Source organism: Ruegeria sp. AF5 (assembly GCF_056541905.1).
In genome coordinates this window covers 506,759-563,878 of the sequence record NZ_JBQFYZ010000001.1, presented here as the reverse complement: position 1 = coordinate 563,878, position 57,120 = coordinate 506,759, and the positions used below count along the sequence as shown (strand labels likewise).

Annotated in this window: 50 protein-coding genes, 3 tRNA genes, 1 pseudogene and 1 riboswitch (2 of these 55 only partly in view); of the genes and pseudogenes, 18 read left to right on the top strand and 36 right to left on the bottom strand. The window is 56.6% G+C overall.

Annotated features, from left to right (window positions below):
* The 3 genes in view from ACR0DS_RS02780 to ACR0DS_RS02770 are tightly spaced (each overlapping or abutting the next) and all read left to right on the top strand, a layout consistent with a single transcriptional unit that may run on beyond the window.
* A protein-coding gene (locus ACR0DS_RS02780; RefSeq protein ID WP_209597982.1) for a (2Fe-2S)-binding protein crosses the window boundary here: on the top strand, nucleotides 1-335 show its 3' portion. 145 nt of this gene lie to the left of the window's left edge; 335 of the gene's 480 nt are visible here — the last part of the coding sequence; the start codon falls outside the window, past its left edge; its stop codon occupies nucleotides 333-335.
* Nucleotides 335-2,590, top strand: coding sequence for a xanthine dehydrogenase family protein molybdopterin-binding subunit (locus tag ACR0DS_RS02775; protein ID WP_480557718.1), 2,256 nt, complete (start codon nucleotides 335-337; stop codon nucleotides 2,588-2,590). Before ACR0DS_RS02780 ends, ACR0DS_RS02775 begins: the two co-directional genes overlap by 1 nt.
* Nucleotides 2,583-2,828, top strand: coding sequence for a MoaD/ThiS family protein (locus ACR0DS_RS02770; protein ID WP_170346142.1), 246 nt, complete (start codon nucleotides 2,583-2,585; stop codon nucleotides 2,826-2,828). Before ACR0DS_RS02775 ends, ACR0DS_RS02770 begins: the two co-directional genes overlap by 8 nt.
* Here ACR0DS_RS02770 and ACR0DS_RS02765 read toward each other — a convergent pair.
* Nucleotides 2,825-3,529, bottom strand: coding sequence for a lysophospholipid acyltransferase family protein (locus ACR0DS_RS02765; protein WP_480546113.1), 705 nt, complete (start codon nucleotides 3,527-3,529; stop codon nucleotides 2,825-2,827). The two genes, ACR0DS_RS02770 and ACR0DS_RS02765, sit on opposite strands and share 4 nt — an antisense overlap.
* A 141-nt stretch (nucleotides 3,530-3,670) precedes the next feature.
* Here ACR0DS_RS02765 and ACR0DS_RS02760 point away from each other — a divergent pair.
* Nucleotides 3,671-3,746, top strand: a tRNA-Trp gene (locus ACR0DS_RS02760).
* A gap of 164 nt (nucleotides 3,747-3,910) precedes the next feature.
* Here ACR0DS_RS02760 and ACR0DS_RS02755 read toward each other — a convergent pair.
* Nucleotides 3,911-4,129 carry a hypothetical protein gene (locus ACR0DS_RS02755; protein WP_480487675.1) on the bottom strand — a complete coding sequence of 73 codons (219 nt, stop codon included), beginning with the start codon at nucleotides 4,127-4,129 and terminating at the stop codon, nucleotides 3,911-3,913.
* A 437-nt stretch (nucleotides 4,130-4,566) separates the two neighbouring features.
* Here ACR0DS_RS02755 and lptF point away from each other — a divergent pair, with 437 nt between their 5' ends.
* A complete protein-coding gene (gene lptF, locus ACR0DS_RS02750) occupies nucleotides 4,567-5,706 on the top strand; it encodes an LPS export ABC transporter permease LptF (RefSeq protein ID WP_480482120.1) in 1,140 nt (379 codons plus the stop codon).
* Between the two features lie 2 nt (nucleotides 5,707-5,708).
* Here lptF and ACR0DS_RS02745 read toward each other — a convergent pair whose 3' ends face one another.
* A complete protein-coding gene (locus ACR0DS_RS02745; RefSeq protein ID WP_480482118.1) occupies nucleotides 5,709-6,542 on the bottom strand; it encodes a LysR family transcriptional regulator in 834 nt (277 codons plus the stop codon).
* Nucleotides 6,543-6,643: 101 nt separating this feature from the next.
* Between ACR0DS_RS02745 and ACR0DS_RS02740 the strand changes: the two genes are divergently transcribed.
* Nucleotides 6,644-7,234 (top strand): HD domain-containing protein, encoded by a 591-nt coding sequence (locus ACR0DS_RS02740; RefSeq protein WP_267365093.1) that lies wholly within the window; start codon nucleotides 6,644-6,646, stop codon nucleotides 7,232-7,234.
* On the opposite strand, the gene speB is transcribed toward ACR0DS_RS02740, so the two are convergent.
* The 9 genes from speB to ACR0DS_RS02695 form a co-directional block, all read right to left on the bottom strand.
* Nucleotides 7,231-8,073, bottom strand: a complete 843-nt coding sequence (gene speB, locus ACR0DS_RS02735) for an agmatinase (RefSeq protein ID WP_480482116.1) — start codon at nucleotides 8,071-8,073, stop codon at nucleotides 7,231-7,233. The two genes, ACR0DS_RS02740 and speB, sit on opposite strands and share 4 nt — an antisense overlap.
* A complete protein-coding gene (nspC, locus tag ACR0DS_RS02730; RefSeq protein ID WP_480557716.1) occupies nucleotides 8,070-9,239 on the bottom strand; it encodes a carboxynorspermidine decarboxylase in 1,170 nt (389 codons plus the stop codon). The genes speB and nspC overlap by 4 nt, the downstream gene beginning before the upstream one ends.
* Before the next feature lie 85 nt (nucleotides 9,240-9,324).
* On the bottom strand, nucleotides 9,325-10,548 hold the full coding sequence (locus tag ACR0DS_RS02725) for a saccharopine dehydrogenase family protein (protein ID WP_480557714.1): 1,224 nt from the start codon (nucleotides 10,546-10,548) through the stop codon (nucleotides 9,325-9,327).
* 22 nt (nucleotides 10,549-10,570) lie between these two features.
* Nucleotides 10,571-12,460, bottom strand: coding sequence for a biosynthetic arginine decarboxylase (gene speA, locus ACR0DS_RS02720; RefSeq protein WP_480557712.1), 1,890 nt, complete (start codon nucleotides 12,458-12,460; stop codon nucleotides 10,571-10,573).
* A 100-nt stretch (nucleotides 12,461-12,560) separates the two neighbouring features.
* Nucleotides 12,561-13,646 (bottom strand): DUF1513 domain-containing protein, encoded by a 1,086-nt coding sequence (locus tag ACR0DS_RS02715; protein WP_480557710.1) that lies wholly within the window; start codon nucleotides 13,644-13,646, stop codon nucleotides 12,561-12,563.
* Nucleotides 13,647-13,649: 3 nt separating this feature from the next.
* On the bottom strand, nucleotides 13,650-14,660 hold the full coding sequence (locus ACR0DS_RS02710) for an imelysin family protein (protein ID WP_480557708.1): 1,011 nt from the start codon (nucleotides 14,658-14,660) through the stop codon (nucleotides 13,650-13,652).
* 3 nt (nucleotides 14,661-14,663) lie between these two features.
* Entirely contained in the window at nucleotides 14,664-16,211 is a 1,548-nt protein-coding gene (locus tag ACR0DS_RS02705; protein WP_480557706.1) for a di-heme oxidoreductase family protein, read from the bottom strand.
* Nucleotides 16,171-16,656, bottom strand: coding sequence for a bacterioferritin (bfr, locus tag ACR0DS_RS02700; RefSeq protein WP_267365109.1), 486 nt, complete (start codon nucleotides 16,654-16,656; stop codon nucleotides 16,171-16,173). The genes ACR0DS_RS02705 and bfr overlap by 41 nt, the downstream gene beginning before the upstream one ends.
* Complete coding sequence (locus ACR0DS_RS02695) at nucleotides 16,604-16,897, bottom strand: (2Fe-2S)-binding protein (protein WP_267365112.1); 294 nt, start codon at nucleotides 16,895-16,897, stop codon at nucleotides 16,604-16,606. Before ACR0DS_RS02695 ends, bfr begins: the two co-directional genes overlap by 53 nt.
* On the opposite strand from ACR0DS_RS02695, the gene ACR0DS_RS02690 reads away from it, so the two are divergent.
* Complete coding sequence (locus tag ACR0DS_RS02690; protein WP_480514530.1) at nucleotides 16,812-16,994, top strand: hypothetical protein; 183 nt, start codon at nucleotides 16,812-16,814, stop codon at nucleotides 16,992-16,994. The genes ACR0DS_RS02695 and ACR0DS_RS02690 overlap by 86 nt on opposite strands.
* Here the strand turns inward: ACR0DS_RS02690 and ACR0DS_RS02685 are convergent.
* The gene (locus ACR0DS_RS02685; protein WP_480557704.1) at nucleotides 16,991-18,262 is read right to left on the bottom strand and encodes an imelysin family protein; all 1,272 of its coding nucleotides are present in this window, start codon (nucleotides 18,260-18,262) and stop codon (nucleotides 16,991-16,993) included. The genes ACR0DS_RS02690 and ACR0DS_RS02685 overlap by 4 nt on opposite strands.
* A gap of 248 nt (nucleotides 18,263-18,510) precedes the next feature.
* On the opposite strand from ACR0DS_RS02685, the gene ACR0DS_RS02680 reads away from it, so the two are divergent.
* The gene (locus ACR0DS_RS02680) at nucleotides 18,511-19,068 is read left to right on the top strand and encodes a ZrgA family zinc uptake protein (RefSeq protein WP_480487689.1); all 558 of its coding nucleotides are present in this window, start codon (nucleotides 18,511-18,513) and stop codon (nucleotides 19,066-19,068) included.
* 57 nt (nucleotides 19,069-19,125) lie between these two features.
* Here the strand turns inward: ACR0DS_RS02680 and ACR0DS_RS02675 are convergent.
* The 3 genes from ACR0DS_RS02675 to ACR0DS_RS02665 all read right to left on the bottom strand — a co-directional run bounded on the left by ACR0DS_RS02675 (nucleotide 19,126) and on the right by ACR0DS_RS02665 (nucleotide 21,726).
* Nucleotides 19,126-19,202, bottom strand: a tRNA-Met gene (locus ACR0DS_RS02675).
* Nucleotides 19,203-19,257: 55 nt separating this feature from the next.
* A complete protein-coding gene (locus tag ACR0DS_RS02670; protein WP_480487708.1) occupies nucleotides 19,258-20,259 on the bottom strand; it encodes an alpha/beta fold hydrolase in 1,002 nt (333 codons plus the stop codon).
* Nucleotides 20,260-21,726: a flavin-containing monooxygenase gene (locus tag ACR0DS_RS02665; RefSeq protein ID WP_480557702.1), complete on the bottom strand. Its 1,467-nt coding sequence runs from the start codon at nucleotides 21,724-21,726 to the stop codon at nucleotides 20,260-20,262.
* A gap of 228 nt (nucleotides 21,727-21,954) precedes the next feature.
* Between ACR0DS_RS02665 and ACR0DS_RS02660 the strand changes: the two genes are divergently transcribed.
* On the top strand, nucleotides 21,955-23,502 hold the full coding sequence (locus ACR0DS_RS02660; RefSeq protein ID WP_480557700.1) for a trimethylamine methyltransferase family protein: 1,548 nt from the start codon (nucleotides 21,955-21,957) through the stop codon (nucleotides 23,500-23,502).
* 9 nt (nucleotides 23,503-23,511) lie between these two features.
* Here the strand turns inward: ACR0DS_RS02660 and ACR0DS_RS02655 are convergent, their stop codons facing one another.
* Genes ACR0DS_RS02655 through ACR0DS_RS02640 form a run of 4 tightly spaced genes read right to left on the bottom strand, consistent with a single transcriptional unit; the run spans nucleotide 23,512 to nucleotide 27,986 of the window.
* A complete protein-coding gene (locus ACR0DS_RS02655; RefSeq protein ID WP_480557698.1) occupies nucleotides 23,512-24,852 on the bottom strand; it encodes an NAD(P)/FAD-dependent oxidoreductase in 1,341 nt (446 codons plus the stop codon).
* Nucleotides 24,849-26,345: an aldehyde dehydrogenase gene (locus tag ACR0DS_RS02650; RefSeq protein ID WP_480557696.1), complete on the bottom strand. Its 1,497-nt coding sequence runs from the start codon at nucleotides 26,343-26,345 to the stop codon at nucleotides 24,849-24,851. Before ACR0DS_RS02650 ends, ACR0DS_RS02655 begins: the two co-directional genes overlap by 4 nt.
* Nucleotides 26,346-26,350: 5 nt before the next feature.
* A complete protein-coding gene (locus ACR0DS_RS02645) occupies nucleotides 26,351-27,268 on the bottom strand; it encodes a dihydrodipicolinate synthase family protein (RefSeq protein WP_480557695.1) in 918 nt (305 codons plus the stop codon).
* Nucleotides 27,269-27,275: 7 nt separating this feature from the next.
* Nucleotides 27,276-27,986, bottom strand: a complete 711-nt coding sequence (locus ACR0DS_RS02640; RefSeq protein ID WP_480557693.1) for a GntR family transcriptional regulator — start codon at nucleotides 27,984-27,986, stop codon at nucleotides 27,276-27,278.
* A gap of 166 nt (nucleotides 27,987-28,152) precedes the next feature.
* Here ACR0DS_RS02640 and ACR0DS_RS02635 point away from each other — a divergent pair, with 166 nt between their 5' ends.
* The gene (locus ACR0DS_RS02635) at nucleotides 28,153-29,103 is read left to right on the top strand and encodes a GlxA family transcriptional regulator (RefSeq protein ID WP_267365279.1); all 951 of its coding nucleotides are present in this window, start codon (nucleotides 28,153-28,155) and stop codon (nucleotides 29,101-29,103) included.
* Nucleotides 29,104-29,993: 890 nt separating this feature from the next.
* Here the strand turns inward: ACR0DS_RS02635 and ACR0DS_RS02630 are convergent.
* The 9 genes and pseudogenes from ACR0DS_RS02630 to ACR0DS_RS02590 all read right to left on the bottom strand — a co-directional run.
* A pseudogene (locus ACR0DS_RS02630) lies at nucleotides 29,994-30,503 on the bottom strand (ABC transporter ATP-binding protein); the annotation flags it as partial.
* A complete protein-coding gene (locus ACR0DS_RS02625) occupies nucleotides 30,500-31,531 on the bottom strand; it encodes a FecCD family ABC transporter permease (protein ID WP_480557844.1) in 1,032 nt (343 codons plus the stop codon). The gene ACR0DS_RS02625 and the pseudogene ACR0DS_RS02630, both read right to left, overlap by 4 nt.
* Nucleotides 31,532-31,545: 14 nt before the next feature.
* The gene (locus ACR0DS_RS02620; protein WP_480482083.1) at nucleotides 31,546-32,550 is read right to left on the bottom strand and encodes an ABC transporter substrate-binding protein; all 1,005 of its coding nucleotides are present in this window, start codon (nucleotides 32,548-32,550) and stop codon (nucleotides 31,546-31,548) included.
* A gap of 153 nt (nucleotides 32,551-32,703) precedes the next feature.
* Nucleotides 32,704-32,896, bottom strand: a riboswitch (cobalamin riboswitch).
* 732 nt (nucleotides 32,897-33,628) lie between these two features.
* The gene (locus tag ACR0DS_RS02615) at nucleotides 33,629-34,645 is read right to left on the bottom strand and encodes a hypothetical protein (RefSeq protein WP_480557691.1); all 1,017 of its coding nucleotides are present in this window, start codon (nucleotides 34,643-34,645) and stop codon (nucleotides 33,629-33,631) included.
* 16 nt (nucleotides 34,646-34,661) lie between these two features.
* Nucleotides 34,662-36,512, bottom strand: coding sequence for an AAA family ATPase (locus tag ACR0DS_RS02610; protein WP_480557689.1), 1,851 nt, complete (start codon nucleotides 36,510-36,512; stop codon nucleotides 34,662-34,664).
* Between the two features lie 741 nt (nucleotides 36,513-37,253).
* Nucleotides 37,254-38,531: a tyrosine-type recombinase/integrase gene (locus ACR0DS_RS02605; RefSeq protein ID WP_480557687.1), complete on the bottom strand. Its 1,278-nt coding sequence runs from the start codon at nucleotides 38,529-38,531 to the stop codon at nucleotides 37,254-37,256.
* 147 nt (nucleotides 38,532-38,678) lie between these two features.
* A tRNA-Gln gene (locus ACR0DS_RS02600) sits at nucleotides 38,679-38,753 on the bottom strand.
* 90 nt (nucleotides 38,754-38,843) lie between these two features.
* A complete protein-coding gene (locus tag ACR0DS_RS02595) occupies nucleotides 38,844-39,833 on the bottom strand; it encodes an NADPH:quinone reductase (RefSeq protein WP_480545799.1) in 990 nt (329 codons plus the stop codon).
* A gap of 111 nt (nucleotides 39,834-39,944) precedes the next feature.
* Entirely contained in the window at nucleotides 39,945-40,406 is a 462-nt protein-coding gene (locus ACR0DS_RS02590) for an SH3 domain-containing protein (protein ID WP_480486491.1), read from the bottom strand.
* A 198-nt stretch (nucleotides 40,407-40,604) separates the two neighbouring features.
* Here ACR0DS_RS02590 and ACR0DS_RS02585 point away from each other — a divergent pair, with 198 nt between their 5' ends.
* The 6 genes from ACR0DS_RS02585 to ACR0DS_RS02560 all read left to right on the top strand — a co-directional run bounded on the left by ACR0DS_RS02585 (nucleotide 40,605) and on the right by ACR0DS_RS02560 (nucleotide 48,421).
* A complete protein-coding gene (locus ACR0DS_RS02585) occupies nucleotides 40,605-41,591 on the top strand; it encodes a 2-hydroxyacid dehydrogenase (protein WP_480557842.1) in 987 nt (328 codons plus the stop codon).
* A gap of 20 nt (nucleotides 41,592-41,611) precedes the next feature.
* A complete protein-coding gene (locus tag ACR0DS_RS02580; RefSeq protein ID WP_480482077.1) occupies nucleotides 41,612-42,001 on the top strand; it encodes a GFA family protein in 390 nt (129 codons plus the stop codon).
* Between the two features lie 111 nt (nucleotides 42,002-42,112).
* Nucleotides 42,113-43,903 (top strand): gamma-glutamyltransferase, encoded by a 1,791-nt coding sequence (gene ggt / locus ACR0DS_RS02575; protein WP_480557685.1) that lies wholly within the window; start codon nucleotides 42,113-42,115, stop codon nucleotides 43,901-43,903.
* Between the two features lie 93 nt (nucleotides 43,904-43,996).
* Nucleotides 43,997-45,406: an FAD-binding oxidoreductase gene (locus tag ACR0DS_RS02570; RefSeq protein ID WP_480557683.1), complete on the top strand. Its 1,410-nt coding sequence runs from the start codon at nucleotides 43,997-43,999 to the stop codon at nucleotides 45,404-45,406.
* Between the two features lie 86 nt (nucleotides 45,407-45,492).
* Entirely contained in the window at nucleotides 45,493-45,771 is a 279-nt protein-coding gene (locus ACR0DS_RS02565; protein ID WP_480482071.1) for a hypothetical protein, read from the top strand.
* A gap of 142 nt (nucleotides 45,772-45,913) precedes the next feature.
* Nucleotides 45,914-48,421, top strand: coding sequence for a GcvT family protein (locus ACR0DS_RS02560; protein ID WP_480486434.1), 2,508 nt, complete (start codon nucleotides 45,914-45,916; stop codon nucleotides 48,419-48,421).
* 41 nt (nucleotides 48,422-48,462) lie between these two features.
* Here the strand turns inward: ACR0DS_RS02560 and ACR0DS_RS02555 are convergent, their stop codons facing one another.
* From ACR0DS_RS02555 to ACR0DS_RS02545, 3 genes are all read right to left on the bottom strand, one after another.
* On the bottom strand, nucleotides 48,463-48,798 hold the full coding sequence (locus ACR0DS_RS02555) for a carboxymuconolactone decarboxylase family protein (RefSeq protein ID WP_209504659.1): 336 nt from the start codon (nucleotides 48,796-48,798) through the stop codon (nucleotides 48,463-48,465).
* 69 nt (nucleotides 48,799-48,867) lie between these two features.
* Nucleotides 48,868-49,521: a DUF938 domain-containing protein gene (locus tag ACR0DS_RS02550; protein ID WP_480537375.1), complete on the bottom strand. Its 654-nt coding sequence runs from the start codon at nucleotides 49,519-49,521 to the stop codon at nucleotides 48,868-48,870.
* A complete protein-coding gene (locus ACR0DS_RS02545) occupies nucleotides 49,518-50,591 on the bottom strand; it encodes an NAD(P)/FAD-dependent oxidoreductase (protein WP_480482063.1) in 1,074 nt (357 codons plus the stop codon). Before ACR0DS_RS02545 ends, ACR0DS_RS02550 begins: the two co-directional genes overlap by 4 nt.
* Nucleotides 50,592-50,753: 162 nt before the next feature.
* On the opposite strand from ACR0DS_RS02545, the gene ACR0DS_RS02540 reads away from it, so the two are divergent.
* Entirely contained in the window at nucleotides 50,754-51,182 is a 429-nt protein-coding gene (locus ACR0DS_RS02540; RefSeq protein ID WP_480482061.1) for a hypothetical protein, read from the top strand.
* Nucleotides 51,179-52,411: an HlyD family secretion protein gene (locus ACR0DS_RS02535; protein WP_480506169.1), complete on the top strand. Its 1,233-nt coding sequence runs from the start codon at nucleotides 51,179-51,181 to the stop codon at nucleotides 52,409-52,411. The genes ACR0DS_RS02540 and ACR0DS_RS02535 overlap by 4 nt, the downstream gene beginning before the upstream one ends.
* A 62-nt stretch (nucleotides 52,412-52,473) precedes the next feature.
* Here ACR0DS_RS02535 and ACR0DS_RS02530 read toward each other — a convergent pair whose 3' ends face one another.
* The 4 genes from ACR0DS_RS02530 to ACR0DS_RS02515 all read right to left on the bottom strand — a co-directional run.
* The gene (locus ACR0DS_RS02530; protein ID WP_480557681.1) at nucleotides 52,474-53,619 is read right to left on the bottom strand and encodes an iron-containing alcohol dehydrogenase; all 1,146 of its coding nucleotides are present in this window, start codon (nucleotides 53,617-53,619) and stop codon (nucleotides 52,474-52,476) included.
* Nucleotides 53,620-53,686: 67 nt separating this feature from the next.
* A complete protein-coding gene (locus ACR0DS_RS02525; protein ID WP_480506173.1) occupies nucleotides 53,687-55,069 on the bottom strand; it encodes an aldehyde dehydrogenase family protein in 1,383 nt (460 codons plus the stop codon).
* 94 nt (nucleotides 55,070-55,163) lie between these two features.
* A complete protein-coding gene (locus ACR0DS_RS02520) occupies nucleotides 55,164-56,525 on the bottom strand; it encodes a glutamine synthetase family protein (protein WP_480557679.1) in 1,362 nt (453 codons plus the stop codon).
* 57 nt (nucleotides 56,526-56,582) lie between these two features.
* Nucleotides 56,583-57,120 carry the 3' portion of a TRAP transporter substrate-binding protein gene (locus ACR0DS_RS02515; protein WP_209504652.1) on the bottom strand. The gene runs 500 nt beyond the window's last position, so 538 of the gene's 1,038 nt are visible here — the last part of the coding sequence; its start codon lies beyond the right edge, outside the window; it ends in the stop codon at nucleotides 56,583-56,585.

Sequence of the window (57,120 nt, the reverse complement as noted above, 5' to 3'; positions counted from 1 at the left end):
CATGCTCGGTCACCGTTGATGGCCGCCTGGTCTGTTCATGCCTGATGCTGGGTGTGGAGGCCGAGGGTAAGCAGATCGAAACCGTCGAAGGCATTGCCGACGGTGATATTCTACATCCGCTGCAAAAGAAGATGATCGAATACGCCGCCCTGCAATGCGGCATCTGCACGCCGGGCATTCTGGTGGCGGCCAAGTCTCTGCTGGAGAAAAACCCGAACCCGACCGAGGAAGAAACGCGGTATTGGCTGGCAGGCAACCTCTGCCGTTGTACTGGATATGACAAGATCATTCGCGCCGTGATGGATACGGCGGCTGAGATGCGGGAGGCGTCGTAATGGCTCTGGACGATCGTAAATCAGATTTCACTTTTGTCGGCACCCGCCCCAACCGCCCGGACGGTCTGGACAAGGTGACAGGTCGCGCCAAATTTGGTGCGGATGCCTACGCCCCGGGAATGCTGCATGGCGCGATTCTGCGCTCACCTCATGCGCATGCGCGGATTGTGAAGATCGACGCGTCGAAAGCCGAGGCACATAAGGATGTCAAAGCTGTTGTAACGCGTGCCGACTTTGCTGACGTGCCGTTCAAACCCGGTCTGGAAGGTGAATTTTATAATGTTCTGGAAAACGTTATGGCCGGTGAGAAAGCGCTATATGACGGGCACGCGGTTGCAGCGGTTGCAGCGACTTCGGCATTGGCGGCTCGTGACGCGCTTAAGCTGATCGAGGTCGAGTACGAAGTTCTGCCCCACGTCACCGATGTGGATAAGGCGATGGCACCGGATGCGCCCGTGATCCGCGAAGGGGCGGCGGATTATTCCGTGCCGGAAGGAATGCACCCGAACGTTGTCCGCTATCATGAAAGCGGTCACGGCGATGTCGAGGCCGGATTTGCCGAAGCTGATCTGATCATCGAAGATAGTTTCGTCACCGAAGCGACGCATCAGGGCTATATCGAACCGCACGCCTGTCTGGCCATATTGGGTAATGACGGCAAGGGTGAGTTGTGGTGCACGACACAAGGGCATTGGATTGCGCAGAAAACCTGTGCCGCGCTTCTGGGAATTGAAACCTCGCAGTTGCGCGTCACTGCGTCTGAGATTGGCGGAGGGTTTGGCGGTAAGACAACCGTTTTCATCGAACCCGTCGCACTAGCGCTCAGCCGTAAGGCCAATCGCCCGGTCAAGCTTGTGATGACCCGGTCCGAGGTGTTCCGGGCCACTGGTCCGACTTCGTCTGCCTCGATGGACGTCAAGATCGGCATGAAGAAAGACGGCACGATCTCGGCGGCCCAGGGTGTTTTCCGCTTGCAGGGCGGGGCCTTTCCCGGTGCGCCGGGCGACATGACAGCCATGTGTGCCTTTGCGCCGTACAACCTGACCAACGTCAAGCAGATCGGCTATGACGTTATGTCCAACCGCCCAAAGCAGGCAGCGTACCGCGCGCCGGGTGCACCAATGGGCGCCTTTGCAGTCGAGTCCGTGATTGACGAGTTGTGCAACAAGCTGGGTCTCGACCCCGTTGAGGTGCGCCTGAAGAACGCCGCGCATGAGGGCACGAAAGCCAGCTATGGACCTACCTACGAGCGCATCGGTCTTGTCGAAACGCTGGAGGCAGCCAAGGCGCATCCTCATTATTCAGCTCCGCTGAAGCCGGGGCAGGGGCGCGGTATTTCCTGTGGCTTCTGGTTTAACCATGGTGGCGAGACCAGCGTTTCGCTTGCCTTGTCCGAGGATGGCTCGGCTCAGGTGATGGTCGGAACGCCTGATATCGGTGGCTCGCGCGCGTCGATGGCCCTGATGGCGGCCGAGGTTCTGGGCATCCCGTATGAAAACATCCGGGTGACCATCGCCGATACGGCTACACTGGGCTACAATGACGTAAGCCATGGCTCTCGCGTGACCTACGCGTCAGGGCTGGCGACGATCAAAGCAGCGAGACATGCGGTCGAGAAACTGTGCGAACGGGCCGCGGCCAAATGGGGCATCCCGGTTGATGCGGTGAAATGGGAAAACGGCTGTGCGGTGCCCTCAGGCCCGAATGCAGGCGATTTCGATCCGATGCCGCTGGCCGATATCACCGCTGATATGGGCCGCACCGGTGGTCCAATCTCGGGCCATTTCGAGGCAACCCCCGAAGGGGCCGGCGTGTCTTTTGGTACCCATATTGTCGATGCCGAGGTTGACCCGGAAACCGGTAAGACCAGTGTGACCCGCTATACGGTCATTCAGGACGCGGGCAAGGCGATCCATCCGACCTATGTCGAAGGCCAGTATCAGGGCGGTGCCGCGCAAGGTATCGGCTGGGCCCTGAACGAGGAATATATCTACGGCGAAGACGGTCGCTTGCAGAATTCGATCTTTCTCGACTACCGCATCCCGGTGGCCAGTGACCTGCCGATGATCGACACCGTGATCGTCGAGGTTCCGAATCCGGGCCACCCGTTTGGCGTTCGCGGTGTGGGCGAAACGGGTATCGTGCCGCCACTGGCCGCCATTGCCAACGCTGTGTCCAACGCGGCTGGCGTGCGGATGAAGCGGTTGCCGATGTCGCCGCCACGCATTCTGGCCGCTCTCAAGGACAATGGTTGAGGTTCACCTCTGGTCCGGCCTCCGGTCACTGACCGGGGGCCAGCAGGTGGTTGAGGTCGAGGCCAAAACCACTGGCGAGTTGCTGCGCGCGCTCGTGCGTGCGCATCCGCAGCTTCAGGCGCCCATCGACGCTGGCGTGTCTATCGCTGTCGACGGGCGCGTGATCGCGACCGGACTGACCGAACCGATTCCCGAAGGCAGTGAAGTCTATCTGATGCAAAGGCTGAGGGGCGGTTAAGCGTCAGGCGACCAAGGCTCGCGCCCGACCATTCGGTCTGCCTCGGCCGTGATATCGTTCATATGCTGCTCAAGGCTTTGGCGCAGGGTTTCGATTTCGTCTTCACTTGCTTTGCGCGGAACCGTTTCTGTCCATTCCCGGCACAGAAACACCCCCCCGTTACCCCATGGGCGGGGCATCAATAGATGATCCCATGTTCCTGCTTCGCGCCCATGTTTCGCTGAAAAGGTAATTCCAAACACGCGTTTGCCTGATGTGCGCGCCCAAACCAGCGGAACCGTTGACAAAACCCGCTCTGGCCCACGGGGTCCGTCCGCCGCTATGCCAATGGATATTCCCTGTTTCATCTTTCCAAGCACTTCGCGTGATAACGCCACGTGGCGCTGATGACTGGACATGGCAATCGTGTCCATTCCGAACAGCTTTTGCACGCGACCCACCATGCTGCCAGCCCGCGCAGACGATGTAATCGAACAGATGCGCCCCTTGTCGAGTGGGAAGAAATAGGGCGACTGCGCCAGCCGTTGATGCCAGAGAACAACGATGACCGGCTCACCCTGTTCGGCCAACTGGTCCAGCTCTTCATAGCCGATGCGCTGCCAGCGTGTATTGCGGTGTACCAGCCGAATATAGTTTGCAATCCGACGCGCCACCCAGTTTAGCACAGCTTCGCTGTCTGCAATCTTCTTTCGGAGGTTCACGCCGGGTTCCTTCTGCTAACCGGTCCTTGTCTTAGCGCACCACGCGGTTTGCGCAACTTGTTTGTCCGGGCATTTCGTGGCTCGGAATCTGAAAAAGCCTCTTGAGTCCGCCGCGCGGCTGGCATATCTGGGGCTCACTACAGGGGTATAGCTCAGTTGGTAGAGCGACGGTCTCCAAAACCGTAGGTCGCGGGTTCGAACCCTGCTGCCCCTGCCATTGAAATTGTCCGAATACTAAGTTGTGATTTCCAAGGATGAACGGGTTTCAGCCTTTGAGTTCGCTATACCTGTCTTCAGCTATTTCGCGCTTGGATCAATACTAGTCGCAGCATTGGCTTCGACAACACTGCTACAATGACGCGAGGCCATCGTGACCTGTTATTATCTTTTGTTGGCACCTGTTTTTTCGTGCGGGCGTACCGCATCCAGTTTTTCAGCCCACATATTCTGATATTCTTGAAACACCGCTGGTTTGTCTGAGTGGAGCGCCATCAATGCACACGCGGCCCACATAGCGACATCGTAATCCGAGTCGGTCTTTTTCAGTAATTGCGCATTCAGTGCAGCGGCTTCTGATGTCGAAGGTTTATGCATTGCCATCGGACCCCTTGTGCCAACTGATACTGTTATTTGCAATCGTCCTGTCACGGACATTCACCAAAACCGACAGGTATCATTATGTGGGTAGAACAGTGAATGGGCTGGAAACAAGGCGTTAACGTGTCGTTAACTTTTTGCTGGGGTTCTTGTCCATAAGAGTGTTCATGTGACCGGTTCAAAGGTGAACTAAATCACAGACCAATCACTAGAATCCCGCTTTACTTACAACTGTTACGAGTTGGCGCTCACGTTCGGTACATGACGCTGTTTTGTTTTTCCCTCCTGTGGCCGGGTCGCGCTTGTGGTTGAGCGCGCCCTTCCTATGTCTGAATAACTAGGTTGCCGCCGATGCCGGTTCTGAGGCGGTAATCGAGGTTTCCTTGGGTGGGCGATTGACTTATTGTCCGGCCACGACGCAATCAGCCGGATGAGGATATATGTCGCGTTTTGATGGATATTTTCTGCGGCAATTGCTGGTTTTATTCGGCTTCTTCACCCTTGTCCTGGTGGGTGTGTTCTGGATCACCCGTTCCGTCAGCCTGTTTGACAAAGTCATCAGCGGTGGCCAGTCCGCTATGGTGTTTCTTGAATTCACCGCGCTTACCCTGCCAACGCTTGTTCGTACGGTTATGCCGATGGCGGTATTTGCGGCTGCTGTCTATGCGACCAATAGATTGAGTCGCGAAAGCGAGATGACAGTGATGTTGGCAACCGGGTCAAGCCCGTGGCGACTGGCGCGTGCCGTGGTTTTGTTCGGTGTGATCACCGGTCTGATGATGGCCGCCATCAGCGTGTTCCTGCGCCCGGCCTCGGTCCAACAACTGGAATTCCGGCAAGCCGAAGTTGCAGGAGATGTGACAGCGCAGTTGTTGAATGAAGGTGAATTTCTGCACCCCGCCGAAGACGTTACGGTTTACATCGGGGGCATCGATCTGGACGGTACGTTGCACGAGGTGTTCGTATCGGATCGCCGCGACCCGGAAAACGCGGTCAGCTATTCCAGCGTGACCGCCTATCTGGTCAACAACGACGCAGGAATTCATCTGGTGATGGTCGACGGGGTAGCGCTGCGCCTGAACAAGGTGGGCAGGGTTCTGTCCTCGACCCTGTTTCAGGACGCATCATACGACATCTCTGAGCTGACGAACACAAGCCCAATGGCGCATCGCAGCCTCGAAGCCATTCCGACATCTGATCTGATCTTCGACCGTGATGCGATCTCAAAAACCGAAGGGTTCAGCCAGGGTAAGTTGATCGAAGAATTGCACCAGCGTTTTTCCTGGATAGTTATTTGCATTGCGGTGTCGCTGGCGGGGTATTCGACCCTGATGCTGGGCAGCTTTTCACGGTTTGGATTGTGGCCTCAGATTTTGGGTGCATTTACCATACTTGTACTGCTTGAAGGCGTTCGCGGGTTTGTGTCCCCGGTTGTGATTGATGACCCGAGGCTTTGGGCGCTGCTTTACCTTCCCGCCATAATGGGTGTGCTGATTTCGTGCTGTTTTCTGCTTGTCGCAGGTCGTCCGCTTTTGCGGAAACGTGCGCGCGGGTCCGAGGTCATCCCAACACCCGCTTGATTTCAGGTTCGAAGTTCTTCCAGACAACAACGAATGTCGTCGAATTCTTCGCGATCACCACGGGCGACCAGATACATTGGCAGCCGCAGGCTCACACTGTCCTCGACCGGTTCGAGTGCACCCGAAGCCAGATGTTGCGAAGTAACGTAATCGGGGAAGTAGCCGCATCCGCCTCTTTGCAGGACATAACGTAGTGCCATCATGCAATTACCCAGAAACAAGGTCTGCCCCGAGGCGCGTCGCACAGCCGATCTGATGTGATCTTGGTAAATCTCTCCAAGTTCAAGGTTGACGAAGACCAAATCGTTTTCTGCTGTTGCTGCTTGCGGGGTTCTGACCAGGGTTAGAAGCTCCGGTTCCAGCTCGTGATAGGTGACGCGTCGGTCTGATGGCGTTTCATGCGTGATCGCCACGTCCAGCACATGGGTCGCAACAGCTTCAACCATGTTCAGATCGTGGTCGTAATTCAGTGTCAGCAGCAGTTTGTCAAAGCGCTGTTCAAACCGAACAGCCAGATCCACAAGCAAAGGGTCCCAGATGCTGAGCTGACTACCCAACCGAAGCGCTGGACGGTTCTGTGTCTGCAACGGTAAATCCCGCGACGCGAAGGCCCAAAGGGATAGTATTTGTTCTGCATACGGTTTGAATTGTTGGCCAAACTCGGTCAGCGAAGTGCCACCGGCTCCGCGGGTGAATAGTGGTCTGCCGGTTTCTTCTTCGATCAGATGAATGCGCGCGCTGACGGCCGTTTGAGTTACATTCAGCTTACGGGCAGCGGCATGAAAACCACCTGTCTCCGCCACACATAGAAAGGTTTCCAAAGCTTTGGTTCGCATACCGAGAGTATTTTTTGATCGTTGTGATAAAATCAATTCATTTTTTTGAAGTTGCGACTCGTAATATTGTCGGCTTCGGGAAACACGCCAAAGGATCAGCCATGCTGGACAAAAGCCACAAACCGACCTGGACTAGTTTTGAGAATGCCACCAAGGCCGACTGGGACGCCGTTATGGATTATGAAGAGGCGTATAATGCCGCCTTGCCGGATCGCATTCTGGACGCCATTCGGTCACTGGACGAGGAATGGACACCCTATCCCATCAACCGGTATCAGCACAGCCTTCAGGCCGCGACCCGGGCTTATGAGGATGGCGCGGAAGAGGAGTTGGTGGTCGCTGCCCTAATCCACGATACCGGTGATATTCTGTCACCCTACAACCATGGAGAGCTGTCAGCGGCGATGATGAAGCCCTATGTCAGCGAGAAAACCTATTGGATACTCAAGCACCATTGCGTGTTTCAGGGTTACTACTACAACCACCACCTTGGAGGAGACCGAAACGCGCGCGACAAGTATCGCGACAGCCCCCATTGGGAGGACTGCCGCTATTTCTGCCATGAATACGATCAGAAGGCGTTTGACCCAGACTATCCGACGAAACCGCTGGAGTTTTTTGAACCCATGCTGCGCCGCATCCTGAGCAAGGGCGAAGGCCATATGGAACTGAACGAAACTGCCGAAGATTAACAGGCAGCCATCAGGCGATAGACAATCTGAGCTGTGGTGAAGTCCCAGGCGGCATTGCCGTCCGGGGCCAGCTCAACCACATCGAAGCCCACGCATCTGCGCCCCTTGAGCGCGTGCTCGACTAGCCGCAGTGCCTGGTAATAGCCCAACCCGCCAGGCACCGGTGTTCCAGTGGCGGGCATCAGCGATGGATCCAGCCCGTCGACGTCGAAACTGACATAGACCAGCTCGGGGAAGTCTGCAGGCAGGTCGACCGAATGGATGTTACCTGTCACCAGTTCCTCGGCATCCACGTGAAAGACGTGGTTTCTCAGTCGGCTTTGGGCCTCTTCAGTTGAAAAAGCGCGGACACCGAACTGGGCGAGCCGAACGCCCTCTTCGGCAAGCAGGTGCATCACTGAGGCGTGAGAGTGTTTTTCGCCCTGATATGCGTTGCGCAGGTCGGCATGGGCGTCGATCTGGACGATGCCGATGGGTTGGTTTAGCGCACGGGCCACACCTATCACTGCGCCATAGCTGAGGGAATGCTCGCCGCCCAAAGTGACCGGTACCTTTCCAGCCCGAATTGCAGCTTCGGTGCGGTGCGCAAGGCGTTCCATTACCTCGGGCAACGGGCCGTCACAATTTAGCGGTTCTTCGGTGAAAATCCCTTCGACACAGGGCTCCGCGTGACCGGTGATGCGTTCCAGTTCATTACTGGCCTCGATAATTGCCTCGGGGCCTTTGGCCGTGCCGGCCCCGTAAGAGACCGTGCGCTCCAAAGGCACCGGGATCACGCGAAAGCGGGCATCTTCGGTGCGTTCGGATGCGGTCAATTCGCTGTCGAGAAAAATGCTCATGAGAGTCTGTCCTTGAAGTCGTCATATCCGAACTGCCGGATGATCTTCAGCTCGTCCGTTTCGCTGTTCCACAGGGCGATTGTGGGCAGGGGGACGCCATTGAAAGTGTTTGTCTTGACCATCGAGTAATGTGCCTGATCGAGGAAGGCAAAACGCTGTCCGATCTCCAGCGGCTTGTCCCAAGTGTAGTCGCCAATCACGTCACCCGCCAGACAGGACGGGCCGCCAAGGCGATAGGTATGGCCTGTTTTGGCTTCATCCATAAGGGCAGGGCGATAGGGGGCCTCGATCACGTCGGGCATGTGACATGTGGCCGAGATATCAGTGATCGCGAGGTTCATGCCGTTGGTCGGCAGGTCGAGGATTTCACCGATCAGAATACCTGCGTCCAGCGCCACAGCCTCACCGGGTTCAAGGTAAACATCAATGCCATAGGTTTCGCGAATGTCCTTGAGGAAGGCCACCAGCCCGTCGCGGTCATAATCATCGCGGGTGACGTGGTGGCCACCGCCGAAGTTCAGCCACTTGAGCTGATCAAGGTAGGGTTTGATCTTCGGTTCGATGGCGGTCCACGTGCGTTGCAGCGGTTCGAACCCCTGTTCGCAGAGAGTGTGCATATGCAAGCCGTCAACGCCGCGCAACGTGTCGGCGGTCAGTTGGCTGACTGGTGTGCCAAGGCGCGAGCACGGGGCGCAGGGATCGTATTTCGGAACCTCGCCTTCGGAATGTTCCGGATTAATGCGCAGGCCAACGTGCACTTTGGCGGCTTGGGCTTTGGCGAGAAACCGATCCTTTTGGGCAGGGGAGTTGAATATGACGTGATCGGACAACGACAGGATTTCGTCGAAATCCGCGTCTTTGTACCCGGCGCAGAAGGTGGCGACCTCTCCGCCATATTCCTCGCGGCCCAGCCGGGCCTCATAGATACCCGAGGCGCAGGTGCCCACAAGGTGTCGGCGCACCAACGGGGCCAGTGAGAACATTGAAAACGCCTTGAGCGCGCTGAGAACATGCGCGCCGGAACGGGTTCCGACATCAGCGAGGATTTTCAGGTTCCGTTCAACCGCTTTTTCGTCGACCACAAAGCAAGGGCTGGGTACACGGGAGAGGTTGAAATTGCGGAAGGCACCGGCGTCTCCGGCCTGTGTGGTCATCATGTCGGACATAACCGGCGTCTCCGTTTGGTGGAGAGGCCGGGGGCGCTGCCCCCGGACCCCCGGGATATTTAGGGCCAGATGAAGCTGAAGCGGATCAGAAGGTGACCGGGCCGTCGAGTTCATGGACCTGCCATGGCAGGCCATGTTCGTTCAGCATGGCCATGAAGTCGTCCGGGTCGAGCTGTTCCATGTTCCATACGCCGGGCTCGGTCCAGTTGCCTTTCAGCACCTGCGCCGCGCCGATCATGGCGGGGACACCGGTGGTGTAGCTGACGGCCTGGCTGCCGACTTCCGCATAGCATTCCTGATGATCGCAGATATTGTAGATGTAATAAGTCTTCTCGCCTGAGCCATCCTTGGCCTGACCTGTGGCGATATCGCCGATGCAGGCCTTGCCCTTGGTTTCCGCGCCCAGATCACCGGGATCAGGCAAAAGGGTTTTCAGGAATTGGATCGGAATGATTTCCTTACCGTTATGCATCACAGGGTCGATGCGGGTCATGCCTACGTTTTCCAAGACCTTGGCATGCATGATATAGGCGTCGCCGAATGTCATCCAGAAACGGGCACGCTCGATCTCGGGGAAGTGGGTCGAGAGCGATTCCAGTTCCTCGTGATACATCAGGTACATGTTCTTGGGGCCGATGGCGGGGAAATCGAACTCGACCTTGTGGGTCATGGCGGGAGAATGTTTCCATTCGCCGTTTTCCCAGTGGCGCACTTCGGCCAGTACTTCGCGCAGGTTGATTTCGGGGTTGAAGTTGGTGGCAAATTCCTGATCGTTCGAACCGCCATTGGCATCAAGCACGTCGATCTGGCGGATGGTGTCCAGCTTGTGCTTTTTCAACCATTTGGCAAAGACCGATGTGACCCCGGGATCGAAGCCCGAACCAAGGATGGCTGTCAAACCGGCCGCCTTAAACCGTTCCTGATAGGCCCATTGCCAGTGGTATTCGAACTTGGCCTCGTCCTCGGGCTCATAGTTCGCGGTGTCAACGTAATGAATGCCCGCCTCAAGGCATGCGTCCATCAGCACCAGATCCTGATAGGGCAGGGCGAGGTTTACGAGGATTTCAGCACCAGTTTCCTTGATCAGCTTTACAGTGTCTTCGACCTTGTAGGCGTCCAACTCGGCGGTCGCAATATCAACGCCCACACGGTCTTTCACCGACCTGGCGATAGTGTCGCATTTCGATTTCGTGCGGCTGGCCAGCGTGATTTCGGTGAAGATATCTGAATTCATTGCCATCTTGTGCACGGCAGCGTGGGAAACGCCACCTGCGCCGACAACCAGTGTTTTGCCACTCAAAGTTCCCATGGGGGTGATCTCCTCTCAGGGGTTATTCGTAATAGGTGTAACCATTGATCGAGTCGCGGTAAGCGCTCATCAGGGTTTTGCGGTCCTTGGCTTTCAGGGTGCCGGTCGAAATCGCCTCATCCACCATTTTGCGGAAGGCGGCGACGCAATCCTGCGGGTCGAATTCGACATATGACAGAACCTGGCTGATCGTGTCGCCCTCTTGTTCGTGCAGCAGGTCAAAGCCACCGTCCCGACGCAGGTCTATGGTGACGACGTTGGTGTCACCAAAGAGATTGTGCAGATCGCCCAAGGTCTCCTGATAGGCGCCGACGAAGAAGACACCCATGAAGTATTCGTCCTCTTCGGGCAGGGAATGCACCGGCAGGCTGGGGGAAACACCGTCGGCCAGAATGAACCGGTCGATCTTGCCGTCACTGTCGCAGGTGATATCGGACAGCACGGCGCGACGGTCGGGGATCTGGTTCAGAAATTGCAGCGGCACGATCGGGTGCAGCTGGTCGATGGCCCAGACATCTGGCAACGACTGGAACAGCGAGAAGTTGCAGTGATAGATATCAGCAACCTTTTCAAGCTGGTCATTCAGGTCCGTTTCCAGATCCTCTGACGCGGCCAATGCCTTGAGCCGGGCCATCAGCGACAGGTATATCCGTTCGGCCCGCGCCATCTGACGCAGGTCGACATAGCCGCGACGAAACAGGGCGCGCAGCTCGTTACGATAGAAGGTGGCGTCGTTCCAGCATTCCTGCAGACGGTCGCGGGAGAGGTATCCGTGCACCGCGGCGAGGTCCGAGACCAAGTGGTGGTCATCCGGATCAACCTCGGGGCCATTGGGCGCATCGTAAAGCGTGCTTTCGAGCACGTTGAAGACCAGCATCGAGGACGTCGCCACCACCGCGCGCCCACTTTCCGTGACCAGTGTCGGATGGCCCACCTCTGCCTCGTCCATGGCGTAGGCCACGGTTTCGACGACATTGGCGCAGTATTCTTCGACCGTGTAGTTGATCGAGTTTTCGGCAGCTTTCTTTTCGCCGGTGTAATCGACCCCCATGCCGCCACCCAGATCCAGGTGAGTCAATGGAACGCCTTCGCGAGTGAGCTCGGTGTAATAGCGACAGGCTTCGCCCACAGCGCGGCGCACATCGTTGACATCCTGAACCTGGCTGCCCAGATGTGAATGCTGCAGCTTGAGGCAATGCAGCAAGCCTGCGTCTTTCAGCTTGTCTACCGTGGCGATAAGCTGATCAGTGTTCATCCCAAAGGCCGAGCGGTCGCCCGAACTTTCTTCCCATTTGCCGCTGATCTGGTTGGTCAGCTTCACCCGAACACCGATCAGGGGCTCGATGCCCAGTTCGTTGTAAACTTCTATTACCGTGTCGGCCTCTTTCGGGCTTTCCAGAACGATGACCGTGTTGAACCCAATCTTGCGGCTTAGAATCGCCAGTTGGATGAACTCGGCATCTTTGACGCCGTTGCACACGATCAGCGCGTCAGGGGCCAGACGATGGGCCAGCGCAATCACCAGTTCGGGTTTAGAGCCTGCCTCGAGCCCATAGTTATATTTCTTCCCAAACTCGACGATCCGGTCAACAACCTGGGCCTGTTGGTTTACCTTGATCGGGAATACGCCGCGATAGCTGCCATTATAGCCCACGCGCGTAATCGCATCTTGGAAACTTTCGTTCAGATGGGCGATTTCGTGTTCCAGATAAGACGCGACTCGTAGGACCATCGGTGCCTTGATGCCGCGGTCGTCCAGATCGCTGAGGATACCGGGCAGGCTGATCGCCGCTGTCTCGGGGGCCATGGGATTGCGCAGACCGATCTCGCCCTGTTCGGTCACCTCGATGAGGCCTTTGCCCCATTTCTCAACTCCGTAGATGGAATGCGGTGCGTCGGGCGTCTGTTTCAATCAAGTCGGTCCTTAACGTAGGGTGCCAGTTTCGCGCCCGCCAATACGGCAGCAGTTTGATTCTTCCAAGTGTAAACTATCTGATTGGGGATTCCGAATTTTACGCGGACGGGTGGATTGGGATCAGATGATTGTCCCATTGGCATTCGGCGCGGGTTCGAACAGCTGGGCGCGCGCCCGTCAATGTCCCGAAGGCGCCTGTTCCCGTGGTAAAGACCAACCCGTTCGCACCGGCCCCAAGCCCACAGACATCCTCAAGCGCGAAGGCGCCGATGAATGTGCCACTGGTTGTGTCAAACTGGTGCAGCGCATTGCCGCGCGGACAGGTGATTGCGATCGTCTCGGCGTCGGCTGAAAACGCGACGCTGCCAGTGTATCCCTGCAACATGCTTTGTTCGTGATCCGGTGCCGCCAGCAGGCGTGGGGCTTCACCCTGACAATGCAAGCCCAACAGGGGCGGGTGTTCGGACTTGCTGCCCTGCCATTGCATGGCAAAGCCAACCGGACCGTCGCTCCGCACCGCCAGATGGCGGATCGAGTTCTTGTGAAGCTGGTGAGGTAACGACACCTGCTCTTGGATCCTACCCGACAGGGTGAGATAGCTCAGGTTGGGTGCCATCGTCGGCAGGTTCAGCTTTGTGCGCCCGGTTTCGGGGTGGGTTTCGATCCCGCCATTGGCAATCACCAGCGTTTCCCCGTCGGGCATCAGGCGCATGTCATGCGGGCCTATTCCGCCAGATGAAAACTCACCCAGACGCGAAAAGCTTTCAGCGTCCCAGACACTGATAATACCTGTCCCGGCTTCGTAGTCGTTCTCGGTGGCATAAAAATACGCGCCATCTGCCGAGAATGTGCCGTGGCCGTAGAAGTGTCGGCTTTCAGGGGCATTTAGCTGCGCAATCTGCGCGCCGGTTGCGCAATCGATGACGATGGCAAAGGTGCCCGGACGTCTGGCAAACGCGACCGCAAAGGCCTTGTGCGGATGGGCTGCGGCCGCATGTCCGCGTCCGGGTAGAGGCACGGAGAACACGATTTTCCCCAATGTGCTCAACCCGGCAAGTCGAAAGGAACCGTCGGGAAACAGCCCTGCGGCCAGAAAATCAGGCGAACCGGCCGAGGCCCACCCGCGGACCGGGGAAATCGCGGCTGCGGCAAGACCGGCAAGAAAATGGCGGCGTGACGTCACGGGTTAGTCTCCGTCCAGCGAGTTGAATCCTGCGCTGATCCCCAATGTCGGACCCAGCTCGGTCACGGCGATGGTGCGGATATCGTGGATCGACTGTTGAAGCGCCTCGATCCGGAACCGGGCTTGGGGATCTGAAACCCCGGCCAGCGAGGGATCGTCAATGGATTGAGCGTTCTGGATGGCACGTGCAAACGCAGCGTCCAGTTCCGACGCGATTTCGGGGTGATCAAAAGACAGCCGTGCGGCTAAATCCCGCAAGGATATCAGCGAAAGTTCCACATGGCGCAAAGACCGCCCGGACCGCCACGCTTCGGCCCGGTTCGGACGGGGGCGGTCGAATGTCCCCATGGGGCGACCCAGCCGAGTGTCCGCCGTGAACTCAAGACCGGTAGACAGGGCCTTGAACAACTCCTGCATCGCTTCGTCCTGCGTCCGGTAGCGGCTGTTCTCTCCGGGTAGGGTAAGGCTTGGGGCATAGCTGTGCCAGTCCTGCGCCATCGCGCGGGCATTGGCATCGATATCCGCCGTGATCGCCCTGATCAGCGCGCAGCGATATTCGGCATTGCCCTGTTCCGCGTAATTGGGATCGAACAGCATCCGTTCGAGAGCAAAGAACCCGCGCCCTGCTATGGACGTTTCGGCATAGGTCTCCGGGCTTTGCACGGCATCATCCTGAGCTTCGATATGCTGGGATAGCGCTTTGGATGTGAACCCTTTCGTGTCGGGCCAAAAAGCCATGGCGAAAGCGCGGTCATCGATCTCGGTCGGACCAAACCGCAGGTGGCTGGCGGATATCCAGCTGTCAAAAGCCGCATCGTAGGCCGCGCGCAGCGCCGGTGAGGTCGGATCGCACTCAACCAGGGATGCGCTGACCAGCGCGCCCGTCGTTTCCGGGAGCGTGTCGAACCGGGGCAGGATATGGGTTTCAGTCACATCCATCAGGATCGGCGCGCGATCCTGTGCCTGCGCGGCAAGTGGCATGATCAACGCTGCAACAAGGGTAAGAACTCGCATGGGTCAGAGGCTCTCCAGAAATTGGATCAGGGCATCACGGTCGACTTTGGGTATCGAGACAACAGCGTCGCGGGCAGCTTGCGCTTCACCGCCATGCCACAGGATCGCCTCTAGCAATGTGCGCGCCCGCCCGTCATGCAGAAATTCTGTGTGGCCAGAGACGCGTTCGGTCAGGCCAACGCCCCACAAAGGCGGCGTGCGCCATTCCCGGCCCGTTGCGCGGGCCTCGGGGCGATTGTCGGCCAGACCTTCGCCCAAGTCATGAAGCAACAGGTCGGTGTAGGGCCATATCAGCTGAAAACTGTGCTCGGGCCGGTCTTCCATCCGATGAGTGACATGTGACGGTGTGTGGCATGACGCGCAGCCGGTTGCATGGAACACCTCTTTCCCGCGAAGGACCCTGGGGTTGTCCATGTCGCGGCGACCCGGCACGCCCAGATTGCGGCTGTAGAAAGCGACCAGGTCCATACCCTGATGATCGATCTCAAAGCCGCGCTCATCATTGTCGCCGTGCGGGGCTTTGATGCAGTTCACCTGCACATTGGTGCAATCCCCGTGCGGAGCAGGGTAGAGTGGGTTCGATATGCCGATATCCCCGGCAAAAGCAGCTGCCGATTGTTCCATAACTGTCGGCATCCCCGCCTTGTGACCGAACCGGCCCATCATCGGCGTGTCAAACTCGACCGACCAGACGATATTCGGGCGACCTGATATGCCGTCCCCATCCAAATCGTTAGGGTCGGCCTTGGCAAGCAGGTCTTCGACCGGGATCGCTTCCAACAGGCCAAGCCCGATCATCTGCGGCGCGACGCGTGGGCTTAGCATCGCGTTGGGGTGCAGCGGGCCATAACCCAGATCGGCTGCCTGATAAGTCGGGCGGCGCAATGAGGCGGTTTCACCGTCAGAAAGCTCCACCGGGATTTCTTCGTACGAGATGTCCAGCCGGTATTCCGCTGGATGACCTGCCAGTGCGAAATCCTGCATCTGCCCACCATAGGTAGGCTCGGGCAGAGTGGCGATGTAATCTTCTATCGCTGCATAGCCATCTTCCGACGTGCCGGGGATCGAGACCCGCAGAAACATCGAAACCGCGTTGTCATCGGGCCCGTTTGGCGTGTGTCCGCGCCCATCCTTGATGTGGCAGCGCTGGCACGACCGCGCGTTATAGAGCGGCCCCAACCCGTCAGAGGCGAGCGTCGATGAGGGCGACGAAACCCAGACCTTCTTGAACAGCCCGTTTCCGACTTTGAAATTCAGCTCCTGTTCAAAGCTCAGGTTGTCTGACGGTTGCGAGAACGCATCCGCGTCAGTACGGACCCGAACAGTCGCAGCCCCGGCGGGCAGTTCTTCAAACTGCTGCGGTGCGCTGAAATCCTGGGGCGGTGCTGTGACAACGGCAATTCGGGCGCGTTCATCGTCAGTGCGGGGGGTGAAGTTCAGATGCAGGTCCTGTAGCTCGGCTGACAGGGAAGGGGTGGCCGCAAAGGCGACCACCGACAGGGCGACAAGGCTATTCGCCTTCGTCCATTTTCGATGCGTTGAGTTGCGCATAATTGGCTTCGCCGATCCTTTCATAGAGGTCGAGCTGCGTTTCGAGAAAGTCGATATGGCCCTCTTCATCGGACATCAACTGCTCGAACAGCGACATCGAGACATAGTCGCCGGCATCCCGACAATATTCGCGCGCTTCCTTGTACAAGGCCCGTGCATCGATCTCGGCCGCAAGGTCACATTCCAGCGTTTCCTTTGGTGTTTGACCGATCCGAAGCGGGTCCAGCTTCTGAAGGTTGGGGTGGCCTTCCAGAAAGATGATCCGTTCGATCAGCTTGTCCGCGTGGCCCATCTCTTCGATGCTTTCCTCGCGGCTTTTCTTGGCCATGTGGCCAAGCCCCCAGTCTTCCTGCAACCGGTAGTGCAGCCAGTATTGGCTGACTGCAGTCAGTTCATGCCGCAGAGATTTGTTGAGATATTCGATGACTTTTGGATCGCCCTTCATCTGCACTCTCCTGTGATACTGCCGCGCGCAGGGCGCGGAGTTGCATGGGTACTTCGAGATTATCGCTTGGCCGCATCGTGTCCAGAAACAGAGGCATGCATCCGCCGCAATCCGCCGATTTTCCAAGAGCACGGTAAACCTTGCCGGGGGTGATGATGGTTTGGGGATCGGCTGTCCGCATCCAGTCGATGGCGGCGCGGATGTCGTGGTCCGAGATGTTGGTGCAGTGGCAGACAATCATGAATGTTGGCTTGGGTTTGTGTGGTTCAAAGGGCTGGCGGGTCAGCGTGCTGAGTGTACCGGGGGCAGGCAAGCCCCCGGCACGTGTTCTTGTTTAGTGGAATACCGCGTCGGGGTTATCCAGACTGTCTGATCCTTCAAATTCAATCTGGTCCAGTTCCAGTGCGGTCACGATGCGCTCGATTGTCTTGGTCTGGTCGATCAGGCCGTTGACGCCGGCCATGATTAGGGTTTCACCGCCTTCGTTGCCGCGTTCCAGCATTTGGTCATAGGCAAACCCTGCTTCCGCGGTCGATTTGATCCTGCCAAGGGCTTGCATCGTGACGGCCAGTTTCGCCTTCATCTCGGCGTCCAGTGCCGGATCAGTTGCGATTACCAGATCGGCCAGCGATGCGCCTGATACAGGTGTGCCATCGATGCGGGTATAGCTGCCCAGATAGACGTTCAGAACGCCCAGTCCATCGTAGTAATGGCTGTTGTGGGTGTTGTCCGAAAAGCAATCATGTTCTTCTTCCGGGTCGTTCAGCATCAGGCCCAGACGCATCCGCTCACCCGCTTGTTCACCGTAGGACAGTGAACCCATACCGGTCAGGATCGCACTGACACCCCCAGTTTCGTTTTCCATCAGCGCCGCGCGCGCCGCGCCGCCTTGTTTCCACTGGTCCGCCATCCAGCTCAGGTCGCTGACCAGCAGGTCGGTTGCGGCGCTCAGATACTGGGCACGACGGTCGCAATTGCCACCGGTGCAGGCATCGCCGTTTGCATAATCGGTTGCCGGACGGTTGCCTGCACCTGCCCCGTGTCCATTCATGTCCTGACCCCACAGCAGGAACTCGATAGCGTGGTAGCCGGTCGCGACATTGGCTTCGATACCATCAGCTTCATGCAGGGTTTCGCTCAGCAGTTCCGGAGTAATCTCGCTGGCGTCAATGGTTTCGCCCGACAGTTCGAAGCTGGGGTTGGCGATGACATTCAGAACCGCAAATTCGTTCTCATCCGTCGCGCCACCATAGGCCGCGTCGACATAATCAATCAGACCTTCATCCAGTGGCCAACCGTTTACTTTGCCTTCCCAGTCATCAACGATTGCGTTGCCAAAACGATAAACTTCGGTCTGTTGATAAGGCACACGCGCTGCAACCCATGCTGCCCGTGCCGCAGTCAGGGTCGCGTCCGAGGGTTCGGCAATCAGCGCACCGACTGCGTCCCGCAAAACCTTTGCCGCAGTCAGGCTGTCGTCATACTTGGCTTCGGCAATATCGGCATAGGTTTCCAGAATATCCGCTTTTGTCGGCACATCACCGGCAAAAGCAAAAGTGGCTGTCGCAAATGTCAAAGCGCTGGCTGTTGCAAACAACTTGGTCATGGAGGTCGATACTCTCTTTTCAGAACTGTCAGATCAGGCGGGTTTGTTCCCGCGGCGGCTTTCATTGAAATAACTGAGTTAAAAAGTCAACATTGTCAATCTGAGTTTTTTTGTCGGATAATGAAACCGCTGACTCAGTTGCCACTATCCCCATATCTGGCGGGGGTTCGGTCCGGCGGATCACATTGTGCGATACATGTTTCGGGCTAAAATCAGCCAAGTGATTCTTTGTAGGTGGTTTGTTGTTCATGAAGCGCGTGGTTCTGGCCTTGTTCCTGTTTCCTGCGGCACTTGCGGCGCAAGCAACGCAGGTTTCCACGCCTCATCACCATGGTTCGGCCCAGATCGACATCGTGTTTTCTGACACCGGGTTCGCCTTGGCGCTGAGGGTGCCAAGCATGGACATCGTCGGGTTTGAAACCCCGGTTGAAAACGATGACAGCCGCACGCGTGTGGCCATAGCAATGTCAGAGCTTTCCGACCCGCTGGACCTGTTCGTAACCCCGCCGGAAGCTGGGTGCTCTACGGTGACCGCCCATGTGGTTCTGACATATGGTATCACACGGCAGAGTGGCGAGGCGAACGCAGTTTCAGGCTCCACAACGGCGGAGAGTCACTCGGAGTTTCAGGCGGACTATGTCATTCAGTGTCAGGATATGAATGCGCTGAACATGATCGAGTTCGCCTATTTCGCGCGGTTCAGTGGGACTGGCCAGCTGAACATCCACTTGAATACGAACGGGGTACAGGACGCTGTCGAAATCACACGCGCGGCACCATATCTCGATCTTCAGCCGGATCGATGAGCGCTGAAATCAAAAGAAAAACCACAAGTGGTGTTTCGGTTTGATGCTCTGGGGAATTGGTAGCGGAGGAGGGACTTGAACCCCCGACACGCGGATTATGATTCCGCTGCTCTAACCAACTGAGCTACTCCGCCGTGAGTGAGAGGCGATGTAAGCGAGGGGCCGGGGAGGGTCAAGAGGGAAATCGCCCTAACCGGGGAATTCTTTCACGGGCTCTTTCACCGGGTCCTGCAAGGGCGTCTGACGGAATATCGTGGTGTCCACCGTTCTGCGGATAAACGCGGCGCATATCTCCGGTTCTGTGATCAGGATCATATGACCCAGACCGTCAAGCTCTTCATAGCTCAGACCATATTCGGTCATCGGCGGCCCGTGAAGGGCAGGGGACAGAAGCGCATCCTGACTTCCATACAATATCCCGCCGGGGACCGACAGCTCGGGGTATCTGGCCACCAGCGCATCGCAACTGGCATCCAACCCGATAACGTCCTGCGAGGCCGTGACAAAGGCCGACGGGCGCAGCCCGAGTGCACCACCCGCACGGTCCAGAAAGTCATTTGGTGGGGTTTCAGGATCAAATGCCACGCCCAGACTGTGCGGCGCCGTTATTGAGGCCATGGGCACTGCAATCGTGTTGGCAATCAGGCTGCGCAGCCATTTGGTCCGGATCTCGAGCGGTTTGAAGATCACCGGTGTTTCAGGCACCCTGTGCGTTACTGGTGCCAACAGAGCGAGGCCGGATACCCGCTCGGGGTGGTCTAAAGCCAGCGCCAGCGACACCGCACCTCCCAAAGAATGCCCCACCAGCACAACCTGATCCATACCCTTGGTTTCAAGAAACTCAGCAATCATCGCGGCCTGCTGCGGCAATTGTGCGAGCTCTGCCGTATCCCGGGTTGAATATCCGCAACCGGGGCGATCCAGCGCGATGACGTGGAAATCCTGGGCCAGTTGATCCGCCAACGCATAGGTAAAATGCTGTAACTGCCCAGCCAGACCGTGAATCAGAACGACCGTCTGCGCGTCCGGATTGCCCTTTTCCACATAGTGGATGCTGCCGCCCCGTACGGGCACGATCTGGCCCATCTGCGGCACGGTTTTTAGCCCCTGACGGGTTATCCGCCGGGTCCACAGAGCCATGGCCAGAAGAAAGACGGCAAAGGCCGCAATCAGGCTAAGAAAAAATGTCATCTAGCTGTCTCCGGTCCTTACGGGGTTGTATTGCTCCAATCCCGAATGTGACATGCGTTTCTGAAATTCGGCAACTGTTCCGGGCCAAAGCGTCGTGTTTTTCCCGTCCGCATCAATGTACCAGGATGTGCAGCCTCCGGTCTGCCAGACACTGTCCGCGTGGCGGTCCTGCATTTCCTGTGTAAAGGCCGCCTGTTTCGCCGCATCGGGGGTGATCACCGACAGTTCCTTGCGTTGCATCTCGCTCAGAACCCGGCCGATATGCCCGACCTGGGCTTCGATCATCAACACGACCGAATTATGCCCAAGCCCGGTATGAGGCCCCAGAAGGATGAAGAAGTTGGGAAAACCGGCTATCGCCGTGCCCAGATGAGCAGACATCCCGTTTGTCCAGGCCGACCGCAGCGTTAGCCCATCTGTGCCAGTAATATCCAACCTCTCTACGACATTGGTAACCTGAAACCCGGTGCCCCAGATCAGCGAGTCTGCCTCTGCCCTGGTGCCATCTGACGCGAGGATGCTGTTGCCATCGATACTGGCTACGCCGTGCGGAATGACGCTGACATTGTCGCGGGCCAGCGCCGGGTACCAGTCATTTGAACTGAGAATGCGTTTGCACCCAATTCGATAGTCCGGGGTCAGAATGCGCCGTTCTTCGGGGTCGGCAATCGCGCCTTCCAACGATTTTCGCCACATCTTCAGAGCAAAGTTCATCGCGCGTTCCTCGCCCCTGAACACGCGGTGACGAAACTCGAAGAACATGAAAATCAGTTTGCGCCGGATGCGCGGAAGCAGGGGAAGGTAGGCATATAGTTTGCGCACCCAAGGTGCGATCGGGCCGTCAGGGCGCGGCATGACGTAAGGCGCGCTGCGCTGAAAAACGGTGACGTGGCCCGCAACCTTGGCAATCTCGGGCACGAACTGAACGGCTGACGCCCCGGTGCCGACAACAGCCACATGCTTTCCGGTCAGATCGACGGTGTGATCCCATTCGGCCGAATGAAAACAGGGGCCGGGAAAACTGCCCGCGCCAGGAATGTCCGGAATGCTGGGATGATGCAGTGCGCCGATGGCCGAGACCAGAAACCGGGCCGACCAGAACTGGCCATCCATGGTTTCGACCTGCCAAAGCGTGCCATCCCATTTTGCCGATTTCAGCGCCTGCCCAAAGTGGCAAAGATCATACAACGCTTCCTGATGCGCGACATTTTGCAGATATTTCTGTATCTCTGCGCCACCGGCATAAGCGCGGCTCCAGTGCGGATTAGGGTGGGTTGCCATGGAATACAGATGCGAAGGCACATCGCAGGCGACGCCGGGATAGGTGTTCTCGCGCCACGTGCCACCGATATCTTCGGCCTTTTCCAGAATGGCGATATCTTTGATGCCACGCTTGCGCGCCTCAAGCGCCATCGTCAGACCCGAGAACCCGGCACCGATGATCAGCATCTCTGTCGTGTAGTGCATTGAAGCGCCCCTCCTGAAACAACTTTATGGATATCTGTTGCAGATGTCTGCACGTGATTGGCAGTGAAGTAGGTCACACAAGGTAAAATGACTGAACGACCTTACGTGAACAGACATGGCGAAAAACCGTCATCAGGGCGGTGTCGCTTCCTGCAAACACATATCGCAATCAGAGAGGTGAACGGCGCGTAATTCCGTCAGTCTGATTCAAAACAGGAGGATTGCCCCTTGTCGACCCGTACTCTTACACGCGCTGGTGGGCGTTCCGCGCGCCGCGCTCTTCGCACAGCGCCGAACTTCGACATGCTGCCGGGTCTGACCCGCGGCATCCCGCATTGCGAAGTTATGGACGGAAGCCAGGTTGAGGCTATCGACAAGGCCGCCATGGATATTCTTGAGAACGTCGGTGTCCAGTTCCGCGACCCGACCGCAGTGGAAGACTGGAAGAAAGCGGGGGCAAAGGTCGAAGGAGAGCTGGTCTTTCTGGACCGCAACATGGTGCGCGAGCTGATCGCGACCATTCCGGCGCAATTCACCTATCACGCGCGCGATCCGCAAAAGAACCTCGCTCTAGGCGGCAAGCACTCGATCTTCGTGCCGATGACCGGCGCGCCGTTTCTTCGTGATCTTGACGACGTGCGCCGGAACCCGACGCTGGACGATCTGGCGATGTTTCACAAACTGTCGCACATGATGCCCGCATTGCACAGCTCGGCCCATCATATCGTCGAACCTTACGACCACCCGATCAGCCAGCGGCACCTGCGCATCACTTATTCGTCGATGAAATACTCGGACAAAACGTTCATGGGCATGACCACCTCGCCCCGGAATGCCGAAGACGTGATGGACATGTGCGATATCCTTTTCGGCCAAGGGTTCATTGATGACCACCCGGTTACAACGGGCAACTGCAATGGCAACAGCCCGCTGGTCTGGGATGAAACCATGCTGGGTGCAATGCGCGCCTTCTGCCGCCGGAATCAGCCGGTTTTGTGCTCGCCCTTCGTTCTGGGCGGTGCCAATACGCCCGCATCGGTACCCGCAACCGTGGCACAGCTAACCGCCGAGGCGCTTTCGGCACTGGCTTATACGCAGGTGATCCGCAAGGGCTGTCCGGCGATTTGGGGGCATTATCTGTCAACCGTTTCGATGAAATCCGGTGCGCCGATGGCAGGGACGCCTGAAATCAGTCTGATGAATTTCATGATTGGTCAGATGGCGCGCTTTTACGATGTGCCATGGCGCACCTCGAACACGCTGGGCGGGGCCAAGACGTTTGACGCGCAGGCCGGGTACGAATCCGCCACAACTCTGGGCGCTGTTCTGCATGCAGGGGCCCACTACATCTGGCATTCGGCAGGCTGGAACGAGGCGGGGATGCATTGTTCGGTCGCCAAGTTTGTTGTGGACGCGGAACAATGCGCGATGGCCTATCGGATGGCGGAGGGGCCTAAATGGCATGATTTTGACGAAGGCTTGGCCGCAATTCCGGATGTGGGTCCCGGCGGGCACTATTTGGGGCATCCGCACACCCAGGAGAATTTTCAGACGGCTTTTTTCATGCCCGAACTGTTTGACAACAACTCGATCGAACAATGGGTGGCGGAAGGTGAAGTTGAAATCACCGAACGCGCTCTGAAATACGCGAGGAAGCTTTTAGCCGAGTATCAGGAACCAAAGTTGGACGAGGCCAAGAACGACGCCCTTCTGGACTATATCGCCCGCCGTGAGAGGGAAATTCCGGCAGCAGATGAGTTGAACCAGACTTACTGACGGTCAAGTTCATTCCTTACCGGACCGCCACTCTTTCCAGATTAGATAGCTGTTGGCGGCAAGCGAGGCGAATGGCTCGGGCGGCAAACGCGGCAAGTCCGGTTGCGCCAGAAAATGATCGGCGATGTCAGACTGCTGGTCCAACAACAGTTCAGCGATGCCCATGCCTTGCAGTGTTCCCCGTGCAATGCCCAGACCGTTCTGACAACAGGCTGAGTAGACACCGTCCTCAAGCTCGCCGAACGCAGCCGATCCATTGCGGCTGAGGCAAAGCATCCCGGCCCAGCGATGTTCCATCTGCACATCCGGCAGATGCGGGAAGCGTTCCCTAAACTTTCGGTCATGCACCCAGCCTGCATTGCGCAGTCGCATTGGACTGGTCTCGATTGTTGGATGAAAGCTGGAGCAGGTGCGGATCAGGATGCGATCCCCATAGCTGCCGGAAATGCGCCGTACTGACGTCCCCATCGGGTTCGCTGGCGTCACCGACCAGCGCGACTTCCCGCCTAGTGTCTTGATCTGCGCCTCGTTCAGCGGGGCTGTGAGCGAGGCGTAAAGGCAAATGTGCATCAATTGCCGCTGGTAGAACCCAAAGCTCTCCAGGTGGCCGTTATTGGCCAGAATTATCCGCCCGGTGCTCACCTTGGCCTTGTTGGTGCTGACCACCCAGCCTGCGCCTTGTTGTTCCAAACCGGTGACGGGTGAATGCTCGAACACTTCGATCTGCCCGGCCAGACGGGCGGATAGCGCACGCACATAAGCCGCAGGCTGAATCATCACTGTCCCCGGCGCATAAAGTCCCGAGGTATAGTGCGGGCTGCCCGTGACCTCTTGCATCTGCTGCTGATCTAAAAGCTTATGCGGCTCGCCCAGTTTGGTCAGGTGCGCGGCAAAGGCGCGGTTGTGCGCGTCGCCCGCTTTGGTGGCGGCGGCATTGTATTTGCCGCAAGGGTCGAACATTTCCTGTGGCAGCCCGCAATCCGAGGCCACTTCGGTCGCAAAGGCAATGGCCTTGCGGTTCAGCGCAATGGTGGCGCGATCTGCCTCTGATCCCTTGCCTGCGTAGTTGTCCGAGGCCAAGTCATGGGGCAGGTCGATCATAAACCCGGAATTTCGGCCTGCCGAGCTGTCCGCGAAGCGGCCGGCTTCCAGCAGAACGATTTTCAGGGAAGGATCCAATTGATGCAGCCGCCGCGCCGCGCTGAGCCCGGCAAACCCACCGCCAACTATTGTGATATCTGCGGTCAGGTTCCGTTCCAGCACCGCCAGAGGTGTTTGGGGCGGCAGAATCGCATTCCAACCCGACGGGCCTGTCTGCCGGGGTAGCCTTTTTGCGTCATGTCGACTCAATCGACGGCCTCATCCGCGTCATCGGCCAGATCGATCCAGATGGTTTTCAACTGGGTGTACTGGTCATGCGCGTGGATCGAGTTATCGCGACCCCCAAAGCCCGATTGCTTGTAACCACCGAAGGGTGTCGTGATGTCACCTTCGCCGAAGCTGTTCACTGTCACGGTGCCTGCGCGGATCATCCGCGCACCTCGAATGGCGCGTTTGACATTGGCCGTGAAGATCGAGGCACATAAGCCATAGTCGGTGTCGTTCGCGATCTGGATCGCTTCATCGAAGCCCGAGACTTCAATTACCGACAAGACAGGGCCAAAGATTTCCTCGCGCGCCAATGCAGCGTCGTTGCCGGGCACTTCGACCACGGTGGCCTCGACAAACCCGTTGTCTGCCTTGCCACCGATCACCACGTTCTCGGCCTGATCCAGATAGCCACAAACCTTGGTGTAGTGGTCTTCGCTCACCAGTGCGCCCATGCGGGTTTCGGGGTCGAGCGGGTCGCCGGTGTTCCATTGTTTGGCGTGATGCGCGATGCGCTCCAGCAGCTCGGCCTTCACTTTCTTATGCACGATCAGGCGTGACGAGGCCGAGCAGTTTTCACCCATGTTCCAGAATGCGCCATTGACGATATGCGCCGCCACCCTGTCCAGGTTTTCGGCATCGTCCATCACGATGGCTGGGTTCTTGCCGCCCATCTCCAAGACCACCTCTTTGGCGTTGCTTTCCGCCGAATAGGTCAGAAAGCGTTTGCCGGTCACGGTTGAGCCTGTGAAGGATACCATGTCGATATCCATGTGCCGCCCAATGGGTTCGCCCACCTCGGCCCCGCCACCGGGAACGATGTTCAATACTCCGCGTGGCAAACCTGCCTCCATCGCCAATTCAGCAAGGCGCAGGGCCGTCAAAGTGGTTTCAATCGCCGGTTTCACAACAACAGAACAGCCTGCCGCCAGTGCTGGCCCTATCTTCCATGCCAGCATCAGCAGCGGAAAGTTCCACGGCAGCACCAGACCGACGACGCCGATTGGCTCGCGCACCACCATAGCGATGTGATCGTCGCTGGCCGGCGAAACCTGATCGTAAATTTTGTCAATCGCCTCGGCGTGCCACTTCAGGCAGTGGATCGTCTCGGGCACATCAACAGTTTCGCAGTCAAAGATGGTCTTGCCGCTGTCGATGCTCTCCATCACGGCCAGTTCACGGGCGTTGCGGGTTATCAGCTTGCACAACCTGATCAATATATCCTTGCGATCAGACGGATGCAGCTTGCTCCAGCGGCCATCGTCAAACGCCTCACGAGCTTTCGCGACCGCAAAATCCACATCCGCCCCATCGCAGGATGCGATATCGGTCAGTTTTTCACCGGTTGCAGGGTTCTCTGTCGCAAAGGTCTGGCCCGAGAACGACGGACGGAATGCGCCGTCGATAAAGGCACCTGTCGGCAGGCTCAGACCTGCGGCGATGGATTTGTATTCGTCCTGTGTCAGCAGATCCATGTCTCTTACCCCTCTGCCACGATGTCGGCGATTGTCTTTCTCAGCACGCGCGTCACCTGTTCCAGCGCGCGCTTGTCATCTTTGTTCAGGCCCTTCAGCGGAGGCCGCATGATACCCGCGTCGATACCGCTCATGGTGACGCCATGCTTGATGGTCTGGATAAACTTGCCGCCCTGTTCCAGCACCCGCATCAGCGGCATCATCGCTGACATGATCCGGCGCCCTTTGGCAAAGTTGCCTTCGATCACGCAGGCCTGATACAATGCCACATGTTCCGCTGGCAGGAAGTTCGAACCGCCGCAAACCCAGAATGGTGCGCCCCAGGCGAAAAACTCCAGTGCCTGATCGTCCATGCCACAGCCCAGCTGGATATGCGGATAATCCCGCGCCAACAGATGCACCCGGTTGATATCGCCCGAGCTTTCCTTGATGCCGCAGAAATTTCGGCTCCGACCCACGCGGTCAAGGAACTCTTCCCCCATCATTGTGCCGGTACGGTGCGGATAGTTGTACAGCATCACCGGCAGGTCGGCGGCCTTGTCGATGGCCAGCGCGTTCAGCGCGTTTTCGCGATCCGTCGGTACCGAATAGGGCGGGCTTGCCAACAGGATGGCGTCCGCGCCGATGTCGCGCGCGCCCGCGGCCAACGCAATTGAGTCCGAAGTCAGCATCGCGCCCGTGCCAACCACCAAGGGCAACCGCCCTTTCAGGCGCTGATGCGTGAATTTGGCCAGTTCCAGCCGCTCCGGCACGGTCTGGGCATAATTCTCACCTGTGGATCCGCCGGAAATCAGGCCGTGCACACTATTTTCGATCAGGTATTCGATCACGTCGGACAGGGCGTCCCAGTTCACGCTGCCATCGTCGTGATAGGGGGTGACCACAGGGGTATATATCCCTTCAAACTTGAAAATCGGGTTCATTCCGTCCTCATGCGGGTTTCGAAAATGGTGGGATACCCATCGGCACATCCAGCGCGTCAGGCATCACGAACATCCCGATCTGATCCCGGGACAGGTTCCAGTGATCCTCGGCCAGTTTCGCCGCCGCGGCTTCATCGCGTGCCTCGATGGCTGCGATGATCGCGTCATGCTGTTGGCTGGCCAGCGACAGGTTTTCGGACATTTCAACTGTCTGTGGCCGGTAGAATGTCATGCCAATCCGTGCATGATCGATCAGCAGCCGGTTGAATGACGGCAGCAGGTAGACATTGCCGGACATCTCTCCAGTCACGTCATGAAAACGGTTGTTGGCAAGTGCGCGATCTTCGGCCGACCCTGAACGAAGGGCAGCTTTGAATGCTTGCTGAGCCGCTTTCAGTTCTTCGATTTGCGCGTTAGTCGCGTTCACTGCCGCCAGACGCAGGATGGCCCCGTAAACCATCGGCGCGGCAAGGAAGAAATCGCGCAGTGTGGTGTAGGACATTTCCGAAACACGGGCACTGCGGTTTTTTCGCAGATCCAGATAGCCTTCGCCAGCCAGTTGACGAAACACTTCGCGCAGAGGCGTGCGCGACAGGCCGAATTCATCGGACAGATGCGCCTCATCCAGATCGTCACCTGGACGAAGGCGCAGCGTCAGGATGGACATCTTCAGGTGTTCTCTGAGCGCATTTTTGCGCGACTTGGCTTCGTCTTTCATCCTTTGGCCTCACTATGTCCTGTGGCCGCCGCGTTCGAATCGCGGAGGTCACAGTTTTGTATTTCTAAAAAATACAACTTGTATACAAAAAAATCTCGTGCAGCATGGATGTCTGCAAAATAGACTCACGTTCGGGCGTCGGCCCAGTTTGGAAATGGTCCTGCTCATGCCTCAGACGCAGCACTTCGCCTTCATCCTGGTCGAGGAGTTTTCGCACCTCGCCTTTTCCTGTGCGGTCGAGCCGCTGAGAATCGCCAACCTTGTAAGTGGCGAAGAGCTGTATCGCTGGTCATTTGTATCCGAACAGGGCGAGCAGGCCGTGTCTTCCAATGGGTCCGTCACCCTTGTGCATTCCGGACTTGAGGAACTGTCCAAGTGCGATCAGCTCTTTGTTTTGTCGGGCATTCACATGCGTGACCACGTGACCCGTTCCCTTCTGGCCACACTGCGGCGCGAACGAGCGCGTGGAACGCGGATCGGGGCATTGTGTTCCGGCGCGTGGCTGCTGGCCGAGGCCGGGTTCCTCAATGGTATGCAGGCGGCGATCCATTGGGAATACCACGACGCGTTCATGGAAGCCTTTCCGGATATCAATCTGGTGCGCAGCGTCTTTGTCGCCGACGAAAAACACATTACCGCATCAGGTGGGACCGCGACCGCAGACCTGATGCTGCATCTGATTGAACGCGACCATGGCGAAGAGCTGGCCACCGATGTTGCGGATCAAATGGTCTATAACACGGTGCGTAATGCGACCGCCAAGCAGCGCGTTTCGCTGCAATCGCGCAATGGAATGCGCAATGCCCATCTGGCAAAGGCGATAGACATTATGCAGGACAGCCTGGAAACCCCAGTTTCCCCATCCTTCATTGCAGACAAATTGGGTATTTCCACCCGTCAACTTGAACGGTTGTTTGGCAAATACTTAAACACTTCCCCTAAAAGGTACTTTATGGAAATGCGGCTGGAACGGGCCCGGAAGCTGCTTTTGCAAACCGAGGCGTCGGTCACCGAAGTCGCCGTGGCCTGCGGCTTCGAAAATCCGGGTCATTTCTCTAGGGTGTACAGATCCAGTTTCGGCATCACGCCGCACGCGCAACGCAACAAGATCAACTGAAAAAGATGGGTTGCTGGTTCGCGCTTACCGGCGGGGGTGCCGCGATCTGTTGGCCTCGAACTGGCCTGATCTGGCACCCCCTGATCCTGCCGGGATACCCCCTCGTTAAAAACTGGACTAGTCAACAGACCGGCAGGATTACCCACCAATAAATCTCGATATAGGCATAAGTATATCAAGAACTTGTCATCCAGAGATTTGTTGTGCCCTGTTTCGTTAATCTACCGTTAATTTAAGGCTCAGATTGAGGCTTTGATTGTGGGTAATCTGCAATATCGACATGCGGTCGCCGCAATCTGTTCAACCTGATGGCGTGTCGTGATTTGTGTCAGGCCTCAGAGGTTTCTAAAAGGAATCTGTTTCACGGTTCAAAACAAGTAGTGAACATATCACTGAGGTTTGGTCGACCCACGCTCGGACAACGCGCCTGCCGATCATCTTTGAAGGCAAAAAACGAACGAATCCAATCCAGGTCAGAATCAAGACAGCATTCGACGGGCAACTTGACGGGTTGTGAGGAAACCCGGGTCAAGATTGCGCGCCGTTGGAATATGGCTTTGAGGCCGTAGATTGTACGTATCTGGCATGCTGCGCTGACGACACTGATATCCAGTACGACCAGAAGCGATCGGAAGCCGTCAGTCCAGATGATAGGACAGAAACCGTTCTGTCCCGCCGGTACTATACCCCCACTGTGCTTTGACACCGAAAACTTCTGAAACGGTTTCCAAAGACAGGGCATGTTCGGGCGGGCCAAGAGAGACCAGCCGCCCTTTTGACAAAACAGCCACCCGGTCACAGGCCATCGCCTGATTCAGATCGTGCAGCGCCATCACTGTCGTCACTTTTAGAATTCGAACACAGTTCAGGATCGACAGTTGGTGATGAATGTCCAGATGGTTGGTCGGTTCGTCCAAAAGCAAGAGTCCCGGTTGCTGAGCCAAAGCGCGTGCGATGTGCAGTCGCTGGCGCTCTCCTCCCGACAATGTCGCCCATTCTCTGTGTGCCATATCGGCCATTTCCACGGTTTGCAGGGCTTTGTCGACTTGCCAGGTGTCCTCGGCGCGCCACGGCCGTAAGGCCGACAGCCAGGGCGTGCGGCCCAGTTCGACCACGGATCGTGCAGTCACGCGTTCGGCCGTATCAGCCTGTTGTTCAACGATGGCAATCCGTTGGGCAATTTGTCTGCGCGACAAATGCGAAACGGGATGACCCGCTATGACGACTTTTCCTGAAACCGGACGTACCAACCCCGCCAGCAGGCGCATCAGCGTTGATTTCCCTGAACCGTTAGGTCCGACCAAAGCAAGTGTTTCGCCGGGCTCCACGACAAAGGATACGTCTGACAGCAAAGTCTTGCCGCGAACGGAATATGTCAGGTTTTTCGCCTCGATCTTCATCGGGCGCTCCTCTGGCCGCGCACCAGAATTACGGCAAAGGCAGGCGCACCGATCAGGGCGGTGACCACCCCAATCGGCAGAACCTGACCCGGGATGATGATGCGCGACACGATATCTGCGCCGATCAGGAAGACCGCTCCGATCAAGGCGGCGGTTGGGATAAGCCTGCGATGCCCCGGTCCCACAAGGAACCGGGCAGCATGAGGGATGACCAGCCCGACAAAGCCAATGGATCCGACGATAGAAACCATGACAGCTGTTGTAAGTGCGGTCGCAAAGATCAGGGTTGCCTGCACCCGACGTACCGATATGCCCAGCGAGGCCGCTGAATCAGAGCCGAAAATAAAGGCGTCCAGTGCTCTGGCGTGAAAGCGGCAAATGAGCCAACCGACAAGGGCCACCGGAATGGCCAGATACACATCCGGCCAGCGCACGCCGCTGAGGTTTCCCATCAGCCAGAACATGATCCCGCGCGCCTGATCGGCATTGGCGGATTTGGCGATGATGAAGGCCGTCAGCGCATTGAACAACTGAGACCCGGCAATTCCCGCCAGGACGATCTGTGCCGTCGCAGCCCGTCCGCCCCCTGCGCCAGCGGCTCGGGCCAGCAACGCGACAAAACCAAAAGCCAAAAGCGCGCCATTGAACGCGCCAAAAGACAGCGACAAGGCCCCCCCACCCAAACCAGCGATGGTTACAGCCACGGCACCCGTCGAGGCCCCGGCAGAAATGCCCAAAATGTAAGGGTCGGCCAACGGGTTGCGCAGCAAAGCCTGCAACACGACCCCTGCGACAGCCAGACCGGCACCGCAGGACGCAGCGACCAGAGCGCGAGGAATCCGGTAGCTCCAGATAATACCCTGATCAATTGGGTCTACAGGAAAGTCCGCTCCGGCCAGCTTGTTGGCCAGAACGGAGAGAACCAAATCGGGCGACAGAGAGGTTTCACCGATCATCGCGCCCGCAAGAACCGCCGCAATCAACAATGGCACGGTAAGGCACGCAGCCTTGAAACCCTGCCGTAAAATTGCGGCGACCTCGTTCACAGGTTGTTTCCGATGGTATCCAGCTTCTCGGCCAGATCCTCCAGCGCCGGGATTGCGCGGATGGTGGCGTCCATGGCCTGCGCATCCATAATGACGATCCGGTCATTTTTGACCGCATCCATCTGGCTGGTCACCGGATCAGTGCGCAGGAACTCCAGCTTTTTCAGGTAGTCGTCCGCAGCAAAGCGACGGCGGTCCATCTTGGCGATAACAATCACCGTCGGATTGGCTTTGGCAATGGTTTCCCAGCCCACTGTTGGCCATTCTTCATCCGTCTCGACGACGTTGCGGATACCCAATTTACTCATCATGTATCCCGGTGCGCCTTTCTGTCCGGCCACAAACGGGTCGCTTTCCATTTCGGGAGAGGAAAACCAGAATACGGCTGACACATCGTCCAGCTTCACGGTTTGCGCCTTGGCGACGGCTGCGGCTTCGCGGGCCTTGTACTCGGCAACCAGGTCCGTGCCGCGTTCGGATACATCAAAGGCTGCCGCCAGTTCTTCGATACCCTGATACAGCGTATCGGTCGAGAACGCTTGCAGGCGGGTGCCATCGCCGCCGACCGTATTGTCTTTGCCGATGCAATCTGCAGGCATTACGTACGTTGGAATGCCCAGTTCGTGAAATTGCTCACGCGTGGCGACGATGCCCTCGGGTCCGACATGCCATTCATATTGCGCTGCGACCAGTCCCGGCCGCTTGGCAACAACGCTTTCAAAGCTGGGATCATTGTCCGCCAGACGCTCTACCTTGGCATTCACCTCGGCATATTCAGGCAGCACCTCGTTGAACCAGACCGAAGTTCCAAGAACCTGCTCGCCCAGACCCAGCGCATAAAGCACCTCGGTCGCGGCCTGGCCGACCGTGACTGACGACGTCACTGGCGCGTCAAACGTGACCGAGTGACCGCAGTTTTCGATAGAAAGGGGAAAGTTTCCTTCGGCGGCAGCGCTGGTAGCCAGCAAGGAAAGGCCAAACAGGCCAGTGCGTAGAAACATGACAATCGATCTCCATGTGTCAATGACCAGAGAACGGGTGAATGGGCATTTACCGAAGCAACAGGCGCTTTACTGCCTGCCGTGAGCGCAGGGTAGAAAATAGACCGCCCGGCGCGTTTCTTCGGCAACCTCCCCGGACAACCCCGCCCGGCGTGTTTCGGTTTCATACCGGCAGGTCTCCTGACTGACGGGTCTTTGTCTGTCCTGTCTTCCCAGACCAAAATGGCCCAGTGACGGAAATGGACAGCGCTCGCCGCCTACAGTTGCGGGGGCAGTTCCGGTTGGCACCAAAAGGCACCTCGGATTCCCTCTTAGCCACATCGGGACCGGTAAAACGCGGGTACCTTAACACTTACCCTGCGGCAAGAAAAAACTCCGGGGTCTTTCCTATTTTCTCGCAAGAGCATGCACCTGCGCGTCTCAACATGGCGCTGATATCAGAAAAGCCGCTGAGAACGCGCCAAAATCCGGACCCAGATTCATAGTGTGTGATATTAGGGAAAATCATGGCTGGGGTGGTAGGATTCGAACCTACGATACACGGTACCAAAACATCAGATAGTCCAACTTCTAAAATTTGTTAAACCACAACATATTGATTTTCAATGAAGTTATGTGATTCGTTTTGTCATTTTTTGTGACATTGGACAGATTTGACGATGAGATTGGCAAAAAAGAAAGGGAATGTGACACGCCTACCCAAATTTGGGCATTTGCCCCGAGCCTGTGCAGTCAGGGTAGTTTATGTGACCCGAATTATAGAATATTCACTTGAAGTGAAGGGGTTGAATTAAGGATATGCTAGCCATGTACCTTCGCCGGTTCTGAAAGTACTTGTTTGCGAGCGCGTAGATCGCGTGCAACGGAACGAGTAGGCATTTTAAGTGGGTGTCCGCAAATCGTGTTTGTCAGCTATGCGGACAAAGCGGGCTTTCGTTGCAACTGAACCATCGGCAGCTATGTCCGAGAAAAAGTGGCTTTGCAATGCGTAACAACCTGATCTAATTGGGCCCCAATAGCTGCACTGAATGCCGCGACCAGCTTTCGCAGTGCCCACGGTTGTCGCCGTATTGAAACTCTAAGGATAGATCTTTTCTTCGAATTTCGGACCAACATTGGCAAACTCCAAAGACCCATCATTCAGCTCCCAAAACATCAGCCTATAGCCTTCGTGGCATTGTGTAAGATGAACTCGACGCGCCTCAGCCTTATCTGAGTGCCTAATTCTTACTGGGGCGGACTGTTTCGCCTCCACTCTAAAACTTGAAATTGCGACTCCGTCACTACCAGTGACAATTGCATAAATTTTGTTCATTAACACAGAGCTGATGGAACCCGATATACCGCCATTTTTCTTGGCTGTTGCAAAAAATGAGGATCCAAATGAAAATGGCTTTAGCGCGGTGTGATTAATATTATTTTGGGACGCAAGTGATCTGATTGCCTCTTCAAGAAACAGCTCGCTAGAAGCGGAGCTCCAGATCTTACGAGGGTCGAGCGACGCATAAAAACCTGATACCATTCCATATACCGAAACTTCCAAGCCGACATCACAATCATCAAATACTTTTGGCTCGCTTGTCTCGAACGTTTCCACACGAATTTCATTACTGGTGGCCACAATCTCTTGAGAGACACGGGGGAAAACATATGAAAGATCTTCCTGTGAGGTCCCCCATGAAAGACAGAAGTTTAGGAAAGCCTCTTTTGAAAGATCTCGCTTGGACCCATCCGGAATAGCCGCAGACAAATCCAACCCTAAGTTTGTAAATTCTGCAATTTTATCAGGCGGAGTCGGCAAGTCGCATGACGCGATCACAATCTCGTTGATGAGCTTTGCAAGCTCCTGTGGAACGACAACACCTTCACAGCCGGCCTTGTTAACTAGTTCCGTAATGTGATTTTCACTAGGAACCAAACTAGTTTCATAGAGCTTAATAGTCGCATTCAGGTCAACGTGCATTTTTACATGATTTCGATTCGCCAATTTCAGCCAAGATATAACCCTATGTAGGACTTCATTTGTAAAATCAGGGTGATCCTTCGAATCAGAAATCCAAACAAGTGATGGGTCCGCGCTGAGTTGAATTTGCATTTTTATTGCTCGTGTATTACTTGGATTTTTTTGCGATTCTTTTTCTCATTGAAGCATCTAAAATTTCTGAGGTCTGGTTGGACGACTCATCAAAAAAACCTTCTGGCCAATCCAGAACGGCCCCATACTCGGACAATTCAACCTTGCGAACGTCTTCCTCTTCGCCGCCAAAGAAGTAAATAATGGCGTCATCAAGAATGTTAGTATCGTTTTCCTGAGCAACGCGTAGTCTTAGGCGTTCAATTATGTGTTCACTATGTGTCTCCACAACCAATTGCTTGCCTTGTTTCGACGCCGTTAGGAAAAAATCGCAAAGTAACGATTGAACCCTTGGATGAAGATGGAGCTCGGGTTGTTCGAGGAGCACGACCGCTCCGGGCTTAGCAAGTAATACAGTTATGAGCACAGGCAGTACCTGACTGACCCCTACGCCTACATTTGTTAAATCTCTATGGGTAGCATCCGTCGAAGTTTTAACCTTTAGCTCATATCCAAGGTTTCCCTTGTCGGAGACCGAAACGTTAGTGGCAACACCGAGATAAGTTAGCCATTCAGAAAGAGCCGTAGTAAGAAGCGCTTCCTTTTCCAAATAGCCTGAATATCCGTTTTTGATTGATCTGGGATCAATGTAACGAATTTTTGTTTTTTCATTTAGGCTTAATACTGCGGCGGTATACTCTCCTCTTGGTCCAACATCAGTTGAGTTCGATATTTGTCGGGAAGAATATATGGGTTTGGGCTCGTCGCGAAGGGGTCCCACGTAGTGCACATGAAATTTAAAGAAATTGGATGCAATATTAGGTAAGTCTCTCACAACCTCTGGAGCTGTTCGTGTAATTAGAAGATCGGATGGGATGTTCTCTTTAAGAGCATCCGAAATTTCTTTTTTATGGGAGCGAAACACCTCTTGAATCCGTCTTCTGGTAGATGGATGAACACGACGAAGGGTCATATTAAGGGCTTGAACAGAAACACGATCCGTCAATTTGGAAAAATCCAGCTTTGAGCGTTCCGAATTTGATGTTTGCTCAGCGGTATCAAAAACACCGGTTGCCAATCTTCGAAGTATTTCCACTACAGGTTCAGGTATTAGTGTCGAGCGAGCGCGCAGAGTTGATCGTGCGTTTTCAAAGAGTTGATTTTCGATTATATTTTTAGAGTGCAATCCCCGATCATAGCGAATGAAAACTTCACTTGGAAAGAAGTTGCGCAAACCACATCCTAATATTTTAGCCCTTGGCAATTTTCGTAAAGATTGCCCTTCCGTGTATTCGTCTATTTCGCTAATCGAATACTCATTCGGGTCACGGTCCGAACCAATATGAGACGAATCGTATTTGAATTTCTTACCTCTTCCAGATGAACGCCGAACATTGAGGAAGTAATGCATAGAGCCTTCATCCTCACTCTCGTCGTCGACAATTAACGTGATATTTGCTCGCTCCAATGTGGGATGCATTTCGGTTGAAACCTTAGAGAGAGATCTCGCCGCCGAAGATAGATCAAAATCAACCTTAATCTGAGAGGGCTGCGTATCGGAATAATAATTCCCATCGAATGTGCCAGTGTCGTCGTTTTTAGCGCGAGACATATCCCAGCCAAAGCTTACTGTCTTCAGTTTCTCTGGAGTTCCACTTGGAAAGTTTCCAATATCTGTAAAGCCTCCGAGCTGGAGTAATGGACCATTTAGAGAAATAGCCCTATCCGGTGCGGAGTTCATCACTGTTTGTTTTATCAACAGAATTGATTGCAAAAGAGAGCTTTTTCCCGAACTATTGATGCCACTAAGGAGAGTAAGGTGTCTTAACTCGAATTCCTTTTTTTTAGCGAATTTCTTGAAGTTACCCACTCGCCAAACGTCGATCATATTGTTCTGCTTTCAAGTTTTGCATTGAAAGGCCTTCAGGCCCTAATAAATTATTATGCCACAATGCTTTAACGGACGACCATCCCGTAGCTATGTCGAAGTATATTTCGGATATTCAAGCATCGTAACAAACTGTCCACTTGTTTATGATGCTTTCTGAACCGCTATGCGCATCAGGTCAACCGTTGACGACACCAGATCGTTGTTTTCAGACTGCGGTATTTGAAACCAGGCGCGCGGTGGAGAATGGGTGGTTCCTGTCCACCCTGTAGTCCGCTTTCTGGCCACATTGGGCTAGGAGCTGCCATTGGACGCTAAACATGCCAACGGCGGATTAGGGCCGGACGATCATGCCGCGTTTGTGAACCCGTAATTGTGGACCAACTGCAGTTATCGGCTTAGAGGGGATATCGGCCGATGTGAGAGCGCGTCATGATGCTCGCATGACATCGGCTGGCGGCATCTCAGACAACCGAATGGATGCGGTCACCCAAACAGCTTGAAGGTATCTGTGAACAAGTCGGCGGCACATATTGAGACGTTGTTGCAATATGTGTTCGAGAGGTCTTAGCGATTCAACGCCAAGGTCAAAGTGCGCACTGGCCAACCGAGGCTACCAATAGCTAGTAGCCATGGTTGCGGGAGAGGTTATACACTGCCGACGCCTTTTGGCTCCACTTGCACAGCGTCCAATAGTGGTTTCCCTCCCTCGCAATCGTTAGCATGAAAACGCCCCTCCCCTTAATCTTTGTTTTCTCCGTCGTCAGATGACTGATCGGTTTCATCAGAGATTAACCCTCCGTCGGCTGGCGCCTTCGGCTCACTATCGTTAGGTTCATCATTGGGAGGTGGCATGAACGTCTCTGCTACCATGTTAGCTATGGCCTGCATTTTCGTTCTCTCATCACCGATTAGATGGCCATACTGTGACATGGTGAACGATGCATTGTGGTGGCCAAGCAGCTTTTGGGCCTCCAAGTACTTCCCACGAAGCATCAACTCAGATGCAAACATGTGCCGTAGTGTGTGGAGCCCCCGCTGCCTGACCCCTGCAATTCGCTGGACTCGATACCAACCGTAGTTGTTGACTTGAGAATGGTGCATTGGAAGCCCGGCTTTGGTGCAAAAAACAAAATTGTGTGAGTGGGTGGCAAGGTGATCATTTAGCCAATGTCGCGCTAGCGATCCGATAGGGACAGTGCGGTAAGCATTGGCGGATTTCATTTTCCCAACCCTGTCGCTGTCCGGTCTGCCGCGCCTGCTTTGATCGACTTTCCGACGCAAAGTAATTGATGTGAAGTCCTCAGAAATATCGCTTCGCTTGATGCCAAGAGCTTCCGAGATTCGAACCCCAGTTGACGCAATCAATGCAATTAGTGCGCTGTACTTTATCCAACTGCGCCTCACCTGCTTATTGGGATGTTCACGAAGTTCGGCGAGTGTTTGGAAGATGATCCTGACTTCTGCCCGAGTGTGCAATGACCGTGAGGCGGGTTCGCCCCTACCGTCGTTCAATTGCACTGCTAGCTTGTAGGCTGGGCTTTTGACGATGAGGTCCCTAGCCACAGCCCAATTCAAGATCGACTTGGAAAGGTCAAATGCGTGCTTGGCGGTTTGTCGGGAGGTGAACTTCTCGGTGAGCTGCCCCATGAACATGCTCATCTTGTCTCTGGTCAGCTCGTTCAAACGTACATTCCCGATGTACGGGAGTATGTGTTCGTCCAGATAATGTTGGTAGCCCTTTAATGTGGAGTACTCGAGCGGCATTTTTCCATCCCTGCCGCGCTTTGAGGCTTCCATATATTGTTCGGCGAGCTGAGAGAACTTCATCTCCCGCATGCCCGGTCCGACTTGAGAAGCGTTCATGGCATCGATTTCTCGTTTGCGTTGCTTCGCTTCAGCCAGCGACTTGAAAGTCTCCTCCTTATAATTTTCACTCCAATCACAGTACCAACGCACTCTGTACCGTCTGGAATCGCCAATGATTCTGTCACTTATACGAACGCTTTTGTTGCGCATGTCGTTGTCTCCCGTTGTTTTTTGGGGGACGCAGCCGGCCGGAACCGCGACCATGCACTATCTGTGGGGGAGGTGTGGGGCAGAAATCAAGGTAAGTATAACTTACATCTTGAGTGCTTATAAGTATCTGATTTTAAAGAAGTTTTGTGGCTGGGGTGGTAGGATTCGAACCTACGATACACGGTACCAAAAACCGCTGCCTTACCACTTGGCTACACCCCAACGGTGAGCGGCTATCTACGATTGTTGATGGCAGGGTTCAAGAGCGTTTTGCAAAAAAAGCGAGCGCCGTAAAATTTTTTTGAAGGCCCCTCATTTGGTGTCGATCAACACCGCTCCGGTACGGTTGCCTTCCTGTACCATCGCATGGGCGGCAGCGCATTCTTCCAGTGTAAAGACCTTATGTACGGGGCAGATCAATGCGCCATCAGCCAGTGCCTTGTGTAGAGTCTCTATTGCGGCGGCGCGCAAATCTGCGGGCAGCAGGTAGATCAGGACTGCCTCGAGTGTCACGGCCTTGAACATCATGGGTCCAAAGGGAAAGACAGGTGTCATATTCCGGGCAGATCCATATGCGTTGATACGGCCGTTCTCGGCGATGACGGCAATGTTGGTGTCAAGGTTCTGTCCAAATTCGACATCGACGATTCGACCAATTGTACGTCCATCATTTGCGTCGAGAATCTGATCCGAAAGGTGTTCACCGGAGTAGTCGAGAACGACATCTGCACCGGCTGCCTTGACCCGGTCAAAGCTGCGGGTGCTGGCCGTTGCGATCACATTGGCTCCGGCCCATTTGGCAAGCTGGACAGCCAGATACCCGACAGTACCCGCCCCACCATGGATCAAAATGGTTTGCCCGCGCGGCGTGCCGCCCGAGAACACTGCGTGGCTTGCGGTAAGGCCCGGAATTCCAAGAATCGCTCCGGTTTCAAGTGACACCGTCTCGGGCAGTTCTACAGCCTGAGATTCAGGCAGGGTGATGTGGCTGGCAGCTGTACCGAACGCGCGTTGCCATTGCCCGTTCCAAATCCACACGCGCTGACCAATCCGCGTCGCGGGTACGCCATCGCCAACCGCTGTGATGACTCCAGCCCCGTCGCTGTGCGGAACGATCAGCGGAAACGGAGGTTCTGTGACACCCGGTCGGGTTCCCGCGCGGGCCTTGACGTCCGAGGGATTTACGCCGGAATAAGACAACTCGACCGTGACTTCACCCGGTCCAGGCGGAACTGGGGGAATATCCTGTATGCGCAAGACATCGACAGCGTCTCCGAAGGCTGAATAGGTGACTGCGCGCATAGGGTCCTCCGTTTAGGTCGAGTTAAGCGGCGATTGGGCCGGTAACTCAAACAGCTTGTCGCGCTTTTTCGGGGCGATGCGCAACCGCGGATACCGGAAATTGTCTTTCGCCTATTCCCGAATTTCGGAAGAATCGACGCCCCAAAGGTTCGATTTCAGTGTCCAGCCACGGTATCCGCCGGCGGTGATCCTGCACCAGTCCAGCGAACAGGCTCCAAGGCGCGCCACCACTCCGGTCTCGAAATGGGCATTCACGGGCGAGGTCGGGTCGGGGCGGGCATAAACAGGCAGCATCTCGGATTCGATCAGCACCGTTCGGACGCCAGACAACAAGGCATAGTGAACCCAGCCACCCGCGCCGTCGCGGTCTTGGACCTTGCGCCAGTTGCCGTATTCGGCAGTGACCTGCAGCGGCATGCCACGCCTTTTGAATACCCAATCGATTCGGTGGGTTAGGGATGGTCCGCGCCGCACGTTCCCTTCGGCTGCCTTCATCGACACATATCGGGGCAGGGGCAGGTTGGTGACCGATCCGCGTTTGACTTCGGCATGTGCGGCGTAGGCACCGAACATGACCAGAAATGCGGAAACTACCGCCAAAGATCGGCGTTTTACCGGTCGAATACCACTCACTGACTGCCCGCTCTTATGCCTGTTGATCCGGTTTTGAAAAAAGGTCGACTCAATGCCATTGGGGTTCTTGTGCCCCGCCTTATCCTGCGCCACGATGCCATGGCGCGCGTCCGTTTGCAAAGCAGTGGGAGAGCCGAGGTGCCAAGAGAACGTTTAAGTGTTGTCGTTACGCGACGGTTGCCTGAGGCAGTAGAAACCCGGTTAAGCGAATTGTTTGACGTGCGCCTGCGCGACGACGACACCCCAATGACGCGTGAAGAATTAGTAGCAGCGGTGCAGGATGCCGATGTTCTGGTGCCTACGGTGACCGATACCATTGATGGCGGGCTATTGGGTCAGGCAGGTGAAAAACTGCGGCTGATCGCCAATTACGGGGCCGGTGTCGACAATATCGATGTGGCGACGGCGCGGCAGCGCGGCATATTGGTGTCCAACACGCCCGGTGTGCTGACCGACGACACGGCAGATATGACCATGGCCCTGATTCTCGCTGTCACACGGCGCATTCCCGAAGGGTTGAGCGTCATGCAGCAAGGCGACTGGACCGGGTGGGCCCCCACCGCGTTTCTGGGTGGTCGCATTGGCGGGCGGCGTTTGGGTATTCTGGGCATGGGCCGGATCGGACAGGCTGTGGCCTGCCGCGCCAAGGCGTTTGGTATGCAGATCCATTATCACAACCGCCGCAGATTGCGCCCAGAGATTGAGCAAGAACTAGAGGCGACCTATTGGGAAAGCCTGGATCAGATGGTGGCGCGTATGGATGTGATATCTATCAACTGCCCATCGACACCGTCTACCTTCCACCTGATGAACGCGCGCCGCCTAAAGCTGATGAAACCCTCGGCAGTGATCGTGAATACTTCGCGGGGTGAGGTTATTGACGAGAACGCTTTGACCCGGATGATCCGTGCGGGGGAAATTGCGGGCGCGGGGCTGGATGTCTACGAACAGGGAACCGGTGTGAACCCGCGCTTGCGGCAGTTGCCGAACGTGGTTCTACTGCCGCATATGGGGTCGGCCACGCTGGAGGGCCGGGTTGAGATGGGTGAAAAAGTCATCATCAACATCAAAACCTTCGAAGATGGCCACCGCCCACCGGATCAGGTTGTGCCTGCGATGCTCTGACGCGTCGGAAAGGATCATGGATGGACGTGTTTGAAGGGGGATGCCGTTGTGGAAAACTGCGCGTCACGGCTTCGGGTTGTCCTCTTCGCGTCGGGATTTGCCATTGTCTGGACTGCCGCAAACACCACGGCGCGTTGTTTTATGCGGCGGCTATTTTTCCGGCGGATGCGGTTAAGATCACCGGAAATGTGAAAGGTTATTCCGACCGGTACTTTTGCCCTGATTGCGGATCTCCGGTATTTGCCCGAAGCGGTGCCGAAGTCGAAGTGCATCTGGGCTGTCTTGACGCGCCTGACCAATTCATACCGACATATGAATGCTGGACCAAACGACGCGAGGCGTGGCTACCCGAATTTGCCGAGACAACCCGCTATGATCAGGATCGTCGCGCCGAAGAAACCGAACCATAGGGGAAATGGCGAAACTTCGCTGTGATAACACGCTGCCATGCCTGATCGTTGCAGAGGGGGCAAAATCCTTACAGGATTGAAAATAAAGATTGTATTGGAGGGTTAGAACAGATGAGACACGTTTCAGCACTGCTGCTTACTACTGCACTTGCTATTTCGACACCGGGGTTCGCGCAGGAAACAGCCGACGCCGTCGCCCCTGAGGGCGCGACAGAGGGGCAGGTTCAGGCGATGACCGACGAGGTTATTGCGGCCCTCGAAGCCAAGCTTGAAGGAGTTCCGGTCACATCCGAAAACTGGATGATAGCTGCGGCCAATCCGCTGGCGGTCGAGGCAGGGGCCAAAGTGCTGCGCGCGGGCGGGTCTGCCGCGGATGCGATGGTTGCTGTGCAGGTCGTGCTGGGGCTGGTCGAGCCGCAATCTTCTGGTCTGGGCGGGGGAGCGTTTCTGGTTTGGTACGACGCGGCCAGCGGGCAGATGACAACACTGGACGGGCGCGAAACGGCACCCCTTGCCGCTACCCCGACGCTGTTTCAGGATGAAAACGGCGAGCCGCTGAAATTCTTCGATGCGGTGGTGGGCGGATTGTCGGTGGGTACACCGGGTACGCCTGCACTGCTAGAAGAGGCGCATCGAAGATGGGGGCGCGCGTCTTGGCCCGGACTGTTTGCCGACGGTATCCGATTGGCGGATGAAGGGTTTCTTGTTTCCCCGCGTCTGGCCAGCCTTGTAGAAAACGATGCTGACCGCCTGTCGCGCTTTCCCGAAACAGCCGCATATTTCCTGCCTGACGGTCAGCCGTTGCAGCAGGGCCAGCGGTTGATGAACCCGGATTATGCCGAAACATTGCGCGTGCTGGCCAGCGATGGCGCTGCCGGTTTTTACGGAGGTGAGATCGCTGCGGATATCGTGCGAACTGTTCGCAATGCCCCAGGAAATCCCGGCGTTCTTGCAGGGGTGGATTTGGCGCTCTACCAGGTGATCGAACGTGAACCGGTCTGTGCCGAATACCGCGCCTACGAGGTTTGCGGCATGGGCCCGCCGTCGTCGGGTGCGCTGACCGTCGGGCAGATTCTGGGGATGTTGAACAGCTATGATCTTGCAGCAATGGGCGCTGAGAGCGCCGAGGCATGGCGCCTGATCGGCGATGCTTCGCGCCTCGCCTTTGCGGATCGTGGGCGGTACATGGCCGATAGCGATTTCATACCCATGCCCACCAAGGGGCTGGTTGATCCGGGTTATTTGACCCAGCGGGCAGCCTTGCTGGAAAGCGAGGTGGCCTTGTCCGAGGTCGCACCGGGCCAACCGGAATTTGACCATGCTTTGATTTGGGCGGACGACGTGTCGCTGGAGCTGCCGTCAACCTCGCATATCTCGATCGTGGACAGCTATGGCAATGTGCTGTCGATGACGACGACGATCGAGAATGGTTTTGGGTCGCGCCTGATGACAAACGGGTTCCTGCTGAACAACGAGCTTACTGATTTCTCGTTCAAGACACACAGCGACGGTGTGCCGATTGCCAACCGGCTGGAGCCTGGCAAGCGTCCGCGCTCATCCATGAGCCCGACCATCGTGTTGCAGGATGGCGAGCCGGTTCTGGCTATCGGGTCTCCGGGCGGCAGCCGGATTATCGGCTATGTCGCCAAGTCCATCATCGCCTGGGCCGATTGGGGATTGGACGTGCAGCAGGCGGTTTCCCTGCCTCATCTGGTCAACCGGTTCGGAACATATGATGTCGAGGCTGCGACTTCTGCGGAAGGATTTACAGACGCGCTTGCTCAGCTGGGTTTTGAAGTCAACGCACGCGACCTGACTTCGGGGCTGCACGCCATCGAAATCGGTGACGGGCTGAGCGGTGGTGCCGACCCGCGCCGCGAAGGGATTGCGCTGGGCGAATAGACCCTCGGTATTAGTGGGGATTGCCTGCTTTCAACGGGCCTTTTAGTCATAGGCTGAAAGGCCCGAAATGTTTTGGGGCAGGGGAGGATGACAATGGTGCAGGCAACCGCATTGCCAAGGAATGAAGCTGGTATTGAAACCGTCATAAGCATTCTCAAGCAGCGCTTTGGCGACAGGTTGCAAACGGGTGCCGCTGTCCGTGAACAACATGGGCACACCACGACCTGGATCGAAAACCAAAGCCCCGATGCCGTGGTTTTCCCGCATTCGACGCAGGATGTTTCGGACATCGTCAAAACCTGCGCGGCGCACCGGGTGCCAGTGATCCCGTTCGGAACAGGAACATCACTGGAAGGGCATGTAAATGCGCCGGCGGGGGGCGTCTCGGTCGATCTGACACAAATGGATAGTGTGCTTGCAGTTCATGCCCAGGATCTGGATTGTGTCGTGCAGCCCGGTGTCACGCGCGAAGCGTTGAATACCCATCTGCGCGATCTGGGCCTGTTCTTTCCGATTGATCCCGGGGCGAATGCGTCGCTGGGTGGAATGGCTGCCACTCGCGCGTCGGGCACCAATGCGGTGCGCTATGGGACGATGAAGGACAACGTTCTCAGCCTTGAAGCCGTGATGCCAGACGGTCAGATCATCCGTACCGGGCACCGGGCCAAGAAATCTTCGGCCGGCTATGATCTGGCCCGTCTTCTGATCGGGGCGGAAGGCACGCTGGGAATCATCACCGAGCTGACATTGCGGTTGCAGGGTATCCCCGAAGCGATCAGTTCGGCCCGGTGTTCCTTTCCGACTGTCGATGCCGCGTGCCGTGCGGTGATGATGACGATTCAGTATGGCATCCCGGTTGCCCGGATCGAGTTGCTGGACGAGTTGTCGGTTCAGGCCGCCAACGCCTATTCCGGGCTGAGTCTGCCGGATACACCGTTGTTGTTGCTGGAGTTTCACGGCTCGGAAAGCGGTGCCACAGAGCAGGCTGAAACCTTTGGCCAGATCGCCGAAGAGTTTGGCGGCGCGGATTTTGCAGCGACTTCGACCACCGAAGAACGGAACAAACTTTGGCAGGCACGGCACGATATGTATTGGGCGTGTCTGCAACTGCGCCCCGGTGCGCGGGGCATCTCGACCGATGTCTGTGTACCGATCTCGCGTCTGGCCGAATGTGTGACCGAGACCCAGAAGAAAGCTGCCGGCCTCGGCTTGCTGGCCCCAATCGTGGGTCATGTTGGGGACGGCAATTTCCATACGCTGCTGCTGATCGACATGGAAAACGTTGAAGAAGTTGCCAAGGCCGAGGCGTTTGTCGGCTGGCTGAACGACATGGCAATATCCATGGAAGGCACATGTACCGGTGAACATGGCATCGGGCAGGGAAAGCGACCGTATCTGAACAGGGAACTGGGTGCTGCCACGCGGTACATGGCTGCGATCAAGGCCGCACTGGACCCAGACAACATCATGAATCCCGGCAAGATCTTGTCGGACGACACGTAGCCATATTCACCCCCTGGTCCGTATTTGCGCCCTCAAAACGTCCACATGTCATGGTTTCAAAGGGTTGATGACAGAGGATGGTCGACATGAGCGTAAAATATCTGGCGGGGTTTGTAGCCATCTGCGGGTTGGCCGTTGTAGGGCTGGACTATGTTCAGCAAGCCAAAGCATCGGAAAGTGGTTTGGGCGTGAAAGAATATCTTGCCTCGGTCTCCTCGCGTGTCGGTCTTTCTGACGGCTGGTTCACGGCAGAGGCGCAGCCTTCGCCATCACAGGAACCGGCGGTGAAGAATCCCTCGGAAGAAAGTGGCAAATTAGTTTGCGTCTCGGTCGGAACAAGCAAACGTTGCCGTTCCGGTGGTTGAGGGCAGCGGTCCAACGAATGAATTGCGACCCGCTTTCGATATTCGGGTCGTTTTTTTCATATCACTGGTCGGATGAATGTCGCGCTTTCCCCCTTAAGTGCGCCATATGGTGTCAACTGATTTCAAGGGGAGACGCCCGGTTATGAAAACCCAAGTCAAAGCATTGGTCGTAGGCGGCGGCGCCGTCGGGACCTCGATTGCCTATCATCTGGCCAAAGCGGGCTGGGACGATGTGATGTTGATCGAACGGGACGAACTGACGTCCGGGTCCACCTGGCACGCCGCGGGCCTGTTGCCGCTGTTCAACATGTCCTATGCGACGACCCATATCCACAAGTATTCGGTGGATTTCTACAAGACGCTTGAGGAAGAAACCGGCCTGAATGCAGGCTTCGCGGTTGTGGGCAACCTGCGCATGGCACAGACGCAAGAGCGTATGGACGAATACATGCTCTATGCCTCGACCGCCGAAACCTGTGATGTGAAATACGAATGGCTGACCCCGGACCAGATCAAGGAACGCTGGCCGCTGATCGAGACATCGGATCTGAAGGGCGCGATCTATCACACCGAGGACGGTTATATTAACCCTGCCGACGTGACCCAAGCGATGGCCAAGGGGGCCCGTCAGCGTGGCGTCGAAATCGTGCGCAAGATGCAGGCTGACGCCTTCCATTGGAACGGCACGCACTGGGAAGTGACCTGCACCAAGATGGTCGAAAAGGGCGGCAACCTGGTGCCTTCCGACGAGCAGGTCGTAATCACCGCCGAACATGTTGTGACCGCGTCGGGCAACCACGCGCAGCGCACTGCCAAGATGCTGGGCATCAAAATGCCTGCAATCCCGGTCGAACACACCTTTATCGTCATGGACAAAGACCCCGAGTTGGTCAAATGGCGCGAAGCAGGCAACCCAGAGCACCCCGTTGTCCGCGATGCCGACAACGAATCCTATGCACGTGAAGAACGCGGTGGCTGGATTCTTGGTATCTACGAACACGGCGCCCCTGCGCAGTTCGAATTCGGCGTTCCGGACAGCTTCCGCGCCGACCTGTTCCCGCTGGATCTGGACCGGATCGCCGAGCAGTACATGGCAATGGCCGAGCGCGTGCCGTCCTGTGCCGAATCCGGCCTGAAGGATGATTTCAACGGCCCGATCTGCTATACACCGGATGGCAACCCGCTGGTTGGTCCGGCTCCGGGTTTGCGCAACATGTGGCTGGCTGAGGGTTTCAGCTTTGGCATCACCGCTGCGGGCGGCACCGGCTATTATCTGGCACAGATGATGGTCGATGGCGAAGCCGAGATCGACATGGCATCGCTGGACCCTAAGCGTTACAGCAGCAACTGGATGACCACCGAGTTCGCGGCACGCAAGAATGAAGAATGCTACGAGCATGTCTACATCCTGCACCACCCGGATGAAGAGCGTGAAGCCTGCCGTCCGCTACGGACCGTTCCGGCCTATGATCGCCAGAAAGCCCGCGGTGCTCAATTCGGCTGGGTGAATGGCTGGGAACGCCCGAACTATTACGGCCCGCTGGACGCGCCCGAGAATTTCGACAAGGAAGCACGCTCGTTCCGCCGTGGCGGCTGGTGGCAATATGCCGTCGAAGAGGCCAAAGCGATCCGCGAAGGCGTTGGCCTGATCGACGCATCGGCCTTCACCAAGCATGTTGTCAAAGGCCCCGGTGCCACGCAGTTCCTGGATTGGTTCACCTGCAACAAGCTGCCCAAGGTCGGTCGTATCAACCTGACCTACGCGCTGACCTCGAATGGCACCACCCGCACCGAATACACCATCGTCCGCAATGGCGAGAACAACTACTACATCGTCTCTGCCGGTGCATGGACTGAGTACGACGCCGACTACCTGCGTAAAGCGGCCGAGGACAAGATGGCGGAGTTCGGTTACATCGAAATCCAGGACGTGACCACGCAATGGGGCGTCTTCGCCATCGCCGGACCCAAGTCGCGTGACGTTCTGAAAGAAGTCATCAAGGACGCCGATCCGGAAACCGCACTGTCCAACAAGCGCTTCCCTTGGCTGTCGGCCCGTCAGATCGAACTGGGCATGTGCCCCGTGAACGCGATCCGCGTGGCCTATACCGGTGAGCTGGGCTGGGAACTGCACCATCCGATCGAGATGCAGAACTACCTGTTCGACCTGCTGGAAAAAGCCGGTGAAAAGCACGGCATGAAACTGGTTGGTGCCCGTGCCCAGAACTGGCTGCGTCAGGAGAAGTCCTATCGCGCCTTTGGCACCGAACTGGGCCGCGATGCGACCCCGCTGGAAGCCGACCTGCCGCGCTTTGTCGACCTGTCCAAGGACTTCCACGGCAAGGCCAAGCTGGAAGAGACCGGTGTGCGCGTCAAGTGCTGCACCTTGCTGATCGACGGTCCGGCCGATGCTGACCCGTGGGGCCGCGAGGCGCTGTATACGCCGGAAGGCGAGCGTGTAGGTCGACTGACCTCGGGCGGCTATTCTGTCGCGTTCGAGAAGTCGATCGGCATGGGCTATGTGAAGCCTGATCTGGCGGTCGAAGGCACCAAGCTGAAGGTCAAGATGCAGGACAAGTTGTGGGATGCTGTCGTGACATGCGACAGCCCCTATGATCCGAAAAACGAAACCATCCGCAAGGACGGCTGATCAATCTAAGGCCCCGGAATTTCCGGGGCCTTTTCTGTTGGTTACGCGGATAGTTCGTCGAAACATTCCAACGCCTTGGCAGCATACATCATGGCTGGTCCACCACCCATCTGAATAGCCATACCCAAAACGTCGGACACCTCTTCGCGCGTTGCGCCCGCTTTGACCAACGCATCGGTGTGCAGAGTAATGCAGGGCTCGCAGCGGAGCGACACCGACATGCCCAACGCAATAAATTCCTTGGTTTTATAGTCGAGCGTTCCGCCTTCCTTCACTGCCTTCCCAAGCGCGCCGAATGCGCGCGAAGTGTCGGGAATGGCCCCGTTGAGGTTGCGCAAACTGGTGCGCGTCGCCGAGAGCTTTTCTTGCCAAGCCATATTGAGTGCCTTTTTCATATAAGATAACGGGAATATGTGCGGGCAGTGGTAATTTGACTTTGATCTCGATCAGTTGGCCGGGCGCTCGGAAACAAATGCAAGGTTATTTGCGGGCATGTCGATGGTTTTCAGCACGCGCAACCCTACGTCCTGAAACAGGCCAAGCATATCTTCGTCATTCTTGTATCCAATGTGTGGATCTTGCCCGATCAGAGCCTCGTGAAACCTTTTGTCCCCGTCGCTTGTCAATTGGCCCGAGCGTTTGAATGGGCCGTACAAAACGAACCTCCCGTTTTCAGTCAGGGACTGAGCGATTTCGGCGAAAATGGTTCTGGTGTCCTGCCAACTGATCAAATGTATCAGGTTGATCAAGACGATCAGGTCCTGCGAAGGAAAGCGGGTATGCCAGCCCGAATTCGTTGCGTCCAGATGTTCGGCGCCTGCCACGTTGGGTAAGGCGCTGGCATAGGCGTCGATGCTATTGCGGCGCTCAGGGTCAGGTTCGGTGGGATGCCACGTCAGATCGGGCAGCAAATCAGCAAATCCACAGACATGCTGACCGGTTCCGCTTGCAATCTCCAGCGCGTGCCCGCGGCGCGGTGCCCAGTCTTGTAGCAACGCACAAAGCGCATCCAAGTTTCGCGTCGCTGCCGGGGCCACCAGTTTTCCATCCTCACCCGCGTTGGCGACACTCGCAGAGGGCGGTAGATTGCGTTTTATCATCTGTCCAACCTGTTTGGGGTCAGCGATTTGACGCTGTCTGGATCCAGCACCGGCGTGTTTCCAACGACCAGATCACACAACAACTGCGAAGCTGCCGGTGCTGTTTGGAAACCATACCCGCCTTGACCCGCAGACCAGATGAACGATGGATCAATCGGGTCAGGCCCAAGCACCAAGGTTCCATCTGGTGCGAAACTGCGCAATCCTGCCCAGTTTGTTTCGACGCGTGTTACTGGTTCGGTCATCAGTTCTTCATAGCGCGCCAGACCTTCGGCCAGCACCATATCGTCGGCATAGGCGTCCTGAGGTGGTACCGGGTCGGCTTCGGCAGGCGAAACAAGCAGCTTGCCCGCGTCCGGTTTGGCGTACCATGTTTCACCCGTGCCCAGCATCATGGGCCATCCGGATACATCATGGCCCCCGGGGGCGGGCAGCCGCGCCATTGATCGGCGGCGAGGAGTGATGCCGATAGGTGGTATCCCGGCAAGCATGGCGATCTCGTCCACCCATGCACCGGTCGCATTCACCAAATTGCGGGCTTCGAAGATTTGCCCGGCCTCGACCAGCCAATGCCGCTCTTTTCGAATACCGGTTACTTTGCTTTTCGTTGCAACGGTTCCTCCGTTCTGGCGAATGGCCCGCGCGAAGTCTTGCAACAGGCGATCGGTATCGATGTCAAACGCAGCTTCACTGATAGCCGCGAAACCCACCTTGGCCGGGTTCAGGATCGGAACGCTCGAAACCGCCTGATCGATGGGAATTCTTTCCATGTTCAGATCCTTGCGGTCGGCTTCGAAAACCACGCTTTGGTCAAACGAACCGATCAACATCAGTCCGCGCCGTGTCAGGTACCCACCGTTCTGTGTGTGCAGGAACGCGGTCCCAGCCGTGTTCAGCGCCACCACGGATGGCGGACCATAGCTTTGCTCAAACAGGGCTGCCGAGCGACCCGACGCGTGATACCCCAAGGCGTCTTCGGCCTCCAAAACCATCACGGTTCCATGTTCCGACAAGCGCGCGCCCGCACTCAACCCGGCAATTCCGCCCCCGATGACGAGGAAATCGATCATTATTTGTGTTCCTTCCGCAGCAGGTTCGCCACAAGTTTTCTGGGTTTCATTTAGCTCTCTGGGTCAAGCACTTGGCATTTCGAAGAATCTCCAAAATATATGCAGCCTTGAATTTGGGCTTCAACCCGTTCAAAGAAGTATCAAAACGAACAGGAGGGCAAGGTGACCGCAGCAGATCTTCATCCAATGGCCACTGGGCACATTCCCCGATATATCGTCGCAGCTGACGGAAGCGATTACCTTTTTTCGGCTATGGTCGTCTTCTTTGTCATTCTCGTGGTGCTGATCGGTGTTGGGTACCTGACGCTTCATTCGGTTCCGGAAAAAATGGCGCACGAGAACAACCATCCGCAATTTCAGTTGGTGGGCATTCTGGCACTGCTGGCCCTGTTTACACATAACGGGATATTCTGGATTGCCGCCGTACTGGTCGCAGGGTTTCAGTTTCCGGATTTCGCCTCCCCGCTTAGAAACATCGCCGATGCCATTCGTTCTCTTGGAGGTGCAAGTGCTCCGGAACCGGTGCCCGAGGCACCTGCTCCAACCCCTGGCGTTTCAGAAGTCACCGACGTGCAGGAGCAAAACACATGATTGAGACCCTGCTTTGCGCCCTGATCACGGTGCTGCCCGATTATCTGTTCCGCCGGTTTGTTCAGGGCAAACGTATCGGTCACGAGATCACCCTTTTCACCATGTGGTACGAATTGCGCTGGGGCCTTACGACCTGTGCCATTCTGGCGCTGACGGTAATCACCACGCTGTTCTATTTTCACCCAGCCAGTAAAACCGCAGCGTCCTATTTTCGAACCGTGACGATCCTGCCGCAACTTGGCGGTCGCGTTTCGGAAATATTCGTCAAGAATAACGAGTTGGTAACCGCTGGTCAGCCGATTTTCAGGATCGAAGATTTCAGCCAGGCAGCACAGGTTCAGGCGGCAAATGCACAGATCGCACAGGTTCAGGCCTCGCTGCGTGTGGCTGAAACTGATCTGGCCGAGGCTGATGCCGGTATTGCCGGTGCCAAGGCGGCTTTGGCGCAGTCCTTGGACGATCTTGAAAGAAATACGACCCTGCGTGACCAAGGTTCAAGCGCTGTCCGGCTGACCGAGATTGAGCGGTTGGAAAACCTTGTTGCCGAGCGTGAGGCGCAGGTTGTTGCGGCCGAATCCAGACGTGCGGCAGTTGAACAGCAGATCGAGGAGCTGATCCCCGCGCAACTGGCCAGTGCCATAGCACAGCTGGACGCCGCGCAAACCGAGTTGGACAAAACACTGATTGTCGCCGGTGTTACCGGACGGGTCGAGCAGTTTAGCCTGCAAGTCGGTGATTACGTGAGCCCCTTGTTGCGTCCTGCTGGCATCCTCGTTCCATCGCATACCGGACATGACCGTTTTCAGGCGGCTTTCAACCAGCTGTCTGCTCAGGTGATCAAGCCAGGTATGATCGGTGAGTTGGGCTGCATGACCAAGCCTTTCACCGTTATCCCCACTGTGGTGGTCGAGGTGCAGGATGTCATACCGTCCGGCCAGATCCGTCCATCAGATGAATTGCGGGATGTACAGAACAATACTAATCCCGGATCAATTCTGGTCTTTATGGAGCCGCTGTATAAAGGTATGGCCGATGACATTCCTCCAGGCAGCAACTGTCTGGCCAATGTCTACACCGACAACCATGACCGTCTGGAACACGAGGATTTGGGCTTTTGGCAAGCTGCTTTCCTGCATGTGGTTGACACAATTGGCGTGGTCCATGCGGCAGGTTTGCGTTTGCGCCTGATCCTGATGCCGGTCAACACTCTGGTACTGACCGGGCATTGATCCGGCACCAGTAGAACAGTTCTTAAAGCGCCCGGCAGGTTCCTTGCCGGGCGCTTGCGTTCTTACAGTGCTGCTTTGAACAGCTGTGTCAGGTTTTCTTTGGTCAACTCAATCGGGTTCCCGCCGCATGAAGGGTCGATGATTGCGCCTTCGACGAGGGTTGGGATTGAGGTTTCGGTCACGCCGAGGTCTGCCAGCTTTCGCGGGATACCAAGGCTGTCGTTGAATTCCTGCACAAAGGCGCGGAAGCCATCGAACCCGCCTTTGATGCCCAGATAGGCGGCAGCGTTCTGGAACCGGTCGGCGATGGCGGGGGCGTTAAAGTCCAGCACGGCAGGCATACAGACCGCGTTTGTGGTGCCGTGATGAGTGTTAAAGTGCGCGCCAACCGGGTGGCTCATGGCGTGGATCGCACCCAGTCCCTTCTGGAACGCGGTCGCGCCCATGGCCGCCGCGCTCATCATCTGGGCGCGGGCCTCAATGTCGTTGCCATCTGCGTAGGCGCGCGGCAGATAGTCTTTCACCAAACGCATACCTTCCAGTGCGATGCCCTGGCTCATCGGGTGATAAAGCGGGCTCGAATAGGCTTCGACGCAATGCGCGAAGGCGTCCAGACCGGTGCCTGCGGTGATGAATTTGGGCATCCCAACCGTCAGTTCCGGATCGCAGATCACCACCGTCGGCAGGACCTTGGGGTGGAAGATGATCTTCTTGGCGTGGGTCTCGGAATTGGTGATGACACTGGCACGACCAACCTCGGACCCGGTCCCCGCAGTCGTTGGAACCGCAATGATCGGCGCGATTGCATCCGCGTCGGCGCGGGTCCACCAGTCGCCGATATCCTCAAAGTCCCATACCGGGCGCGTCTGGCCGCACATGAAGGCGACCATCTTGCCCAGATCCAGCCCCGAGCCGCCGCCAAAGGCAATCACACCATCGTGCCCACCGGCCTTGTATGCCGCAACGCCTGCGTCGAGGTTTTTCTCATTTGGGTTTGGGTCCACATCACTGAATAGACCGCGGCCCAGACCAGCCGCCTCCATGATATCCAGCGTCGCCGATGTGATCGGCAGATCGGCCAACCCTTTGTCCGTGACCAGCAGAGGTTTCTTCATCACGGCTGCGGCACAGGCTGCGGGCAGTTCCTTGATGCGCCCGGCACCAAATTTGATTGCGGTCGGATAGGACCAGTTTCCAACAAGTGACATGTCAGGTTTCCTTTGTGATTTGAGACCTGCTCGGGTGAGGGGGTCAGCCCCGAGCAGGCCGTCGTCCTTAGCCCGTGACCTTCTTCAGGTGGTAGGATTTTGGACGGGTGAGATTGTGATAGCCGATGACCGAAAGACCACCGCCGCGTCCGGTATTCTTGCAACCGGTCCAGCACAGCCCAGGATCCAGATAGTCGGCCCGGTTCATAAAGACGGTGCCGGTCTCGATCTGGTCGCCCACACGCGCCGCTCGGTCCACATCGCGGGTCCAAAGGCTGGCAGTCAGGCCAAATTCGCTGTCATTCATCAGCGCGATGGCCTCGGCATCCGAGGACACTTTCATGATGCCCACCACCGGGCCAAAGCTTTCGTCCCGCATCACCCGCATATCATGGGTGACATTGGTCAGGATCTGTGGCGTGAGATATGCGCCGCCGTCATCCTCGGGGAAGGCTTCAATATGCGCGACCGCACCGGCCTCAACCGCTTCGGCAATCTGCGCGCGCACCTCGTCAGCGAAACGCACATTGGCCATCGGACCAATAGTTGTTTCGGCGTCCAGCGGATTGCCCAGTTTGTAGCCTTTCACGATCTCAACGGCCTTGGCGACAAAGTCATCATACAGGCTTTCGTGAACGTAAATCCGCTCGATCCCACAGCAACACTGGCCCGAATTGAACATCGCGCCGTCGATCAACGTATCGACCGCCGCGTCCAGATCGGCGTCGTCCATGACATAACCCGGATCCTTGCCGCCCAGTTCGGTGCCCACGCCCGTAAAGGTCCCCGCCGCCGCACGCTCCATGGCCTGACCGCCACCGACCGAACCGGTGAAGTTCACAAAATCGAACGCGTTACCCGCGATTAGGTCATTGGTCACGTCGTGGCTGAGGAACACGTTCTGGAACACGTCTTCGGGCACCCCCGCCGAATGGAACGCCTGCGCCATCCGCTCACCAACCAACAAAGTCTGGGTTGCGTGCTTCAGAACAACCGTGTTGCCCGCGATCAGCGCGGGCGCCACCGTGTTGATCGCCGTCATGTAAGGATAGTTCCAAGGGGCAACTACAAAGACCACCCCATGCGGAATACGTTTGATATAGCGTTTGAAGGTTTCATCCTCGCCCACGGCAATATCGGCCAGTGACGTCTCGGCGATCTTTGCCATATGGCTGGCACGTTCGTTGAAGCCACCAAACTCGCCGCCATAGCGCACCGGGCGGCCCATCATATGCGCGAGTTCCGGAACGATCTCATCATTCATCGCGCCGACAGCCGCGACGCCCGCCATCACCAGATCAATCCGCTCCTGCAACGGACGCGCTGCCCATCCGGCCTGCGCCGCCCGCGCACGGTCAGCAATTTCAAACGCAGCATCCCGAGACAGTACTTCTCGTTCGGCAAATACCGATCCATCGATCGGCGAGACACATTGCAACATCTGCCCCATAGTCACTCCATCTCTAAAGAGAGCAGGATCCCTGCTTCATCTGGCCATAAATATCCCGGGGTGCGCGAGGGGCCGGCCCCTCGCTTCCTCCATCTCAAGCCCGCTCAAACCCGCGGGCAATTTCCCAATCGGTTACCACGCGTTCGAATTCCTCGATTTCGACCTCAGCCGCGCGGGTATAGTGATCGACAACGTCATCGCCCATGGCCGCGCGCAGCATCTGTGATCCGTGCAAAGCGTTGCGTGCATCCTTCAAAGTACCCGGGATCTTTCCCGTCTCTCCCTGATAGACATCGCCTTTGGTCGGCGGCTGCAACTCCAGCCCTTCTTCGATCCCCGCGATCCCGGCCGCCAGCATCCCTGCAATCGCCAGATAAGGGTTCATGTCCGATCCCGGAATACGGCACTCGACCCGTATCGCCTTGGTGCCATCCCCGCACAGGCGGTACCCTGCCGTACGGTTGTCTACCGACCAGATGATCCGCGTCGGCGCAAAGGTGCCCTTCATGAACCGCTTGTAGCTGTTGATGTACGGCGCCATGAAATACGTGTAATCAGCGGCGTATTTCAGCAGGCCGGCCATATAGCTTTTCATCAGCGCCGACATGCCCAGTTCATCCCCGGCATCATAGAAGGCAGGTTTGCCATCCGCCCAAAGCGACTGATGCACGTGCGACGAGCTGCCAACCCTTTCATGATGCCATTTCGGCAGGAAGGTCGCCGCATGACCCTGCTGCCAGGCGATCTCTTTCACCGCGTTCTTGGCGATCGAGTGATACTCTGCCGTGTCCATCGCAGGCGCGTATTTGATATTCAGTTCTTCCTGTCCGGCCTCGGCTTCACCTTTGGTGTTCTCGACCGGAATACCCGCATCCCACAGGTGGTTCCGGATCGGACGCATCACATGCTCTTCCTTGGTGGTCTGCAGAATGTGATAATCTTCGTTATACCCCGAGATCGGCTCCAAATCGCCGAACCCTTCCTTGCGGATCGCATCAAAGCTTTTCGCGAACAGGAAGAATTCCAGCTCGGTGGCGCACATCGCCTCATACCCCATCGCCTTCAGGCGGTTCACCTGCTTTTTCAGGATCGAGCGCGGCGCATGTGGCACTTCCTCATGGGTGTGGTGATCCAGCATATCGCACATCACCATCGCGGTGCCCTCCAGCCAGGGCACCGGGCGCAATGTGCTCAGGTCTGGCTTCATCACATAGTCGCCATAACCCCGCTCCCAACTGGTCGAGGCATACCCATCCGGCGTCGCCATCTCGAGATCCGTGGCCAGCAGGTAATTACAGCAATGGGTCTCTTCCCACGCGCCAGCCACAAAATGACCTGCATGAAAACGCTTGCCCATCAACCGACCCTGCATGTCAACCATGCAAACCAATACAGTGTCGATCGCGCCGTCTGCGACAAGCGATTTCAGGGTTTCGAAAGTCAGAGTTGCGGTCATGAAACAAACCTCATGCGTTGAGTAGGGGCGCCGCATGACAGCGCCCCTGTTTTGATATCAATCGAAAGTGTAAGGAGCGCCGGCCTGGTTGATGACCGAGTTGTACTCACGGAAGATGCCAACGATCTTCTGGTGAATTTCGCCTTCCTGTGCGACCTCGTCCCAGAATTCGATAGCGGCATTTTCCACTTCTTTCCATTCTGCCGCCGGAACCTGTCGCAACTGCAGTTTGTCGCCATTCGCGCGTAAGGCCGCTTCGCCGCCCCAATACCACTGGTTACGATAGGTGTGGCCTGCTTCGACACCTGCCATCACAACCGATTTCAGGTGGTCAGGCAACTCGGCCCAGCGTTCCTGGTTTGCAAACCAGGATCCGATCCACGCGCCTGAGATGTTGTTGGTCAGGAAATAGTCGGTCACATTGGCCCAGCCAACAGTGTAATCTTCAGTGATGCCCGACCAGGCCATTCCGTCCAACTCACCGGTTTGTACCGCCACTTCCGCGTCTTCGTAAGGGATATTGACCGGCACAACACCAAACTTGGCCAGGAAACGCCCGGCCGTCGGGAAGGTATAGAGCTTCAGCCCATCCAGG

Excerpts from the sequence above, each read along its gene's own strand:
- ACR0DS_RS02690 (WP_480514530.1), top strand. The coding sequence starts at position 16,812 with ATGGTTTGGGGATCGGCTGTCCGCATCCAGTCGATGGCGGCGCGGATG.
- ACR0DS_RS02525 (WP_480506173.1), bottom strand. The coding sequence starts at position 55,069 with ATGGGGCAGATGTTGCAATGTGTCTCGCCGATCGATGGATCGGTATTT.
- lptF (WP_480482120.1), top strand. The coding sequence starts at position 4,567 with ATGTCGCGTTTTGATGGATATTTTCTGCGGCAATTGCTGGTTTTATTC.
- nspC (WP_480557716.1), bottom strand. The coding sequence starts at position 9,239 with ATGTCCGACATGATGACCACACAGGCCGGAGACGCCGGTGCCTTCCGC.
- ACR0DS_RS02670 (WP_480487708.1), bottom strand. The coding sequence starts at position 20,259 with ATGACATTTTTTCTTAGCCTGATTGCGGCCTTTGCCGTCTTTCTTCTG.
- ACR0DS_RS02595 (WP_480545799.1), bottom strand. The coding sequence starts at position 39,833 with ATGCGCGCAGTCACCTATTCAGCCTTCGGAGACGCTGTCGATGTCTTG.
- ACR0DS_RS02520 (WP_480557679.1), bottom strand. The coding sequence starts at position 56,525 with ATGACCGCAACTCTGACTTTCGAAACCCTGAAATCGCTTGTCGCAGAC.
- ACR0DS_RS02615 (WP_480557691.1), bottom strand. The coding sequence starts at position 34,645 with ATGCAAATTCAACTCAGCGCGGACCCATCACTTGTTTGGATTTCTGAT.
- ACR0DS_RS02545 (WP_480482063.1), bottom strand. The coding sequence starts at position 50,591 with ATGATCGATTTCCTCGTCATCGGGGGCGGAATTGCCGGGTTGAGTGCG.
- ACR0DS_RS02775 (WP_480557718.1), top strand. The coding sequence starts at position 335 with ATGGCTCTGGACGATCGTAAATCAGATTTCACTTTTGTCGGCACCCGC.
- ACR0DS_RS02635 (WP_267365279.1), top strand. The coding sequence starts at position 28,153 with ATGCCTCAGACGCAGCACTTCGCCTTCATCCTGGTCGAGGAGTTTTCG.
- bfr (WP_267365109.1), bottom strand. The coding sequence starts at position 16,656 with ATGAAGGGCGATCCAAAAGTCATCGAATATCTCAACAAATCTCTGCGG.
- ACR0DS_RS02710 (WP_480557708.1), bottom strand. The coding sequence starts at position 14,660 with ATGCGAGTTCTTACCCTTGTTGCAGCGTTGATCATGCCACTTGCCGCG.
- ACR0DS_RS02555 (WP_209504659.1), bottom strand. The coding sequence starts at position 48,798 with ATGGCTTGGCAAGAAAAGCTCTCGGCGACGCGCACCAGTTTGCGCAAC.
- ACR0DS_RS02610 (WP_480557689.1), bottom strand. The coding sequence starts at position 36,512 with ATGATCGACGTTTGGCGAGTGGGTAACTTCAAGAAATTCGCTAAAAAA.
- ACR0DS_RS02580 (WP_480482077.1), top strand. The coding sequence starts at position 41,612 with ATGGACGTGTTTGAAGGGGGATGCCGTTGTGGAAAACTGCGCGTCACG.
- ACR0DS_RS02705 (WP_480557706.1), bottom strand. The coding sequence starts at position 16,211 with ATGCGCAACTCAACGCATCGAAAATGGACGAAGGCGAATAGCCTTGTC.
- ggt (WP_480557685.1), top strand. The coding sequence starts at position 42,113 with ATGAGACACGTTTCAGCACTGCTGCTTACTACTGCACTTGCTATTTCG.
- ACR0DS_RS02570 (WP_480557683.1), top strand. The coding sequence starts at position 43,997 with ATGGTGCAGGCAACCGCATTGCCAAGGAATGAAGCTGGTATTGAAACC.
- ACR0DS_RS02565 (WP_480482071.1), top strand. The coding sequence starts at position 45,493 with ATGAGCGTAAAATATCTGGCGGGGTTTGTAGCCATCTGCGGGTTGGCC.
- speB (WP_480482116.1), bottom strand. The coding sequence starts at position 8,073 with ATGAGCATTTTTCTCGACAGCGAATTGACCGCATCCGAACGCACCGAA.
- ACR0DS_RS02535 (WP_480506169.1), top strand. The coding sequence starts at position 51,179 with ATGATTGAGACCCTGCTTTGCGCCCTGATCACGGTGCTGCCCGATTAT.
- ACR0DS_RS02640 (WP_480557693.1), bottom strand. The coding sequence starts at position 27,986 with ATGAAAGACGAAGCCAAGTCGCGCAAAAATGCGCTCAGAGAACACCTG.
- ACR0DS_RS02745 (WP_480482118.1), bottom strand. The coding sequence starts at position 6,542 with ATGCGAACCAAAGCTTTGGAAACCTTTCTATGTGTGGCGGAGACAGGT.
- ACR0DS_RS02620 (WP_480482083.1), bottom strand. The coding sequence starts at position 32,550 with ATGTTTCTACGCACTGGCCTGTTTGGCCTTTCCTTGCTGGCTACCAGC.
- ACR0DS_RS02685 (WP_480557704.1), bottom strand. The coding sequence starts at position 18,262 with ATGACCAAGTTGTTTGCAACAGCCAGCGCTTTGACATTTGCGACAGCC.
- ACR0DS_RS02650 (WP_480557696.1), bottom strand. The coding sequence starts at position 26,345 with ATGGATCTGCTGACACAGGACGAATACAAATCCATCGCCGCAGGTCTG.
- ACR0DS_RS02740 (WP_267365093.1), top strand. The coding sequence starts at position 6,644 with ATGCTGGACAAAAGCCACAAACCGACCTGGACTAGTTTTGAGAATGCC.
- ACR0DS_RS02755 (WP_480487675.1), bottom strand. The coding sequence starts at position 4,129 with ATGGCAATGCATAAACCTTCGACATCAGAAGCCGCTGCACTGAATGCG.
- ACR0DS_RS02605 (WP_480557687.1), bottom strand. The coding sequence starts at position 38,531 with ATGCGCAACAAAAGCGTTCGTATAAGTGACAGAATCATTGGCGATTCC.
- ACR0DS_RS02645 (WP_480557695.1), bottom strand. The coding sequence starts at position 27,268 with ATGAACCCGATTTTCAAGTTTGAAGGGATATATACCCCTGTGGTCACC.
- ACR0DS_RS02680 (WP_480487689.1), top strand. The coding sequence starts at position 18,511 with ATGAAGCGCGTGGTTCTGGCCTTGTTCCTGTTTCCTGCGGCACTTGCG.
- ACR0DS_RS02560 (WP_480486434.1), top strand. The coding sequence starts at position 45,914 with ATGAAAACCCAAGTCAAAGCATTGGTCGTAGGCGGCGGCGCCGTCGGG.
- ACR0DS_RS02665 (WP_480557702.1), bottom strand. The coding sequence starts at position 21,726 with ATGCACTACACGACAGAGATGCTGATCATCGGTGCCGGGTTCTCGGGT.
- ACR0DS_RS02530 (WP_480557681.1), bottom strand. The coding sequence starts at position 53,619 with ATGTCACTTGTTGGAAACTGGTCCTATCCGACCGCAATCAAATTTGGT.
- ACR0DS_RS02590 (WP_480486491.1), bottom strand. The coding sequence starts at position 40,406 with ATGTTCGGTGCCTACGCCGCACATGCCGAAGTCAAACGCGGATCGGTC.
- ACR0DS_RS02550 (WP_480537375.1), bottom strand. The coding sequence starts at position 49,521 with ATGATAAAACGCAATCTACCGCCCTCTGCGAGTGTCGCCAACGCGGGT.
- ACR0DS_RS02770 (WP_170346142.1), top strand. The coding sequence starts at position 2,583 with ATGGTTGAGGTTCACCTCTGGTCCGGCCTCCGGTCACTGACCGGGGGC.
- ACR0DS_RS02725 (WP_480557714.1), bottom strand. The coding sequence starts at position 10,548 with ATGGGAACTTTGAGTGGCAAAACACTGGTTGTCGGCGCAGGTGGCGTT.
- ACR0DS_RS02695 (WP_267365112.1), bottom strand. The coding sequence starts at position 16,897 with ATGATTGTCTGCCACTGCACCAACATCTCGGACCACGACATCCGCGCC.